Source organism: Pseudoxanthomonas koreensis, assembly GCF_010093225.1.
Lineage (GTDB): Bacteria > Pseudomonadota > Gammaproteobacteria > Xanthomonadales > Xanthomonadaceae > Pseudoxanthomonas > Pseudoxanthomonas koreensis.
The window spans coordinates 114,602-170,131 of record NZ_PDWM01000001.1 but is presented as its reverse complement, the minus strand read 5'-3'; the positions used below and the strand labels follow the sequence as shown (position 1 = coordinate 170,131).

Annotated in this window: 48 protein-coding genes, 1 tRNA gene, 2 pseudogenes and 1 other annotated feature (1 of these 52 running past the window's edge); of the genes and pseudogenes, 27 read left to right on the top strand and 24 right to left on the bottom strand. The window is 70.3% G+C overall.

Annotation, left to right across the window (positions count from 1 at the left end; genetic code table 11):
* Positions 1-535, top strand: the final stretch of a protein-coding gene (recJ, locus tag CSC64_RS00725) for a single-stranded-DNA-specific exonuclease RecJ (RefSeq protein ID WP_162433397.1). It extends 1,214 nt beyond the left edge of the window; 535 of the gene's 1,749 nt are visible here — the last part of the coding sequence; its start codon lies beyond the left edge, outside the window; it ends in the stop codon at positions 533-535.
* A gap of 35 nt (positions 536-570) precedes the next feature.
* On the opposite strand, the gene CSC64_RS00720 is transcribed toward recJ, so the two are convergent.
* The gene (locus tag CSC64_RS00720) at positions 571-1,767 is read right to left on the bottom strand and encodes an acyltransferase family protein (RefSeq protein WP_238389692.1); all 1,197 of its coding nucleotides are present in this window, start codon (positions 1,765-1,767) and stop codon (positions 571-573) included.
* Positions 1,768-1,921: 154 nt separating this feature from the next.
* Between CSC64_RS00720 and CSC64_RS00715 the strand changes: the two genes are divergently transcribed.
* The 3 genes from CSC64_RS00715 (at position 1,922) to CSC64_RS00705 (ending at position 5,400) form a co-directional block, all read left to right on the top strand.
* A complete protein-coding gene (locus tag CSC64_RS00715) occupies positions 1,922-2,803 on the top strand; it encodes a LytTR family DNA-binding domain-containing protein (protein ID WP_162433396.1) in 882 nt (293 codons plus the stop codon).
* A 261-nt stretch (positions 2,804-3,064) separates the two neighbouring features.
* A complete protein-coding gene (locus CSC64_RS00710) occupies positions 3,065-4,582 on the top strand; it encodes a fumarate hydratase (protein WP_162433455.1) in 1,518 nt (505 codons plus the stop codon).
* 182 nt (positions 4,583-4,764) lie between these two features.
* The gene (locus tag CSC64_RS00705; RefSeq protein ID WP_162433395.1) at positions 4,765-5,400 is read left to right on the top strand and encodes a glutathione S-transferase family protein; all 636 of its coding nucleotides are present in this window, start codon (positions 4,765-4,767) and stop codon (positions 5,398-5,400) included.
* Positions 5,401-5,413: 13 nt separating this feature from the next.
* On the opposite strand, the gene CSC64_RS00700 is transcribed toward CSC64_RS00705, so the two are convergent.
* The 4 genes from CSC64_RS00700 to CSC64_RS00685 form a co-directional block, all read right to left on the bottom strand.
* Entirely contained in the window at positions 5,414-6,478 is a 1,065-nt protein-coding gene (locus CSC64_RS00700) for a sterol desaturase family protein (protein ID WP_238389691.1), read from the bottom strand.
* 136 nt (positions 6,479-6,614) lie between these two features.
* Positions 6,615-6,968, bottom strand: a complete 354-nt coding sequence (arsC, locus tag CSC64_RS00695) for an arsenate reductase (glutaredoxin) (protein ID WP_162433393.1) — start codon at positions 6,966-6,968, stop codon at positions 6,615-6,617.
* Positions 6,968-8,158 carry a phospholipase A gene (locus tag CSC64_RS00690; protein WP_425501636.1) on the bottom strand — a complete coding sequence of 397 codons (1,191 nt, stop codon included), beginning with the start codon at positions 8,156-8,158 and terminating at the stop codon, positions 6,968-6,970. The genes arsC and CSC64_RS00690 overlap by 1 nt, the downstream gene beginning before the upstream one ends.
* Before the next feature lie 46 nt (positions 8,159-8,204).
* A complete protein-coding gene (locus tag CSC64_RS00685) occupies positions 8,205-8,690 on the bottom strand; it encodes a DUF456 domain-containing protein (RefSeq protein WP_162433391.1) in 486 nt (161 codons plus the stop codon).
* Between the two features lie 248 nt (positions 8,691-8,938).
* On the opposite strand from CSC64_RS00685, the gene CSC64_RS00680 reads away from it, so the two are divergent.
* Positions 8,939-9,148, top strand: coding sequence for a cold-shock protein (locus CSC64_RS00680; protein ID WP_162433390.1), 210 nt, complete (start codon positions 8,939-8,941; stop codon positions 9,146-9,148).
* Positions 9,149-9,281: 133 nt separating this feature from the next.
* Here the strand turns inward: CSC64_RS00680 and CSC64_RS00675 are convergent, their stop codons facing one another.
* Positions 9,282-9,755: a glycine zipper 2TM domain-containing protein gene (locus CSC64_RS00675; RefSeq protein WP_162433389.1), complete on the bottom strand. Its 474-nt coding sequence runs from the start codon at positions 9,753-9,755 to the stop codon at positions 9,282-9,284.
* A 144-nt stretch (positions 9,756-9,899) separates the two neighbouring features.
* On the bottom strand, positions 9,900-10,334 hold the full coding sequence (locus CSC64_RS00670) for a hypothetical protein (RefSeq protein WP_162433388.1): 435 nt from the start codon (positions 10,332-10,334) through the stop codon (positions 9,900-9,902).
* An 81-nt stretch (positions 10,335-10,415) separates the two neighbouring features.
* Here CSC64_RS00670 and CSC64_RS00665 point away from each other — a divergent pair, with 81 nt between their 5' ends.
* Positions 10,416-11,210 carry a tRNA threonylcarbamoyladenosine dehydratase gene (locus tag CSC64_RS00665; protein WP_162433387.1) on the top strand — a complete coding sequence of 265 codons (795 nt, stop codon included), beginning with the start codon at positions 10,416-10,418 and terminating at the stop codon, positions 11,208-11,210.
* Positions 11,211-11,336: 126 nt separating this feature from the next.
* On the opposite strand, the gene CSC64_RS00660 is transcribed toward CSC64_RS00665, so the two are convergent.
* Together CSC64_RS00660 and CSC64_RS00655 are read right to left on the bottom strand one after the other, a co-directional pair.
* Positions 11,337-12,122 (bottom strand): TatD family hydrolase, encoded by a 786-nt coding sequence (locus CSC64_RS00660; RefSeq protein ID WP_162433386.1) that lies wholly within the window; start codon positions 12,120-12,122, stop codon positions 11,337-11,339.
* Between the two features lie 28 nt (positions 12,123-12,150).
* Entirely contained in the window at positions 12,151-12,375 is a 225-nt protein-coding gene (locus CSC64_RS00655) for a DUF6116 family protein (RefSeq protein ID WP_162433385.1), read from the bottom strand.
* A 173-nt stretch (positions 12,376-12,548) separates the two neighbouring features.
* Here CSC64_RS00655 and CSC64_RS00650 point away from each other — a divergent pair, with 173 nt between their 5' ends.
* The 6 genes from CSC64_RS00650 (at position 12,549) to CSC64_RS00625 (ending at position 21,619) form a co-directional block, all read left to right on the top strand.
* Positions 12,549-13,367 carry a glycine zipper 2TM domain-containing protein gene (locus CSC64_RS00650; RefSeq protein ID WP_162433384.1) on the top strand — a complete coding sequence of 273 codons (819 nt, stop codon included), beginning with the start codon at positions 12,549-12,551 and terminating at the stop codon, positions 13,365-13,367.
* Between the two features lie 867 nt (positions 13,368-14,234).
* The gene (locus CSC64_RS00645; protein WP_162433383.1) at positions 14,235-15,398 is read left to right on the top strand and encodes an acyl-CoA dehydrogenase family protein; all 1,164 of its coding nucleotides are present in this window, start codon (positions 14,235-14,237) and stop codon (positions 15,396-15,398) included.
* Between the two features lie 51 nt (positions 15,399-15,449).
* Positions 15,450-18,071, top strand: a complete 2,622-nt coding sequence (locus CSC64_RS00640; protein WP_162433382.1) for a DUF3857 domain-containing protein — start codon at positions 15,450-15,452, stop codon at positions 18,069-18,071.
* Positions 18,072-18,145: 74 nt separating this feature from the next.
* Positions 18,146-18,691: a GNAT family N-acetyltransferase gene (locus CSC64_RS00635; RefSeq protein WP_238389690.1), complete on the top strand. Its 546-nt coding sequence runs from the start codon at positions 18,146-18,148 to the stop codon at positions 18,689-18,691.
* Positions 18,688-19,329: a glutathione S-transferase family protein gene (locus CSC64_RS00630; RefSeq protein ID WP_162433380.1), complete on the top strand. Its 642-nt coding sequence runs from the start codon at positions 18,688-18,690 to the stop codon at positions 19,327-19,329. Before CSC64_RS00635 ends, CSC64_RS00630 begins: the two co-directional genes overlap by 4 nt.
* 28 nt (positions 19,330-19,357) lie before the next feature.
* Positions 19,358-21,619 (top strand): thiamine pyrophosphate-dependent enzyme, encoded by a 2,262-nt coding sequence (locus CSC64_RS00625; protein WP_162433379.1) that lies wholly within the window; start codon positions 19,358-19,360, stop codon positions 21,617-21,619.
* Positions 21,620-21,650: 31 nt separating this feature from the next.
* Here the strand turns inward: CSC64_RS00625 and ubiM are convergent, their stop codons facing one another.
* A complete protein-coding gene (gene ubiM, locus CSC64_RS00620; RefSeq protein ID WP_162433378.1) occupies positions 21,651-22,886 on the bottom strand; it encodes a 5-demethoxyubiquinol-8 5-hydroxylase UbiM in 1,236 nt (411 codons plus the stop codon).
* Between the two features lie 253 nt (positions 22,887-23,139).
* On the opposite strand from ubiM, the gene smc reads away from it, so the two are divergent.
* From smc to mtnA, 6 genes are all read left to right on the top strand, one after another.
* Complete coding sequence (gene smc, locus CSC64_RS00615; protein ID WP_162433377.1) at positions 23,140-26,643, top strand: chromosome segregation protein SMC; 3,504 nt, start codon at positions 23,140-23,142, stop codon at positions 26,641-26,643.
* 149 nt (positions 26,644-26,792) lie between these two features.
* Entirely contained in the window at positions 26,793-27,548 is a 756-nt protein-coding gene (zipA, locus tag CSC64_RS00610) for a cell division protein ZipA (protein ID WP_162433376.1), read from the top strand.
* A 259-nt stretch (positions 27,549-27,807) separates the two neighbouring features.
* Positions 27,808-30,150, top strand: a complete 2,343-nt coding sequence (ligA, locus tag CSC64_RS00605; protein ID WP_162433375.1) for an NAD-dependent DNA ligase LigA — start codon at positions 27,808-27,810, stop codon at positions 30,148-30,150.
* The gene (gene epmA / locus CSC64_RS00600) at positions 30,147-31,151 is read left to right on the top strand and encodes an EF-P lysine aminoacylase EpmA (RefSeq protein ID WP_162433374.1); all 1,005 of its coding nucleotides are present in this window, start codon (positions 30,147-30,149) and stop codon (positions 31,149-31,151) included. Before ligA ends, epmA begins: the two co-directional genes overlap by 4 nt.
* A gap of 93 nt (positions 31,152-31,244) precedes the next feature.
* Positions 31,245-31,958 carry a DUF3011 domain-containing protein gene (locus CSC64_RS00595; RefSeq protein WP_162433454.1) on the top strand — a complete coding sequence of 238 codons (714 nt, stop codon included), beginning with the start codon at positions 31,245-31,247 and terminating at the stop codon, positions 31,956-31,958.
* Between the two features lie 46 nt (positions 31,959-32,004).
* Positions 32,005-33,063 carry an S-methyl-5-thioribose-1-phosphate isomerase gene (gene mtnA / locus CSC64_RS00590; RefSeq protein WP_162433373.1) on the top strand — a complete coding sequence of 353 codons (1,059 nt, stop codon included), beginning with the start codon at positions 32,005-32,007 and terminating at the stop codon, positions 33,061-33,063.
* Between the two features lie 90 nt (positions 33,064-33,153).
* Here mtnA and CSC64_RS00585 read toward each other — a convergent pair whose 3' ends face one another.
* The 6 genes and pseudogenes from CSC64_RS00585 to CSC64_RS00565 all read right to left on the bottom strand — a co-directional run bounded on the left by CSC64_RS00585 (position 33,154) and on the right by CSC64_RS00565 (position 38,057).
* Positions 33,154-33,951, bottom strand: a complete 798-nt coding sequence (locus tag CSC64_RS00585) for an ABC transporter permease (protein WP_162433372.1) — start codon at positions 33,949-33,951, stop codon at positions 33,154-33,156.
* Positions 33,948-34,796, bottom strand: coding sequence for an ABC transporter ATP-binding protein (locus CSC64_RS14045; protein WP_238389694.1), 849 nt, complete (start codon positions 34,794-34,796; stop codon positions 33,948-33,950). The genes CSC64_RS00585 and CSC64_RS14045 overlap by 4 nt, the downstream gene beginning before the upstream one ends.
* 174 nt (positions 34,797-34,970) lie before the next feature.
* Positions 34,971-36,107, bottom strand: a pseudogene (locus tag CSC64_RS14040) (acyltransferase family protein); the annotation flags it as partial.
* A gap of 11 nt (positions 36,108-36,118) precedes the next feature.
* Positions 36,119-36,787 (bottom strand): ABC-2 transporter permease, encoded by a 669-nt coding sequence (locus tag CSC64_RS00575; protein WP_162433370.1) that lies wholly within the window; start codon positions 36,785-36,787, stop codon positions 36,119-36,121.
* Positions 36,784-37,674 carry an ABC transporter ATP-binding protein gene (locus tag CSC64_RS00570; RefSeq protein ID WP_162433369.1) on the bottom strand — a complete coding sequence of 297 codons (891 nt, stop codon included), beginning with the start codon at positions 37,672-37,674 and terminating at the stop codon, positions 36,784-36,786. Before CSC64_RS00570 ends, CSC64_RS00575 begins: the two co-directional genes overlap by 4 nt.
* Positions 37,671-38,057 carry a GntR family transcriptional regulator gene (locus tag CSC64_RS00565; protein ID WP_162433453.1) on the bottom strand — a complete coding sequence of 129 codons (387 nt, stop codon included), beginning with the start codon at positions 38,055-38,057 and terminating at the stop codon, positions 37,671-37,673. Before CSC64_RS00565 ends, CSC64_RS00570 begins: the two co-directional genes overlap by 4 nt.
* 247 nt (positions 38,058-38,304) lie before the next feature.
* On the opposite strand from CSC64_RS00565, the pseudogene gyrA reads away from it, so the two are divergent.
* A pseudogene (gene gyrA / locus CSC64_RS00560) lies at positions 38,305-40,913 on the top strand (DNA gyrase subunit A).
* A gap of 117 nt (positions 40,914-41,030) precedes the next feature.
* Here gyrA and CSC64_RS00555 read toward each other — a convergent pair.
* The 3 genes from CSC64_RS00555 to CSC64_RS00545 form a co-directional block, all read right to left on the bottom strand.
* On the bottom strand, positions 41,031-42,014 hold the full coding sequence (locus CSC64_RS00555) for a restriction endonuclease (protein ID WP_162433368.1): 984 nt from the start codon (positions 42,012-42,014) through the stop codon (positions 41,031-41,033).
* 187 nt (positions 42,015-42,201) lie between these two features.
* On the bottom strand, positions 42,202-42,681 hold the full coding sequence (locus tag CSC64_RS00550) for a phasin family protein (protein ID WP_162433367.1): 480 nt from the start codon (positions 42,679-42,681) through the stop codon (positions 42,202-42,204).
* A 123-nt stretch (positions 42,682-42,804) separates the two neighbouring features.
* Positions 42,805-43,080 (bottom strand): polyhydroxyalkanoic acid system family protein, encoded by a 276-nt coding sequence (locus tag CSC64_RS00545; RefSeq protein ID WP_162433366.1) that lies wholly within the window; start codon positions 43,078-43,080, stop codon positions 42,805-42,807.
* A 90-nt stretch (positions 43,081-43,170) separates the two neighbouring features.
* Between CSC64_RS00545 and CSC64_RS00540 the strand changes: the two genes are divergently transcribed.
* Positions 43,171-43,956: an FHA domain-containing protein gene (locus tag CSC64_RS00540; protein WP_162433365.1), complete on the top strand. Its 786-nt coding sequence runs from the start codon at positions 43,171-43,173 to the stop codon at positions 43,954-43,956.
* On the opposite strand, the gene msrQ is transcribed toward CSC64_RS00540, so the two are convergent.
* Both msrQ and msrP read right to left on the bottom strand, forming a co-directional pair.
* Positions 43,925-44,551, bottom strand: coding sequence for a protein-methionine-sulfoxide reductase heme-binding subunit MsrQ (msrQ, locus tag CSC64_RS00535; RefSeq protein WP_162433452.1), 627 nt, complete (start codon positions 44,549-44,551; stop codon positions 43,925-43,927). The two genes, CSC64_RS00540 and msrQ, sit on opposite strands and share 32 nt — an antisense overlap.
* 62 nt (positions 44,552-44,613) lie before the next feature.
* The gene (gene msrP, locus CSC64_RS00530) at positions 44,614-45,582 is read right to left on the bottom strand and encodes a protein-methionine-sulfoxide reductase catalytic subunit MsrP (protein ID WP_162433364.1); all 969 of its coding nucleotides are present in this window, start codon (positions 45,580-45,582) and stop codon (positions 44,614-44,616) included.
* Between the two features lie 150 nt (positions 45,583-45,732).
* On the opposite strand from msrP, the gene serC reads away from it, so the two are divergent.
* The 3 genes from serC to aroA are packed head-to-tail and all read left to right on the top strand — an operon-like array spanning position 45,733 to position 49,326.
* Positions 45,733-46,818 (top strand): 3-phosphoserine/phosphohydroxythreonine transaminase, encoded by a 1,086-nt coding sequence (gene serC, locus CSC64_RS00525; RefSeq protein ID WP_162433363.1) that lies wholly within the window; start codon positions 45,733-45,735, stop codon positions 46,816-46,818.
* 25 nt (positions 46,819-46,843) lie between these two features.
* Positions 46,844-48,025, top strand: a complete 1,182-nt coding sequence (gene pheA, locus CSC64_RS00520; RefSeq protein WP_162433362.1) for a prephenate dehydratase — start codon at positions 46,844-46,846, stop codon at positions 48,023-48,025.
* On the top strand, positions 48,022-49,326 hold the full coding sequence (gene aroA, locus CSC64_RS00515; RefSeq protein ID WP_162433361.1) for a 3-phosphoshikimate 1-carboxyvinyltransferase: 1,305 nt from the start codon (positions 48,022-48,024) through the stop codon (positions 49,324-49,326). Before pheA ends, aroA begins: the two co-directional genes overlap by 4 nt.
* A gap of 30 nt (positions 49,327-49,356) precedes the next feature.
* Here the strand turns inward: aroA and CSC64_RS00510 are convergent, their stop codons facing one another.
* On the bottom strand, positions 49,357-49,992 hold the full coding sequence (locus CSC64_RS00510; protein ID WP_162433360.1) for an energy transducer TonB: 636 nt from the start codon (positions 49,990-49,992) through the stop codon (positions 49,357-49,359).
* Positions 49,993-50,104: 112 nt separating this feature from the next.
* Between CSC64_RS00510 and serS the strand changes: the two genes are divergently transcribed.
* The gene (serS, locus tag CSC64_RS00505) at positions 50,105-51,382 is read left to right on the top strand and encodes a serine--tRNA ligase (protein WP_162433359.1); all 1,278 of its coding nucleotides are present in this window, start codon (positions 50,105-50,107) and stop codon (positions 51,380-51,382) included.
* 81 nt (positions 51,383-51,463) lie between these two features.
* Here the strand turns inward: serS and CSC64_RS00500 are convergent, their stop codons facing one another.
* Positions 51,464-52,045 (bottom strand): FMN-dependent NADH-azoreductase, encoded by a 582-nt coding sequence (locus CSC64_RS00500; protein ID WP_162433358.1) that lies wholly within the window; start codon positions 52,043-52,045, stop codon positions 51,464-51,466.
* A 117-nt stretch (positions 52,046-52,162) separates the two neighbouring features.
* Here CSC64_RS00500 and CSC64_RS00495 point away from each other — a divergent pair, with 117 nt between their 5' ends.
* The 3 genes from CSC64_RS00495 to CSC64_RS00485 all read left to right on the top strand — a co-directional run bounded on the left by CSC64_RS00495 (position 52,163) and on the right by CSC64_RS00485 (position 53,952).
* The gene (locus CSC64_RS00495) at positions 52,163-53,143 is read left to right on the top strand and encodes a LysR family transcriptional regulator (RefSeq protein WP_162433357.1); all 981 of its coding nucleotides are present in this window, start codon (positions 52,163-52,165) and stop codon (positions 53,141-53,143) included.
* A 78-nt stretch (positions 53,144-53,221) separates the two neighbouring features.
* A tRNA-Ser gene (locus CSC64_RS00490) sits at positions 53,222-53,311 on the top strand.
* A gap of 107 nt (positions 53,312-53,418) precedes the next feature.
* On the top strand, positions 53,419-53,952 hold the full coding sequence (locus CSC64_RS00485) for a DUF4468 domain-containing protein (protein ID WP_162433356.1): 534 nt from the start codon (positions 53,419-53,421) through the stop codon (positions 53,950-53,952).
* Positions 53,953-54,182: 230 nt separating this feature from the next.
* On the opposite strand, the gene CSC64_RS00480 is transcribed toward CSC64_RS00485, so the two are convergent.
* A protein-coding gene (locus tag CSC64_RS00480; protein WP_425501635.1) for an IS3 family transposase occupies positions 54,183-55,399 on the bottom strand; the annotation gives its coding sequence in 2 pieces (ribosomal slippage) (positions 54,183-55,111 and positions 55,111-55,399; 1,218 coding nt in all).
* Positions 55,005-55,121 (bottom strand) — a sequence feature (AL1L pseudoknot). Its footprint overlaps the gene before it by 117 nt.
* Positions 55,400-55,530 lie beyond the last annotated feature (131 nt).

Here is a 55,530-nt window from a genome sequence, read left to right as displayed (position 1 = left end):
CGGTTCGGCGCGCTCGATCCCCGGTTTCCACATCCGCGACGCGCTGGCCGCGGTCGACAGCGCGCACCCTGGACTGGTCGAGCGCTTCGGCGGCCACGCCATGGCCGCCGGCCTGACCCTGGCGCAGGCGCACCTGCCCGCGTTCGAGCAGGCCTGGCAGGCCTATGCGACGCAGGTGCTCGACGCCGGCCTGCTGCAGTCCGAACTGCTCAGCGACGGCGAACTGCGTCCGCAGGAATTCGACCGCTTCCACGCCGAGGCCCTGCGCGACGGCGGGCCGTGGGGGCAGGGCTTCCCGGAGCCGCTGTTCGACGGCCTGTTCGAGGTGCTGGACTGGCGCGTGGTCGGCGAGCGGCACCTCAAGCTGACGCTGCGGCATCCGGACCGGCGCGAGCCGCTTTCGGCGATCCATTTCGGTGGCTGGCAGGGGCAGCCGCCCTCAGGCCATACGCACTTGGCGTACCGGCTGGTCGCCGACGACTACCGCGGCGGGCAGGCGATCCAGCTGGTGGTGGAGCATCGCGCGCCGGCCTGAGGGGCGCAGCGCGCATGCCCTGCGCCACCTCGGCGTCATGCGGCTTCCTGGCGATCCTCGAGCCGTGGCGCGCCGGTGTGCGAAGCGGCGCGCTTCAATCCGAACAGCGGCCACATCCAGCCGATCCTGCGGACGAGTGCGTAGGCGGCGAAGCACAGCGCGAACGTGGCGAGCACCAGCAGCGGTCCTTCCAGCAGTACCGGCAGGTCCAGTGGCCGCAGGTACACGGCCAGCAGCACGATCACGGTCTGGTGGAGGATGTAGACCGGGAACACTGCTTCGGCCAGCCAGCGCCGCGCCGGGCTGTCGCCGGGTGCATGACGGCGCGCGAAACCCAGGATCGCCACGATTGCGCCCCACTGCTGCACCGACCACAGCAGGCGCTGCAGCCAGCGCAGCGGCTCCGGTGGCGGTACGCCGTCGCTGTAGTGGCCGAAGTACCAGGCGATGAACAGCCAGCTGCCCAGCGCCGCGGCCAACGCCGGCCATCGCGCCGCCTCGATCCGCTCCCACAGCGGCCCCGGCCGGGCGATGGCGATGCCGAGCAGGAACAGCGGCAGGTACTGGGCGTGGTTGTACCAGTCGTCGACCAGGGCGTGGGTCGACTCGAAGCGCCCGACCAGCAGCATCCGCGCCAGGACCAACCAGGCCAGAGGCCAGAGCAGTCCGTCCGGTCGCGCGAGCAGCGTGCGCAGCCGTTCCACCGCCGCCGCACAGGCCTTCGGGGCGAAGCGCAGCAGCGCCCAGGCGACCACCGTGTAGCACCACAGGTAGGCGACGAACCACAGATGGTTCCAGGTCGGCAGGTCCAGGCAGTCGCCGTCGCGGCAGAACGAGCCGTCGCCGGCCAGGTAGCGCGCCCAGAACGCCAGGTAGCCGTCGTGGTAGCCGCCGGGCAGCTTCTCCACCACCTCGAAGTAGGACTGCGGCGGAACGATCACCAGCATGCCGAACAGCAGCGGCAGCAGCAGCCGCCACGAGCGTGGGCCGAGGAAGCGGGCGCCGTCGCGCCGGCAGCGCTCCCACAGGAAGGCGGTGGCCGCGCCGGACACCAGGAACAGCAGCGACAGCCGCCACGGCGAGGCCAGCAGCATGAACGGCTCCAGCGCCGGGCCGGCGTGCGGACTGTTCACGTGCCAGTCCCAAGTCACGTAATACATGCCCACGTGGTACAGCACGAGCACGCCGAAGGCGCAGATGCGGATCCAGTCGAGGTCGTAGCGGCGTTCCATCGGGGCGCTCGGTGGGGTGGGGCGCCCACGATGCGCGCGGACGGAGCGTTGCGGCCGCGAGCTGGTGACCGGTGGCGGGCCGCCGGGGACGAACCGCGGACCGCGGTGACGGGCGGGTTGGGGCCGCCGTGGCGCGCCCCTTAGAATGCGCGGCATGTCCGCGCGCCGTCCCACGCCCTACGAACGCTACCTGCCCTGGCGCCGCTGGGTCGAGGTCGGCTTCTGGGTCGGGCTGACCGTGGTGAATGCGATCGCCAACAGCTTTACGGTGGTCACAGACATCCGCAAGAACGACCTGCCGTACGCGACCTGGGAGCCGGTGGTCTGGGAATGGTCGAGCGGGCTGATGTGGCTGGCCCTGGCTTGGCCGATCGTCTGGTTCAGCCGCCGCTTCCCGATCCACTGGGACAACTGGCCGCGGCAACTGCCGTGGCACCTGCTGGCCAGCGTGGTGGTGTCGCTGGTGCACGTGCTGGGCATGGTCGGCCTGCGCACGCTGGCCTACGCCAGCCAGGGCCAGGCCTACGACTTCGGCGACTGGCCGCGGGAACTGTTCTACGAGTACGTCAAGGACGTGCGCACCTACGTCGGCATGGTCGTGCTGATCAGCTTCTACCGGCTGCTGCTGCGGCGCCTGCAGGGCGAGGCCAGCCTGCTGTCGGAGCCGGACGAGGGGCCGCCGGTCGAGCCGCTCGACCGTCCCGAACGCTTCCTGGTGCGCAAGCTCGGCCGCGAGTTCCTGGTCGCCGCCGGCGACATCGAATGGCTGCAGGCCTCCGGCAACTACGTCAACCTGCGCGTGCGCGGCCACGACTACCCCCTGCGCAGCACCATCGCCGGGATCGAGGCGCGGCTGGACCCGCGGGTGTTCGCCCGGGTCCACCGCAGCTACATCGTCAACCTCGGCCAGGTCGCCTCGATCGAGCCGCTGGACGCCGGCGAGGCCCGCCTGCACCTGAAGGACGGCACCGTGCTGCCCTGCAGTCGCCGCTACCGGCAGGAACTGCGCGGGCGAATCGACGGCGTCGCCGCCTGAACCTTCCCGAAGGTCGCCGTGTCGCGCCGTAGAGCGGGGCTTGCCCCGCTGCTCGAGGGTCGCGAAAGGGCAGGAGCAGCGGGGCAAGCCCCGCTCTACGGGAGGCGGGCGTGGCGGAGCGGGCGTGCTACCTGGTGGAACGGCCCGTACCGTTCCTGCGGGCCGGCCGCGACCCCGGCATGGCCTAAAATGGGCGGGTTCCCCGCCCGCCATGAGCCAGCCGTGACCGCTTCCCCCGCCAACGCCCCGTCGTCCGCCCCGGTGTCGATCCGCCAGGAGGACCTGATCCAGTCCGTCGCCGACGCGCTGCAGTACATCAGCTACTACCACCCGGTCGACTACATCCGGAACCTCGCCGCCGCCTACGAGCGCGAGGAATCGCCGGCGGCCAGGGACGCGATGGCGCAGATCCTGATCAACTCGCGGATGTGCGCCGAGGGCCACCGCCCGATCTGCCAGGACACCGGCATCGTCACCGTGTTCCTCGAGATCGGCATGCAGGTGCGCTGGGACGACGCGACCATGGGCGTGGAGGACATGGTCAACGAGGGCGTGCGCCGCGCCTACAACCATCCGGACAACAGACTGCGCGCCAGCGTGCTCGCCGACCCGGCCGGCACGCGCCGGAACACCCGGGACAACACCCCGTCCGTGGTCAACGTGAAGATCGTCCCGGGCAATACCGTGGACGTGATCGTCGCGGCCAAGGGCGGCGGTTCGGAGGCCAAGAGCAAGTTCGCCATGCTCAACCCGTCCGATTCGATCGTCGACTGGGTGATGAAGACGGTGCCGACCATGGGCGCCGGCTGGTGCCCGCCGGGCATGCTCGGCATCGGTATCGGCGGCACCGCCGAGAAGGCGATGCTGCTGGCCAAGGAAGCGCTGATGGAGCCGATCGACATCACCGACCTCAAGGCCCGCGGCGCCTCCAACCGGATCGAGGAGCTGCGCCTGGAGCTGTACGACAAGGTCAACGCGCTGGGCATCGGCGCCCAGGGCCTGGGCGGCCTGACCACCGTGCTCGACATCAAGATCAAGGACTACCCGACCCACGCCGCCAACCTGCCCGTGGCGCTGATCCCGAACTGCGCCGCAACACGCCACGCGCATTTCACCCTCGACGGCAGCGGTCCGGTCACGCTGGATCCGCCCTCGCTCGAAGACTGGCCGAAGCTGACCTACAACCCGCAGAACGCACGCCGGGTGAACCTCGACACGATCACCCGCGAGGAAGTTGCCACGTTCAAGCCGGGCGAGGTGCTGCTGCTCAACGGCAGGCTGCTGACCGGCCGCGATGCGGCGCACAAGCGCATGATCGACATGCTCAACCGCGGCGAGAAGCTGCCGGTCGATTTCACCAACCGCTTCATCTACTACGTCGGCCCGGTCGACCCGGTGCGCGACGAGGTGGTCGGCCCGGCCGGCCCGACCACGGCCACGCGCATGGACAAGTTCACCCGGCAGATGCTCGAACAGACCGGCCTGCTGGGCATGGTCGGCAAGTCCGAGCGCGGCGACGCGGCGATCGACGCGATCCGCGACAACAGGGCCGTGTACCTGATGGCGGTGGGCGGTTCGGCCTACCTGGTGTCCAAGGCGATCAAGGCCAGCCGGATGCTGGCGTTCGAGGACCTGGGCATGGAGGCGATCTACGAATTCGAGGTCAGCGACATGCCGGTGACCGTGGCGGTGGACGCCACCGGCGAGTCGGTGCACAAGACCGGCCCGCGCGAATGGCAGTCGCGCATCGGCAAGATCCCGGTGATCGTCGAAGCCTGACGGCACGCCCATCGCCGCGTGATGCCATGCCCTTCGCGGGATGGCGCCGCCCTCCGCGGGATGGCGCCATGCCCTTCGTAGAGCGGGGCTTGCCCCGCTGCCCCTGGTCGGGAAAGCAGCGGGGCAAGCCCCGCTCTACGATGCCGATACCACGACAATCGAACATCCGCCCGGGAGCCCCGATGTCCGTCGTCCTCTACGGTTCGCCCAGCACCGCCTCGCTCGTCGTCCACTGGCTGCTGATCGAACTGGGCATCGACCACGAACTGCACCAGCTCGACTTCGACCGGCGCGAGCAGAAGTCGGCGGAGTACCTGGCGATCAACCCCACCGGCCGGGTGCCGGCCCTGCTGGTCGACGGCCAGGTGCTGACCGAATCGGCCGCCATCGCCATGCACCTGGCCGACCTGCATCCGCAGGCCGGCCTCGCCCCGGCGCCGGGCACGCCGGCACGCGGCGACTACTACCGCTGGATGTGCTTCTGCGTGTACACGCTGATGCCGGCGTACCGCGCCTGGTTCTATCCGGACGAGCCGGCGGGCCAGGCCCAGGTCGAGGCGGTGAAGCAGCGCGCCCGCGCGCAGCTGGAAGCGGCCTGGGAACAGGTGGCCGCGCACCTGGAACGCCATGGTCCCTACATGCTCGGCGCCCAGCGCTCGGCGGTGGACTTCGTCCTCACCATGCTGATGCGCTGGTCGCGCAACATGCCGCGCCCGAGCGACGGCTGGCCGACGCTGCACGCGCACGCGCAGCGGATGAAGTCGCTCCCGAGCTTCCGCGAAGTCTACGCGCGCGAAGGCATCACCGACTGGACCTGAGCCGGTCCGCAGCTCAGCGCACGTGGTCGTCGTAATGTCGCGTGCGCCGGAACGGCATCAGGTGCTGGCGCACGATCCCGCGCGGCACCGTTTCCAGCTTCATCACCCCGTATTCCTGCGGCCAGCTGCCGTCGCGCGGCAGGCGGAAGGTGCCCATCAGCATGTCCACCAGCGGCAGGTGGATGGCGTAGTTGGCGTCGATCCACTCGCCGTGCCGGGCGTGGTGCCAGTGGTGGTAGCGCGGCAGCACCAGCACGTACTCCAGCCAGCCGAAGCGGATGCCGAGGTTGGCGTGCGCCAGCACCGCCTGCAGGCCGACCAGGATCACGTAGGCGTTGACCGCCGGCTGCGAGAAACCCAGCATCAGCAGCGGCAGCAGCACCACGCTGCGGGTGAGCACGATCTCGACCAGGTGCATGCGCGAACCGGCCAGCCAGTCCATCTCGCGGCTGGAGTGGTGCACGGCATGGAAGCGCCACAGCCACGGGATGTTGTGGTACGCGCGATGCAGCAGCGCCTGGGTGAGGTCGGCCACGAACACCGCCAGCAGGAACTGGGCCCACACCGGCAGCGACTGGATCGCCGACTTGAGCGCCGGGAACGCCGCCAGCGCGGCGACCGTGGAGGTGGAGGCGGTGACCAGGATCAGGATGAACTGGACCAGCACGTGACCCATGAAGAAGTAGGCCAGGTCGGTGCGCCAGCCGTTGCGCAGCGGCGACATCCGGCGCTGGCCGAGGTAGTGCTCCAGCGGCACGAACACCAGCGCCGAGAAGAACAGCGAGAGCACGAACCAGTCCATGCCCAGCGAGTACGGCGTCTGCCCGATCGCGTCGAACTTCACGTTGGTCCCGCCCAGCAGCACCGCCAGGGTCGCCGAACCGACGCCGAGCAGCGCGACCCGGCGGCCGCGGTCGCGCAGCACCGCCAGGGTGCCGAGCACGAAGGCGGCGACCAGCCCGGCCAGCAGCAGGTGGCGGGCGAACTGTTCGCTGTAGACCGCGCGGAACTCGTGGCTGGTCAGCAGTTCCGGGAAGTGGAAGCAGAGCACCGCCAGCAGGCTGAGCAGCCCGAGCATGGCCGAGGTGCTGGCGGCGACTGGACGGTGCCGGCGAGCTGGCAAGGCGGCGTTCTCCCCACGCATTCAACCGCCCCGATCATACCGGTGGTCCGCCGCACCGTAGAGCCGGGCTTGCCCGGCTGCTCTCCCGGCGTCAGTCCAGCAGCTCCAGTACCGTTTCCGGCGGCCGGCACAGCCGCGTGCCGCGCGCGGTGATCACCACCGGCCGGTTGATCAGGAGCGGATGGGCCAGCATCGCGGCGAGCAGGGCGTCTTCGCCAGCGCCTGCCAGCCCCAGTTCGCCGAACAGCGCTTCCTTGTCGCGCACCAGCCCGCGCAGGCCCAGCCCGCTGTCCGCGGCGACCTGCAGCAGCGTCGCCCGGTCCGGCGGCTCGGACAGGTAGTCCACCACCACCGGCTCGATCCCGCGCTCGCGCAGCAGCTGCAGCGCGCCACGCGAATTTGAGCAGCGCGGGTTGTGCCAGATCGTCACGCGCGTCGCGGCCATCAGAACCACTCCAGCAGGGCGAAGCCGACGCCGACGTACGTGGCACGGTGGTTGTAGTCGATCATGCTCTCGCCGTAACCATCGAATACCTGCACGTGGCCGCGCAGCAGGTTGGTGATCGGGAAGCCCCAGTCCAGTTGCAGCGAACCGTGCGAACGGTCGCCGCCGCGCAACGAATGGCGCCCGGTGAGGGACAGCTCGTAGCCATTGCGGTTGTAGACCAGCATGGCATCGCCGCGGCCGACGTAATCCTCGATGTCGGCGTTGTTGTCGTCCTCGGCGTCCTCCTTGAAGCGGTACCACGGCCGCACCACGAAGGCCCAGTTCTCGCGGTCCAGGCCGACCGTGAGGATGGCCCGGTTCCAGCTGCGCGACAGCGGGTCGCTGCGGCCGTTGGACTGGTGGTTGATGCCGATCCCGGCCATCCGCCCATTCCAGCCGAACAGGCTGTAGCTGTTGCGGAACAGCAGCATCACCTCCGGCTCGTAGTTGGTTTCGCGGAACGGCCGCGAGATCTCTGCGTTGTAGACCTGCCAGCGCGAGCTCTGGGTGTAGCCGGCCCAGATGTCGCCGTTGTCGCCGAACAGGTTCTCGGCCAGCTTGGTCTTGAAGCTGATCTGGTACTTGGCCTCGACGCTGTCCAGCACCTCCTCGTCCTGGGTGACGGTGTTGTCCGGATTGGGCGAGTGCGGCTGGTTGTTGGTGTTGCTGGTCCAGAACGCGGGCAGCAGGTACACCGGCTTGTAGGCGCGCATCTGGAAGATGCCCAGCTTGGAGTCCTTCGCCAGTTCCCAGCGGCTGGCCAGCAGCGAACCGCGGCCGGCATTGGCGACGGTGGCGAGGTCGTCTCGGGCGTATGCGAGGTCCTCGTTGCGGAACAGTTCGCCGGCGCGCTGGCGCGCACGTTCGCCCAGGCCGGCGTCGGCGGGCAGGGCGGCGGCGCGTTCTTGCGCGCGCTGCGAGTCGAGCCGTTCGGCCGCCTCGCGCGCGGCCTGGTCGGCCTGTTGCGGCGTGGGCGCGGCATAGCCGAGCGCGGCGTCGTAGCAGGCCAGTCGCTGCGGGTCGGAAGCGATGGCCATGCAGCCTTCGGCGCTGGCGCGAGGCGACATGGCTTCCTGCGCGGCCAACGGCGGTGCCACGCTGCCGGCCAGGACGCACAGGATGGAGGCAAGGGGATGGGTCCGGTTCAAAGGCTGTTCCAGCTCAGGTAGGGGCAAGGGGCGCGATGGCATCGACTCAGAACAGCCAGGCGAGGGCGAACAGCCCGAGCATGGCAAAGGCCAGCGCCAGCTTCAGCACCGTGCCCAGCAACAGCCCGACCCAGGTGGCCAGGCCGACGTGGGTGGCGCGGCGCAACTGGCGGGTATGCCACAGTTCGCCGAGCAGGGCGCCGAGGAACGGGCCCCCGACCAGGCCCAGCGGGCCGAAGAAGATGCCGACCAGGGTGCCCAGGGCGGCGCCCCAGACCGCCATCGGCCCGGCGCCGACCCGCTTGGCCCCGGCGGCAGTGGCGATGAAGTCGGCGACCACCGACAGCAGGGTCAGCAGGCCCAGCGCGACCAGCGGCACCGGCCCGATGCGCTGGAAATCCCCGGCCCAGGCCGCCACCAGCATCCCGGTGAACACCAGCGGCAGGCCCGGCAACGCCGGCAGGACCACGCCGGCCAGGCCGACCAGGACCAGAACCGCGGCGATGGCATACCAGAAAAGGGCGGGATCCATCGTCGGAAAACTCCGGTTCCGGGCAGGGGGCGGGCAAGTCCTTGCCATGATTGCATTTCCCCTGAACGAGAGGTAAGTTTGGGGCCGCTGCGCTTGGCAAGGTCACCGTGTACCCGTGGCCTGATGCGGTAGGTCTAGTAGGTGATGGTGATGGTCCGCTACATCGTTCCACCTCGCGTACTCCTTGCAACCAGCCGCCGTGGCAACGGCGTAACCACCACCCAGCACAGTTCGAGGAGTCAGCAGTAATGTCAGAGCGCGAGACGGGCACCGTGAAGTGGTTCAACGATGCCAAGGGGTTCGGATTCATCAGCCGCGAGAATGGCGAGGACGTGTTCGTGCATTTCCGCGCCATCCAGATGCAGGGCTTCAAGAGCCTCAAGGAAGGCCAGAAGGTCAGCTTCACCGTCGTGCAGGGCCAGAAGGGCCTGCAGGCGGACGCCGTCCAGGCCGCCTGAAGCATTGCCGACAACGGATATGGAACGGCCCGCCAGCTGGCGGGCCGTTTCTTTTTGCGCGTCGGTCATCCCTTCCTGCCGTGCGTGGCGCAGGGAAGGCGTACGCCGCCCGGCCGAGGCCGGGCGGCCCGGCTCAGCGCAGTACCACCTTGCCGTTGACCACGCGCACGTAGGTGTTCTCGCGGATGCCGCCGAGGTCGCGCTGGTTGATCACCACGCTGCGGCCGTCGTCCAGGCGCACGTGGATGTTGTAGGTGTCGGAGGTGGCGCGGTTCTGGATCGCGTTGCCGGCCATCGCGCCGGCCGCGGCGCCGGCGACGGCGGCCACGTTCTGGTTGCCCTTGCTGCCGCCGGTCTTGTCCGAGATCTCGTGGCCGGCGACCGCGCCGACGATGCCGCCGAGGATCGCGCCGGTGGCCGAAGGCGCGCTGCGGCCCGAGGCGATCGCGTCGATCCGGGTGACGATGCCGCAGTCCGCGCAGCGGGCCTGCGACGGATAGGCCGGGGTCGAGCTGCCATAGCCGTAGCCGGACGAAGGCGAGGTGGCGCAGCCGGCGAGTGCCAGCACGCCGAAGGCGGTGATTCCCAGCAGGTGGCGATGCTTCATCGTTTGCTCTCCTTGGTGACGAATGGCGACCGTGACGGCCAGGTACGCGGTTGCGTTGTGGCCATCCTGTTTCGGCAGGCGTGAACGCCACGCCAACCGGGCGTGGCGGCGTGCGCGATGCGAGGCCGCGGTATCAGCCGCGGTTCAGCGGAAATCGCGGTGGCAGGCCTTGCAGCCTTCGCCGATGCGCTCGTTGAGCGTGGCCAGCTGCGCGCAGTCCTGCGGCGGGGTGGCGAGCGCTTCGTCGAGCACCGCGCGCAGGCCGCTGGCGGCGGTGCCGAAGCGGGTGTCGTCGGTGAGGCCGGGGAACGCAGGCTCCAGGTCGTTGGCCAGTGCGCGCAGCGAGTGCAGCCGCGGCAGGCTGTCGCTGGTGCTGCAGCGGTTGGCCTTGGCTGCATTGCGCAGTGCGCCCCCCTGGTGCGCCATGACGTTCATCAGCGCGTCGGGGAAGGGATCGGCGCGTGCCTGCAGCGCGCGCAGGCCCATCACCGCGGCGATTGCACCGACCACCAGGCCGAGCAGGAACAGGAACAGGTAGCGTCCGGCGTTGCTCGGGCGGCGGGGTTCCTGGCTGGCCATGCGGCGGGCTCCGTGCGGTGGTGGGTGGCGAAGATGATAGGGCGGCGGCGCCCGGCAATGCACGCCCGCTAGAATGCGCGGATGGATGCATCCCTGCTCGAACGCTTCGCCGGCATCGACCGGCTCTACGGCCGTGGCGCGGCGGAATGGCTGGCCACGCGGCGGGTCGCGGTGGTCGGCCTGGGTGGCGTGGGCTCGTGGGTGGCCGAGGCGCTGGCGCGCTCGGCCGTCGGCGCCCTGGACCTGGTGGACGCCGACGACGTGTGCGTGTCCAACACCAACCGCCAGTTGCCGGCGCTCGCCGGCCAGTACGGCCGGAACAAGGCAGAGGCGATGGCCGAGCGCTGCCGCGCGATCAACCCGGCGATCGAGGCGCGCCCGGTGCCGGCGTTCCTCACAGGGGCCAACCTCGAGGAGCTGCTCGGTGGCGGCTTCGACCTGGTGATCGACGCCTGCGACAGCTTCCGCACCAAGGTCGAGGCGATCGCCTGGTGCCGGCGGCGCAAGCAACCGGTGCTGACTGTGGGTTCCGCCGGCGGGCGCACCGATGCGACCCTGGTGCGCGTGCGCGACCTTTCGCGCACCGAGCACGACGCGATGCTGGCGCTGGTGCGCAAGAAGCTGCGCGGCGAGTTCAACTTCCCGAAGAACGCGCAGCGCTACTTCGGCGTGCCGGCGGTGTACTCGCTGGAGAACGTCAAGTACCCGCAGGCCGACGGCAGCGTCTGCGGCCTGCGCCCGCAGCTGGGCGCCGACGCGGCGCTGAAGCTGGACTGCGGCGCCGGCCTGGGCGCGGCCACGCACATCACCGGCGCATTCGCCTTCGCCGCCGCCGGCAAGGCCCTCGAGATCCTGCTGAAGAACCGCTCATTGTAGGAGCCCACTTCAGGGGGCGACCCGACGAACGCCGGAACGCGCGGCGTTCAACGCGGCCCCTCCGGGGGTGTTCGCGTTGAACGCAGCGCCTCCCCACGGAATCGGGTCGCCCCCTGAAGTGGGCTCCTACAGGGGAGCCGGCGGCAGGGCGAACAGGCGTTCGGCGTTGGCGCTGGTGGCGGCGGCGATTTCCGTGGGGTCCTGGTCGCGCAGCATCGCCACCGTCTCCAGCACGGTGGGCAGGCGCGCGGGTTCGTTGCGCTGGCCGCGGATGCCGGCGTCGGGCTGGTCGGGGGCATCGGTTTCCAGCAGCAGGAACTCCAGCGGCATCGCCGCCACCAGCCGGCGCAGGCGCTGCGCGCGTTCGTAGGTCAGCGGCCCGCCCAGGCCGACCAGGAAACCCAGCTTCCACAGCTGCCGGGCCTGCTCCGGGCTGCCGGAAAAACTGTGCACCACGCCGCGCAGACCGCTGCCGCCACCGATGCGGTGGATCGCGGCGGTCACCGCATCCACGGCCCGCCGCGCATGCACGACCAGCGGCAGGCCGGTGTCGCGCGCCAGCCGCAACTGGCCCTCGAAATACAGTGCCTGCGCCCGTGGATCGAGGCCCTCGACGAAGTAGTCCAGCCCGCATTCGCCGATCGCCAGCGGCTGCTCGCGTTCGACCCAGTCGCGCAGCTCGTCCAGGTGCGCCGGCCGGTGCGCGGCGAGGAAGGTGGGATGCAGGCCATAGGCCGGGTACAGCCCCGGCGCGGCGCGGCAGACCTGGCGCAGCTTCGGCCAGCTGGCCGCGGTCACTGCCGGCACGACCTGGCGGGCGACCCCGGCGGCGCGCGCCCGCGCCACCACCGCCTCGCGGTCGGCGTCGAACTCCTCCGCGTCCAGGTGGCAGTGGCTGTCGACCAGGTCCATGTCGGGCCGGCGGGATGCGACCGCGCCGTCAGCGCCGGCTTTCGTCCGGCAGCGCCGGCGCGCCGGGTTCCTTGCGCCGCTTCCAGTTGGCCAGCAGCAGGGTGGCCAGGCCGAACGCCAGTTCGTCGACGAACGGGATCGGGTCGGGCAGCAGCAGGTTCACCGCGAACAGCGCCGCGGTCAGCTTGAACAGGGTCGGGAACCGCAGGCCGCGTGCCCATTGCATGAAGGTCAGCAGGACGGGACTGGGCATGGCGTTTCGGCTCGCAGGGGGGCTTTCGCGGAAAACTAGCATGGCGCGCGTGTAGCATGCCGGTGTGTGCTGTCGCGATGGATGCCTTGCCGCGGCATTCCTGCTCCTGTTCAGGTTTGCCATGATGCAATCCGGCCACAAGCAGCGGGGACCGCCCGCGAGGAGCCCAGACCATGAAGCAAGCCACTACCGTACTGATCGCTGCCGGTGCCCTGCTGGTCGGGGGCATCGCCACCGCAGCCTTCATGAACAACCGCGACCGCCAGCCCGAGCCGGTCATTGCCGCGGCTCCGTCCGATCCGGCGCTGGCCGCCGACGATGCCGCGCCGGTGGCCGACGACGCGCTGCCCGTCGATACCCTGCAGTACGCCGACATCGTCAAGGTCGAGCCGGTGACGCAGAAGGAAAAGCTCTACGCCACCGTGATCGGCACCGAGCCGGTGCGCGAGACCACCCAGACCACCGTGCCCAAGGAAGTGTGCGAGGACGTGGTGGTGGAGGAGCGCCTGCCGGAGAAGGACGGCAACGTCGGTGGCACCGTCGCCGGCACCGTGATCGGCGGCCTGCTCGGCAACCAGATCGGCGGCGGCAGCGGCAAGAAGGTCGCCACCGCGGCCGGCGCGGTCGCCGGTGGCGTGATCGGCAACCAGGTCGACAAGCGCCACGTGGGCGGCAAGGTCGTCACCCGCACCGAGCGCCAGTGCCACACCGAGCAGGCGGTGTCCGAGTCGAGCAAGGTCACCGGCTACAACGTGACCTACCGCAACGCCGACGGCACCACCGGCACCATGCGCATGGCCAGCAAGCCGGGCACCCGGGTGGCGATGGGCAACACCGACAAGGTCGTCGGCTACGACGTGACCTACCGCTACAACGACCGCGAAGGCACCCTGCGCCTGGACCGCAAGCCGGAAACCGACCGCCTGCCGGTGGTGGACGGCCAGGTAGTGACCTCGACCGCCGCGCTGGAGGCCGAGGGTTCGAAGCAGTAGGCCGCGGACCGCGCACCTGGAAGAGAGAAAGGCCGGCTTTTGCCGGCCTTTCTTCTGGTTCGTTGCCGGATAAGGGGGGCGGGGGAAGGCGAAACGCGAAAGGCCAAAGCGTGTGCGTGTGCGGGCTTCGGAGGGGGCCGCCGTTCTGCCGCACTGGGGGTCGTCGCTCACGTCGGCGTCCTGCCTCAGTTCGCGAGCGCGGCACATCCATGTGCCGCTCGACCCCCAATGCGACAGAACGACGTCCTGTCGCGTTGTTGGGGTCATCGCTTCGTCCGCCCCGATCGAACCGCATGGCGCAGTTGACCCTGTTGGCGCATGCCTTCGCGCATCCCGATCAGACCGCGCGGCTCTCGTGGAGCGGGGCTTGCCCCGCTGCTTTGCTGGGCGTCCGTTGATGCGGGGATCGGATTGATAGGCGACGGCAAAGAGCAGCGGGGCAAGCCCCGCTCTACGAAAGCACATCGCCATGCTGCTCTGGCAGCGTCTGCTTTGCCGCAGGCCAATAGAAGCCACGTCCTCAAAGTTCGCGAAGGACGCCGTACCTTGGGTATATGGCCCAAGTGGCACATGGATGTGCCACGGCCCTTCGTAAAGACAGGATGTCGTCCCGAAGGGTGGGCCATATACCCAAGGTGCGGCGGCCCCCACCGGAGCCAGTGCTGTAAATGCATCCGCACGGGGCGGCCGCGCCAGAGCCCGTGCTGTAAATGCATCCGGCTGCGGCGCCCCCCGCCCAAGCTGCCGCTCCTGCTTTCCTCCTCGCCTGGAGAAAAACCCTTTTTTGTGTCGTTTCCGGGCTATCCATCTCCATATCCCGGGCCGGCCCGATACAATCGCCGGCATCCTCCGCATCCGGTTCCTGCCATGGCCCTGTCGCCCTACGACCTGTTTGACGTGCGTTCCCTGCTCACCGAAGAGGAGCGCGCCGTGCAGGAGGCGGTGGCCCGTTTCACCGACGAGCGGGTCATCCCGATCATCGGCGACGCCTTCGACCAGGGCCGCTTCCCGAAGGAACTGGTGCCGGAGATCGCCTCGCTCGGCCTGCTTGGCTCCTCGCTGCCCGAGGAGTACGGCTGCGCCGGCCTCAACGCGGTCAGCTACGGCCTGATCTGCCAGGAACTCGAGCGCGGCGACAGCGGCATCCGCAGCTTCGTCAGCGTGCAGTCCTCGCTGTGCATGTACCCGATCTTCGCCTACGGCAGCGAGGAACAGCGCCGCCGCTGGCTGCCGGACATGGCCGCAGGCAAGGTGATCGGCTGCTTCGGCCTGACCGAGCCGCACGGCGGTTCGGATCCGGCCAACATGAAGACCCATGCGCGCAAGGACGGCGGCGACTGGGTGATCAACGGCTCCAAGATGTGGATCACCAACGGCAACCTGGCCGACATCGCCATCGTCTGGGCGCAGACCGACGAAGGCATCCAGGGCTTCGTGGTGGAGAAGGGCATGCCCGGCTTCACCGCCCAGGAGATCAAGCACAAGATGTCGCTGCGCGCGTCGGTGACCTCGTCGCTGTTCTTCGACAACGTGCGCGTGCCCGATTCCAGCCGCCTGCCGAACGTGAAGGGGCTCAAGGGGCCGCTGGGCTGCCTGACCCAGGCCCGCTACGGCATCACCTGGGGGCCGGTCGGCGCGGCGATCGCCTGCCTGGACGAGGCGCTGAACTACAGCAAGGAGCGGATCCTGTTCGGCCGCCCGGTGGCGGCGACCCAGAGCGCGCAGATCAAGCTGGCCGAAATGGCCCGCCGGATCACCCTGGCGCAGCTGCTGGTGCTGCAGCTGGGCCGGCTCAAGGACGCCGGCACGATGCAGCCGTCGCAGGTCTCGCTGGCCAAGTGGAACAACTGCCGCATGGCCATCGACATCGCCCGCGAATGCCGCGACCTGCTCGGCGGCGCCGGCATCACCACCGAGCACGCCGCGATCCGCCACGCGCTGAACCTGGAATCGGTGATCACCTACGAGGGCACCGAGACTGTGCACCAGCTGGTGATCGGCCGCGAACTGACCGGCATCAACGCGTTCTGAGCCCGCGGGGAAAGGCGCGGACCGGGAAAGGGACGGGGACACAGGGGGAGTATGCGCAACGGGAACTGGCTGCGCCGGCTGGCGCAGGCGACGGGCGGCCTGCTGGCGGCCGTGGGCATGCATGCGGTGGCCGCGGACTACAGGGTCGAGGTCGATGCGCGGCCACCCGCACTGGAAACGTTGCTGGAAGGCAGCACGCCACAGGATGCCTCCGACGGACTGCGCTACCTGCTGGTGCTCGACCAGGTGGACCTGGCGGCGGCGCGGCCGGCGTGGAGTCGCCGCGTCGCCTACGACGTCGCCCACGAGCGCGGGCTGGCCAGTGCCGGCCAGTTCCAGGTGGACTACCAGCCGGCCTACCAGCAGCTGGTGCTGCATGCGGTCGAGCTGCGGCGCGGCGATGCGCGCATCGACCGGCTCGGCGACTCGCGGATCGAGCTGTTGCGGCGCGAATCCGGCCTGGAGGCGGGCCTGATGGACGGCAGCCGCACCCTGGCGGTGACCATTCCCGACATCCGCGTCGGCGACCGGGTCGAGTACCGCTACACCATCCACGGCTACAACCCGGTGTTCGGGCGTGGCTACCACGATTACTGGACGCCGCGTTACGGCGTGCCGGTGGCGCTGCGCGAGATCCGCGTGCGCCATCCCGGCGCGATGCCGCTGCGCCTGCGTGCGCCCGAGCCAGGCTTCGAGCAGGACGAGGGCGTGGAAGGCGGGCTGCGCTGGCTGCGGATCCATGGCCGCGACGTGGCCGCCAGCGCGGACGAAGCCTCGGTGCCCGATGGTCATGCTTTGCTCTCGCGCGTCGAAGTCACCACCGCCGCAGGCTGGGAGGACGTGGCCGCCTGGGCGTCGCCGCTGTTTCCCGGCCGTTTCTCCGACCGCGCGCTGGCGGCGGAGCTGGCCGCGCAACTGGACCTCGCCGTAGGCGATCCGGTAGGCTCGCTGGAGCGGGCGGTGGCGTTCGTGCAGGGCGAGGTGCGCTACACCGGCCTGGACATGGGGCTGAACTCGCACGCGCCGAATCCCCCGGAACTGGTGGCGAAGCGCCGCTTCGGCGACTGCAAGGACAAGTCGCAGCTGCTGGTCGCGCTGCTGCGCGAAGCAGGGATCCGCGCGGAGCCCGTGCTGGTCAACACCGCGCTGCGCGCGCGCACCGCCGAACGCCTGCCCAGTCCGCTGGCCTTCGACCATGTCGTGGTCCGCGCGCACCTGCCGCAGGGCGAGGCCTGGATCGACGCTACCCGCGACCGCGAGAGCGGTCCGCTGGACGCGCGCGCGCCGCTGGGCTTTGGCGTCGGTCTGCCGGTGATCGCGGGCACGGACGCACTGGCCACGATCCCGTATCCGTTCCCCGGACTGCCGCAGGTCGAGGTGGAGCAACAACTGGATTTCGCCGACGAGCCGCCATACTCGGAGGCCGGGTTCCAGGTGGACACCCGCTACCGGCCTTCCTATGCGGAAGGCATCCGCGACCGTTTCCGCGACCAGGGCGCGGCCAAGGTCGGCGAGGGCTATCTGGCCTACATGCGTGGTTACTACGACGACCTGCAGGGCGACGGCGACCCGGTCCTGCGCGAGGAGGGCGAGGAGGCGGTGGTAGGCGAACGCTACCGGTTGCGCTGGAACAGCAAGGACGAGGGCAAGGTCTTCGGCATCGTCCCGTTCCAGCTGCTGGACTGGACGCCACGGCTGGCCGAGGCGCAGCGGCAGCTGCCGCTGGCTCTGGGCGGGCCGCGCTTCGGGCGGCACACCGTGCGCAGCCGGCACCCGCAGGGCTGGACCATCGCCGACGAGCACGAGCGGGTGGAGAACCCGTGGTTCCGCTTCGACCGGCATGTCTCGGTGGACGCCGAGGGCCGGCTGGTCATCGTCGCCGAGTGGCGGCGGATGGCCGACCAGGTGCCCGCCGCGGACTATGCGCGAGTGCGCGAAGACCTGCTGAAGGTGCGTGAGCTGCTGTATTACGACGTGGATCTGGAGGCTCGCTGGCAGATCTTCGGCACCCGCCCTGTCGACTGGGCCTGGCCGGCGGCCGCCCTGGGGCTGGCCCTGGCATCGCTTGCACTGCTGTGGTGGCGGCGCAAGCACTGGCTGGTCGCGGGGATGCTGTACCGGCCGCGCGCCACCGCGGCGCTGCGGCTGGCCACCAGCGGGATGGCGGCGGGCCTGGCGACCGGCGCATGCGCCGTGCTCGCCGAAGTGCTGCTGGAGCGCGGGCACCTGCTGTTCTCCGGGCCGCTGGCGTTGGCGCTGGGCATGATGGCGCTCGGGCTGATCGGGCTGGGCCTGCGCTGGCTGTTCCTGTCCTGGTTGCTGCAGGCGACGCTGGCCTGGCTCGGCCACCACGCCGCGCCGCAGGACATGCGCCGCGCCTACGGGCTGGCGCTGGTGCCGATGACGCTGTTCTGCGTGCTGGCGATGGTCGCGCTCGGGTTCCGCCTGGACTGGCTCGAAGCCGACGACTTCACACCGTCGCAACTGCCGGCGGTGCTGGTTTCGGTGTTGCTGCTGCTGGTCGGCATGGCCTGGTGGCTGGTCTCACTGGCCGGCGGCGCGGCGGCCATGGCGGGAACGCGCATGCGCCGCGGCGTGCTGGCGGTGTCGATCAGCGTGCTGCCGCTGGTGGCATTGGCCACCCTGGCGATGGTGGCGCTTTCGCTCCGATAATGCGCCGAATGGGCGTGGTGCGAAGCACCGCATGGGGTGGTGCGCAGCCGGACAGGATTCCCAGGGAGGCGGCCTTGCAGGACATCAGCATCGAAACCGGGCGCCTGCTCCTGCGCGTCCCGCAACTGGCGGACTTCGACCGCTACGCCGAATTGCTGGGCGACGAGGAGGCCTGCCGCTACATTGGTGGCCACCAGCCTCGCGCGGCGGCATGGCGCAAATTCCTCCAGATGCCGGGCGCATGGGCGGTGCAGGGCTTCGCCATGTTCTCGGTGATCGAACGCGGGTCGGGACTCTGGCTCGGCCAGGTCGGGCCGTGGCGACCGGATGGCTGGCCTGGCAACGAGGTGGGCTGGTCGTTGCATCCGGACGCCTGGGGCAAGGGCTATGCGCGCGAGGCGGCGGCTGCGGCCATCGACTGGGCCTTCGCCAACCTGGGCTGGGACGAGGTGATCCACTGCATCGATCCGGCCAACCTGCCATCGCAGCGGCTGGCCGCGCGGTTGGGTTCGCGCAACCGCGGACCAGGACGCATGCCGGCGCCGTACGAGAATGCGGCGGTCGACATCTGGGGCCAGACGCGCGACGAATGGACCATCAACCGGGAGACGTCGCGATGATCACCGTCCATGGCATGTCCATGTCCGGCAACTGCTACAAGGTGCGGCTGCTGCTGGAGCAGTTGGGCCGCGAATACCGCTGGAACGAGGTCGATGCGCCGCGCGGCGCGACGCGCACGCCGGAATTCCTGGCGAAGAACCCGAACGGACGGGTGCCGCTGCTGGAGCTGGACGATGGCCGCACCCTGCCCGAGTCCAACGCGATCCTGTGCTGGCTGGCCGAGGGCACCGGTTTCCTGCCGGCCGACGCCTGGCAGAAGGCGCAGGCGCTGGGCTGGATGTTCTTCGAGCAGTACAGCCACGAGCCGTACGTCGCGGTGGCGCGCTTCATCCGCGGCTGGACACCGGCCGACTCGCCGCGCCGCGCCGAGCTGCCGCGCCTGCACGAGCGCGGCCACCAGGCATTGGCGGTGATGGAGCGGCACCTGCAGGCGGCGGACTGGTTCAGCGGGCCGCAGTACGGCATCGTCGACATCGCCCTGTTCGCCTACACCCATTGCGCCGCCGATGGCGGCTTCGACCTGGCCGCGTACCCGCGCCTCGGCGACTGGCTGGCGCGGGTGCGCGCCACGCCGGGCTTCGTGCCGATGCAGGCCAACGACGCCGAGGCTGTCGCCCGCTTCGCGCTCGCCGACTGAACTCCCGGAAATAGTCCAGAATCGACGCATGAACGCTGCCACCATCCCCGCCTGGAAGCGCGGCATCAACCGCGCCGAGATCTGCGACCGCAACTTCAGCGAGTTCGTGCGCGCCTGGCGCGGCACGCCGGCGCCGCGGCCGCGCGAAGACGCCCCGGTCCTGCCGGGCAGTGCGCTGGACGCGCGCGGCTTCCGCGAACTGCTCGAATCGCAGCTGGTCAGCCGCCACCTGGACCTGATGGCGCGCGTGCTGCGGGTGCAGAACAAGGTCTTCTACACCATCGGCAGCAGCGGCCACGAAGGCAATGCGATGGTGGCGCGGCTGGCGCGGCATACCGACCCGGCGTTCCTGCACTACCGCAGCGGCGGCTTCATGGCCGAGCGCTTCCGCAAGCTTCCCGGCATGGACCCGGTGATGGATTCGGCACTGAGCTTCGCCGCCAGCGCCGAGGATCCCGCTTCCGGCGGCCGCCACAAGGTCTGGGGCAGCAAGCCGCTGTGGGTGCTGCCGCAGACTTCGACGATTGCTTCCCACCTGCCCAAGGCACTGGGCACGGCGGTGGCTATCGAACAGGCGCGGCGCATCGGCCACGTCCTGCCGGTGCCGGCCGACAGCATCGCCATCTGTTCCTTCGGCGACGCCTCCAGCAACCATGCCACCGCGCAGACCGCGTTCAATGCCGCGGCCTGGACCGCCTACCAGGGCCTGCCGGCGCCGGTGCTGTTCGTCTGCGAGGACAACGGCATCGGCATCTCGGTGAAGACCCCTGACGGCTGGATCGGGCGCAACTTCCGCAGCCGTCCGGACCTCGACTATTTCCATGCCGACGGCCTGGACCTGGCCGCGGGCTACGGCCAGGTGCAGGCGGCGGTGGAGCATTGCCGGCGCACCCGGCGGCCCACCTTCCTGCACCTGCGCACGACCCGGATCATGGGCCACGCCGGCACCGACTTTGAGATCGAATGGCGCAGCATCGAGGAGCTGTGCGCGGTGGAGGCGACCGACCCGTTGCTGCGCAGCGCGGCGATCGCGCTGGAATCGGGACTGATGGACGCCGACGGACTGCTCGCGCTGTACGAGGACACCCGGAAGCGCTGCTTCGCCGCCGCTGAGAACGCGGATCGCCGGCCGCGGCTGGCGACCTTGGCCGAGGTGGTCGCTCCGCTGGCGCCGTACACGCCCGCCGCGGTGGCGGCCGAGGCTGCGCGCCCGGCGCCCGCCGCCGCGCGCGCAGCCGCGTTCGGTGGCGAGGAAAAACTGCCGGAGAGGCAGGTCCCGCGCCACCTGGCGATCCAGATCAACCAGGCCCTGCACGAGCTGATGGCCAAGTATCCGGAGACCCTGCTGTTCGGCGAGGACGTGGCGCAGAAGGGCGGCGTCTACACGGTCACCAAGGGCCTGCAGAAGGCGTTCAAGGGCGCGCGCGTGTTCAACACGCTGCTCGACGAGACCATGATCCTGGGCCTGGCCCAGGGTTACGCCAACATGGGCATGCTGCCGCTGCCGGAGATCCAGTACCTGGCGTACTTCCACAACGCCTGCGACCAGATCCGCGGTGAGGCCGCCAGCCTGCAGTTCTTCAGCAACGACCAGTACCGCAACCCGATGCTGGTGCGGATCGCCGGGCTGGGCTACCAGCGCGGCTTTGGTGGCCATTTTCACAACGACAACTCGATCACCGCGTTGCGCGACATCCCCGGCATCGTGGTCGGCTGCCCGTCGCGCGGCGACGATGCGGTGGCGATGCTGCGCACGCTGGCGGCGCTGGCGAAGGTGGACGGCCGGGTGGCGGTGTTCCTGGAGCCGATCGCGCTGTACATGACCAAGGACCTGCACGAAAGCGGCGACGGCCAGTGGCTGTTTCCGTACCCGGAGCAGGGACTGGCGATGGCGCTGGGCGAGGGGCGCGTGTACGGCGAAGGCAACGACGACCTGGTGGTGTTCACCTACGGCAACGGCGTGCCGATGAGCCTGCGCGCCGCGCGCCGGATCGAGGCCGCGCACGGCTGGAAGGTGCGCGTGGTCGACCTGCGCTGGCTGGTGCCGCTCGACGAGGACTTCATCGTCGGCCAGGCGCGCAGCGCGAAGCGGATCCTGGTGGTGGACGAAGGCCGGCGCAGCGCGGGGGTGGGCGAGGGCGTGATCACCGCGATCGCAGAGGGTGGCTTCGGCAGCCGCCCGTTCGGCCGCGTGGTCGGCGCCGACACCTACACGCCGCTGGCCGGGGCCGCATTCCTGGTGATCCCCGGCGAGGACGACATCGTCGAAGCCGCGGCCAGGCTGGCCTGATCCAGAGCGGGGCAGCCGGGCAAGCCCGGCTCTACGGGCCTGGGCGCAGCGCCTCCAGCCCCGTGCGCAGCCGCTGCAGCGGGGTCGGGTCGACTGGCCCGGCGTCGGTGAGCCCGGCTGCGACGATCCGCTGGAACGGGGTGAGCGCCGCACTCGCCCGCAACGCGGCGCCGCGCAGCCAGCGCGCCGGCAGGCGTTCGTCGGTGTACAGGCCGACGATGGCGCGGGTGGCCTGGAACAGCGGCCAGCTGCCGCGACGGTGGCGGCGCTCGTAGCGCGCCAGCAGGAACGGATCGCCCAGGTCGCGCCCCTGGCGCGCGGCGATCGCGGACAGGTCGGCCAGACGTTCGACGCTGGCCAGGCCCAGGTTGAAGCCGTGCGCGGTCACCGGGTGCATGCCCACCGCCGCATCCCCGGCCAGCGCCAGGCGCGGGCCCGGGAAGCGCCGCGCCCAGGTCGCCACCAGCGGGTAGACGTGGCGGCTACCGGCCAGTTCGACCTTGCCCAGGCGGCCGCCGTAGCGGCGTTCGAGCTCCGCGCCGAAGGCGGCCTCGTCCAGCTCGGCCAGCTGCCGCGCCTGTTCGCCGGGCAGGGTGACCACTGCGCCGGCCAGGTTTTCCTCCAGCGGCAGCAGGGCCAGGGTCTGGCCCAGGCCGAACCACTCCCAGGCGGTGTGGCCGTGCGGCAGCTCGTGGCGCACGCGGCAGACCAGCATGCTCTTGCCGAAGTCGTGCAGGTCCGCATCGATACCCAGCGCGCGGCGGGTCTCGGAGAAGCGACTGTCGGCGGCGACCAGCAGCCGGGCGCGGATCGTGGTGCCGTCCTGCAGCTGCAGCCGCGCCTCGTCGGCACCGGCGTGCACGGACTGGATGCGCGCCTCCGCGTGCAGGTCGATGCCCGGGGTGTCCTGCACCGCCAGCCAGGCCGCGCGCCGGATCAGGTGGTTGGCGACCAGGCTGCCGAGCCGGTCGCCGTCGCCGCGGCGCGGCGCGACCCTCAGTTCATGGGCGAGATCGCGGTCCATCACCCGCGCGCTGCGCAGCGGGAACACCTGCGCGGCGGGGATGTGCGCCCACACGCCCAGCTCGCGCAGCAGCCGGGTCGAGCCGTGGGTCAGGGCGATCTCGCGCCCGTCGAAGGCCGGCTCGGCCAGTGCCGCCGCCGGTTGCCGCTCGACCAGCGCCACGCGCCGTCCCTGCAGGGCCAGGGCCCGGGCCAGGCACAGGCCGACCGGGCCCGCGCCGACGATGGCGACGTCATGTTCCATGTCCATCCTCCCTGTGAGAGCGGCCAGTCTAGGCAGCGCCCCGGCAACGTCCCCTGATCCCGATCAAGTCCGGTGCATGGCTGCGGCTGGGCCAGGCCTGCGGGAGGGCCGGCCATGCCGGCTATACTGCACGGTCACAATCCAGAATCCGGGCGTGTTCGACCTTGTGGATCAATCACTTGGAGCGAATTCCGGATAAACCACATCACTCCGGTGGCGCATCGCGCCGCAACACCCGGGAATCGACCGCCGCATGCGCCTGTCCACGATCAAGCTGTCCGGATTCAAGTCCTTCGTCGACCCCACCACGCTGCACCTGCCGACCAACATGACCGGCGTGGTCGGCCCCAACGGCTGCGGCAAGTCCAACATCATCGACGCGGTGCGCTGGGTGATGGGCGAAAGCTCGGCCAGCCGCCTGCGCGGCGACTCGCTGACCGACGTGATCTTCTCCGGCTCGGCCGCGCGCAAGCCGGTGTCGATGGCCACGGTCGAACTGGTCTTCGACAACTCCGACCACGCAATCGCCGGCGAATTCGCCGCGTTCAACGAAATCTCGGTCAAGCGCACGGTCAGCCGCGACGGCCAGAGCCAGTACTACCTCAACGGCACCAAGTGCCGGCGCAAGGACATCACCGACCTGTTCCTCGGCACCGGCCTGGGCCCGCGCAGCTACTCGATCATCGAGCAGGGCATGATCAGCCAGATCATCGAGGCCCGGCCCGAGGACCTGCGCATCTACCTGGAAGAGGCCGCCGGCATCTCCAAGTACAAGGAGCGGCGCAAGGAGACCGAGACCCGCATCCGGCACACCCGCGAGAACCTGGACCGCCTCAACGACCTGCGCGAGGAGGTCGACAAGCAGCTCGAGCACCTGCGCCGCCAGGCCCGCCAGGCCGAGCAGTACCAGGCGCTGCAGGCCGAGCGCAAGGTCAAGGACGCGGAGTGGAAGGCGCTGCAGTTCCGTGCCCTGGACGTGCAACTGCAGGGCCTGCGCGAACGGCTGGCGCAGGAGGAGACGAAACTCGAACAGATCATCGCCGGCCAGCGCGAGGCCGAGCGCGAGATCGAGACCGGCCGCGTGCGCCGCGAGGAAGCGGCCGAGGCGCTCAACACCGCCCAGGCCGGCGTCTACCAGGTCGGCGGCGTGCTTGCCCGGATCGAACAGCAGATCCAGCACCAGCGCGAACTGGCCAGCCGCCTCAACCAGGCCCGCGACGAAGCCGCCAGCGCGCTGGGCGAACTGGACCAGCACATCGGCGACGACCGGCAGAAGCTGGAAACGCTGCGTGCCTCGGTCGAGGACGCCGAACCGCGCCTGGAGCAGCTGCGCGAGGACGACGTGTTCAAGCAGGAAGCCCTGCGCGAAGCCGAGGCCGCGCTGGCCGACTGGCAGCAGCGCTGGGAAACCCACGGCCGTGAATCGGCCGAGGCCTCGCGCGCCGGCGAAGTCGAGCGCACCCGCGTCGACTACCTGGATCGGCAGGCGCTGGAAGCCGAGCGCCGCCGCGAGGCGCTGGCATCCGAACGCACCGGCCTGGACCTGGAGGCGCTGGCCGGGGCCTTCGAACAGGCGCAGATCCAGCACGAAACCCAGAAGGCCGCGCTGGACGGACTCAACGAACAGCTGGACGCGCGCAAGCAGGGCGTGTCCGCGCTACAGGAACAGCAGCGCACCGCGCAGGGCGAACTGGCCGAGGTGCGCAAGCAGGCGCAGGCCGCACGCGGCCGCCTGTCCTCGCTGGAAACCCTGCAGCAGGCCGCGCTCGGCCAGGAGCAGGGCGCGGCGCTGGCGTGGCTGAAGGCGCGCGGGCTGGATTCGGGCGCGCGCGTGGGCGAAAAGCTCACCGTCGAGGACGGCTGGGAGAACGCGGTCGAAAGCGCGCTGGGCCAGCTGATCGAAGGCGTGCTGGTGGAGGCCCCGGAGACCCTGGTGGAAGCGCTGGCCGACCTCGGCGAAGGCCGCATCGCGCTGGTCTCCGACGAAGCCGGCGATGCCGCGTTCGCGCCGACCTCGCTGGCGGCCAAGGTCCGCGGTCCGCTGGCGGTGCGCCGCCTGCTCGCCCGACTGCACGCGGCCGAGGACCTGGCCGAAGCGCGGCGCCTGTTGCCGCAGCTGGGCGAGGGCGATTCGATCATCACCCGCGGCGGCGAACGCCTGGGCGACGGCTGGGTGCGGGTGTCGCGGCAGGGCGCGGCGAAGCAGGGCGCGCTGCTGCGCGAGCGCGAGATCCAGGCGCTGCGCGCCGGCATCGAGGAGCTGCAGCAGCGCGAAGCGACGCTGGAGGAACGCCTGGTCCACCTGCGCGACCAGTTGCTGGCCGCCGAGCAGCAGCGCGAGGATGCGCAGCGCCAGCTGTACATGGCCCACCGCAGCGTCTCCGAACTGGCCGGCCAGCTGCAGAGCCAGCAGGGCCGCATGGACACCGCGCGCCAGCGCATCGAGCGGATCGAGAACGAAGTGGCGCAGCTGGTCCAGACCCTGGACAACAGCCGCGAGCAGGCCCGCGAGGCGCGTTCGCGGCTCGAGGACGCCGTCACCAGCATGGGCGACCTGGAAACCGCGCGGCAGGCGCTGGAGTCCGAGCGCCGCCAGCGCACCGAGGCCCGCGACCTGGCCCGCGACGCCGCCCGCGCCAGCCGCGACGCGAGCCACGCCCTGGCCCTGGGCCTGGAATCGCAGCGCACCCAGATCGCCTCGCTGACCCAGTCGCTGCAGCGCATGGATTCCCAGCGTGGGCAGCTGGATTCGCGCCTGGGCGAACTGGCCGCGCAGCTGAGCACCGGCGATTCGCCGGTGCAGGCGCTGGAATCCGAACACCAGGCCGCGCTGGCCGAGCGCGTGCGCGCCGACCGCGCACTGGCCGAGGCGCGTTCGCTGCTGGAAGGCATCGACAACGAACTGCGCGGCTTCGAGCAGACCCGCCACCAGCGCGACGAGCAGTCGCTGGCCCAGCGCGAGCGCATCTCCCAGCGCCGCCTGGACCAGCAGGCGCTGGCGCTGAAGGCCGAGCAGCTGGTCCAGGCCATCGTCGCCGAGGGCCTGGTCATGGACGACGTGGTCAACACCCTGCCCGAGGTCGCCGACGTGCGCGAATGGGAGCAGGCGGTGGGCCAGATCGACGGCCGCATGCGCCGGCTGGAGCCGGTCAACCTGGCCGCGATCCACGAATGCGGCGAGGCCGAGCAGCGCAAACAGTACCTGGACGCGCAGGACACCGACCTGACCACCGCGCTGGAAACCCTGGAAGAGGCGATCCGCAAGATCGACCGCGAGACCCGCGGCCGCTTCAAGGACACCTTCGACCGGGTCAATTCCGGCATCCAGCAGCTGTATCCGCGCCTGTTCGGTGGCGGCCACGCCTACCTGGAACTCACCGGCGAGGACCTGCTCGACACCGGCGTGGCGATCATGGCGCGGCCGCCGGGCAAGCGCGTGTCCAACATCTCGCTGCTGTCCGGCGGCGAGAAGGCGATGACCGCGGTGGCGCTGGTGTTCGCCATCTTCCAGCTCAACCCGGCGCCGTTCTGCCTGCTCGACGAGGTCGACGCGCCGCTGGACGAGGCCAACGTCGGCCGCTTCACCGGCATGGTCAAGGAGATGAGCGAGAAGGTGCAGTTCCTGTTCGTCAGCCACAACAAGGCGACGATGGAGGCCGCGCACCAGCTCTCCGGCGTGACCATGCGCGAACCGGGCGTGTCGCGCCTGGTCAGCGTGGACCTGGAGGAGGCCGCGCGCCTGGCAGGCGCGGCCTGAGCATGCCTGCACCGCGCCGCATGCCGGTTTGGTGCGGCCGTGGCGGGGCTTCGGGGCGCGATTGGCCGCGACGGGGTTTTTCCCGGGCCGTGGATCGTGACATCCTTGCCCCTTCCACCGACCATCCGAACCTGGCGGAGACGCACTAGATGTCCGACAAAGACCTGCTGCGCATCGGCATCCTCATAGTCGGCCTGCTGTTGCTCGCGGCGATCTGGTTTTTCGGTCGCAGCCCGCGCAAGGAACAGCAGGGCCGGCGCCGCGAAACCCGCAGCTCGCCGGCGATGACCGCCGAGTACGGCCATGGGCGCCGCGAGCCGTCGCTGGAGGGCGATGCGGATGCGGAAGGCGACGCCGATGGCGACTACAGCGGCGAGAGCGTCAGCCAGCCGGAACTGGGCCTGCCCGGCGAGCCGGCGGCCAACAGCCACCTGGGCCGGCGCGAGAGCCCCGATTTCGACAAGATCGTGTCGCTGTACGTGGCCGCGCGCGCTGGCAGCGTGCTGCGCGGCGAGGACATCGTGGTCGCCGCGGAGAAGACCGGGATGGTCTTCGGCCACATGAGCGTGTTCCACCGCCTGCTGGAAGGGCACCCGGAGCGCGGGCCGGTGTTCAGCATGGCCAGCATCATCAAGCCCGGCAGCTTCGACATGGCCACCATCCGCGAGCTGGAAACCCCGGCGATCGCGTTCTTCCTGACCCTGCCGGCGCCGGTGCCGGCGCTGGACGCGTGGGAGAAGATGCTGCCCACGGTGCAGCGCATGGCCGAACTGCTCGACGGCGTCGTCCTGGACGACGGCCGCAACGCCCTGGGCCGCCAGCGCATCGCCCACATCCGCGACGAGCTGCGCGCGTACGACCGCCAGCACGAGGCGCCGCCGCTGACCAAGGCGCCGCGCTGGTAGTGGCGCGCCGCGCCGCCTGCAAGCGCTGCTCCCCGCATCGCTGCCTGGCGCATCGCTGCCTCCTGGATCGCTACCTCCTGTAGGAGCTGACTTCAGTCGGCGACACGGTCCTCGCACAGGCGACGCCATCATGGTTCCGACGGCGTCGTGTCGCCGACTGAAGTCAGCTCCTACAAGGGCCCACGCCGGGTGAAGGCTTCGTGGAAGCGCACCATCCCGCCATCGCCGCGCTGAACGCGGGCGCCGGTAGAATCGGCGCATGACGCCCACGCCCGCCGAACGCGCCGCCGCGCTCCGCCACCGGATCGACGACGCCAACCGCCGCTACCACGAACTCGACGCCCCGGACATCACCGACGCCGAGTACGACGCACTGGTACGCGAACTGGAGGCGCTGGAGGCCGAACATCCGCAACTGGCCGGCCCCGATTCGCCCACGCGCCGTGTCGGCGCCGTGCCGGCGGGTCGCTTCCCGCCGGTGGTGCACGCGGTGCCGATGCTGTCGCTGGGCAACGCCTTCGAGGACAGCGAGGTCGGCGATTTCGTCCGCCGGATCCGCGAGCGGCTGGACCGCGACGAACTGGTGTTCTCCGCCGAACCCAAGCTCGACGGCCTGGCGATCAGCCTGCGCTACGAGCACGGCGTGTTCGTGCAGGGCGCCACCCGCGGCGACGGCGCCACCGGCGAGGACGTCACCGCCAACCTGCGCACCATCGCGGTGATCCCGCCGAAGCTGGCCGGCAGCGGTTGGCCCGATGTGCTCGAGGTGCGCGGCGAGGTGTACATGGCCCGCGCCGACTTCGAGCGCTGGAACGAACATGCGCGCCTGCACGGCGGCAAGGTCCTGGCCAACCCGCGCAACGGCGCCGCCGGTTCGCTGCGCCAGCTCGACCCGAAGGTCAGCGCGCAGCGGCCGCTGAGCTTCTATGCCTATGGCGTGGGGATGGTCGAGGGCGGCGCGCTGCCGGCCACGCACTCGGCCACGCTGGCGAAGCTGCGCGACTGGGGGTTCCCGGTCAGCGACCTGGCTGCCGTGGTCCACGGCAGCGACGGCCTGCTCGATTACTACCGCCGCATCGGCGAGGCCCGCGACGGCCTGCCGTTCGACATCGACGGCGTGGTCTACAAGCTCGACGACCATGCCGGCCAGCGCGAAATGGGCTTCGTCTCGCGCGCCCCGCGCTGGGCGCTTGCGCACAAGTTCCCGGCGCAGGAGCAGACCACGGTGGTCGAATCGATCGAGGTCAACGTAGGCCGCACCGGCGCGGTCACGCCCTGGGCGCTGATGCAGCCGGTACAGGTGGGCGGGGTCACGGTGAGCCGCGCCACCCTGCACAACGCCGACCACGTGGCGCGGCTGGACGTGCGCAACGGCGACACGGTGGTGGTGCGCCGCGCCGGCGACGTGATCCCGGAAGTGGTGCAGGTGGTGGCCGACCGGCGTCCGCCGGGCGCGCAGCCCTGGGCGATGCCCATGGCATGCCCGGTCTGCGGCGCCGAAGTGGTGCGCGAGGAGGGCGCGGCGGTGTGGCGCTGCTCGGGCGAACTGAGCTGCCCGGCGCAACTGGTGCAGACGGTGTTCCATTTCGCCTCGCGGCGGGCGATGGACATCGACGGCCTCGGCGAGCGCTACATCGAATCGCTGGCCGAGTTCGGCCAATTGCGCAGCGTCGCCGATCTTTACCGGCTCACGCTCGACGACCTGCTGGAGATGAAGCGCCGCGCCGACGAGCGCGACGGGACGACCCCGGAGACAGTCAAGGCCGGCAAGGTCGCCACCCGATGGGCCGAGAACCTGGTTGAAGCCATCGACCGCAGCCGCGACACCACCTTGGCGCGCTTCCTCTACGCGCTGGGCATCGAGCACGTGGGCGAGAGCACCGCCAAGGCGCTGGCGCAGTGGTTCGGCGACCTGGAAGTGGTCCGCCGGCTGCCGTGGCCGCTGTTCAAGCGGGTGCCCGACATCGGCGGCGAAGTGGCACGCGCGATCGGCCACTTCCTCGACCAGCCCGGCAACCAGCAGGTGATCGACCAGCTGCTCGAACGCGGCGTGCGCATCGGCGACACCCGTGCACCGAACCCGAAGCTGGGCCAGGACCTGGACCTGGCGACCCTGCTGGTCGACCTGGAGATCCCGAAGGTGACCGCAATCCGCGCCGCGCAGCTGGCTAGCGCCTTCGCCGACGCGCAGGCGCTGCTGGACGCGCCGGTGCACAACCTGGTCACCGCTGGCCTGCCCGGCGAGAGCGCCAACGCGCTGGTGGCTTGGCTGGAAGACGAGGCCCATGCCTCGCTGTTGCTGCGCAGCGCGCAGGCACAGGCCGCGTTGCGCGCACGCCTGCCGGCGCGCAGCGAACGCGTCGCCGGTCCACTGGAGGGCAAGACCGTGGTCCTGACCGGAACGCTGTCGACGATGGCGCGCGACGAGGCGAAGGAACGGCTGGAAGCGCTGGGTGCGAAGGCCGCCGGCAGCGTGTCGAAGAAGACCAGTTTCGTGGTCGCAGGCGAAGCCGCCGGCTCCAAGCTGGCCAAGGCCGAGGAGCTCGGCGTTGAGGTCTGGGACGAGGCCCGGCTGCTGGCGTTCCTGGAGCAACAGCGGTGACGGCCGCGGCGGCCGGGGGCGACTGGCGGCCGAGTGCCGACCTGGCCGCGCTGCGCCTGCGCGCGCGCCTGTACGCGCTGGACCGCGGCTTCTTCGCCGACCGCGGCGGGCTCGAAGTGGAAACCCCGGTGCTGTCCGCGGCCGGCCACACCGAGCCGAACATCGACAGCTTCACCGCCGGCTTCAGCGGCCACCGCGATGCCGGCCCGCCGCAACGCTGGCTGCGCACGTCGCCCGAGTATCCGCTCAAGCGCCTGCTCGCCGCCGGCATCGGCGACTGCTACGAACTGGGCCGGGTGTTCCGTAACGGCGAGGCCGGCGGCCGCCACAACCCCGAGTTCACGATGCTCGAGTGGTACCGGGTCGGCTGGGACCACCTGCGCCTGGCCGATGAAACCGTCGAGCTGGTGCAGCAGGCGCTGGCGCTGGCGGGGCGGCGTGCGCAGGTGGTGTCGACGACCTACCGCGAACTGTTCGTGCAGGGCGCCGGCGTCGACCCGTTCAGCGCCGACGAGGCGCAGCTGCGCGCGCCGTTGCATGGCGTCGGCATCGATGGCGAGGGCCTGTCGCGTGACGACTGGCTGGACCTGCTGATGACCCACCGGATCCAGCCGGCGTTCGCCGCCGACTGCATCACCGTGGTCCACGACTGGCCCGCCAGCCAGTGCGCGCTGGCGAAGATCCGGCAACTGGCGCCGGGCAGCGGCGACGTCCCGGTGGCCGAACGCTTCGAGCTGTACCTGGGCCGGTTCGAGTTGGCCAACGGCTACCACGAGCTGACCGACGCGGCCGAGCAGCGCCGGCGTTTCCAACGCGACCTGGAAGTGCGCGGACGCCGCGGCGCCGTGCAACCTCCGCTGGACGAGCGCCTGCTGGGCGCGCTGGCCGCCGGCCTGCCGGACTGCGCCGGCGTGGCCCTGGGCGTGGAGCGGCTGCTGATGGCGCTGCTGGGCACCGACCGCATCGACGACGTGCTGGCGTTCGATTTCGCCCGCGCCTGAGTCGCGGCCGTCGTGGACGCGACGCGTTTCACCCGTCTTTCCACCGTTGCGGCGAGAATCGGCACGACAGGGGCAGGAGCGGCGCGTATGGCGATGGCGTGCAGTCCGTGGGGCAGGGGGGGCTGGTGTGGAAGGATCGCCGGTGCCGTCGTGGCCGCGCTCGCGTTGTGGCTGGCCTGGCCCGTCGACGTGGCGGTGGCATCGAACGGTGTCGTGCGCTGCGAATCCGACGGCATGGCCCGCGTGCATTGCGCGATGGACACCGGCGACGGCGTCGAACTGGTCCGCCAGATCTCCGAACACGCCTGCATCCGCGAATCGGACTGGGGCGTGGACGCGGACGGCGTCTGGGTGGCGCGCGGCTGCCGCGCCGAGTTCGCCGCACGGAACGAAGCCAGCGCCGCGACGCGCAGTACGATCCGCTGCGAATCGCGCAACGGTCGCCTCAACCAGTGCCCGGTGCGGCTGCGCGGCGCGCCGGTGCGGCTGCTGCGCGAACTTTCCGCCGTGCCGTGCCGCCGCGACGAAAGCTGGGGCATCGGCCGCAACGAGGTCTGGGTGTCGCGCGGCTGCAAGGGCGAGTTCGAGATCGGGAGCCGCGACGGTGGATTCCCGCCGGGCCCGCGGCTGCTGACCTGCGAATCGAAACAGCAGCAGCGGCGCAGCTGCGGAACCACCATCACCCACGGCGCCCGGCTGGTCCGCCAGCTCTCGGGAATGCCCTGCACGGAAGGGCAGACCTGGGGCTGGGATGCCGGACGGGTGTGGGTCGACAACGGCTGCCGCGCGGAATTCAGCGTGGAGTGAGCCACGCCCGCGCGGCCGCCACCATGCCAGCCGCTACAATGCAGCGATGAACGACGCCTTCGATTTCGACCGCTACGACCACATCCGCCCGATCCTGTGGACCGGCGAGGCGCTGGAACTGCTCGACCAGCGCAAGCTGCCGTTCGTGGTCGAACACGTCACCTGCCGCGACAGCGACGAAGTGGCCGGCGCGATCCACGACCTGGCGGTGCGCGGCGCCCCGGCCATCGGCATCGCCGCGGCCTGGGGCGTGGTCCTGGCAGCGCGTGCGGTCGAAGCGGCGAATGGTGCCGAAGCCGCGGCCCGGCTCGAACCGGCCCTGCAGCGCCTCAACGCCGCGCGCCCGACCGCGGTCAACCTGGCCTGGGCCCTGGCGCGCATGCGCCGCGTCCTCGCGGGCGCGGGCGCGGACTGGCGCGAGGTGCTGGAACGCGAAGCGCGCGCCATCGCCGACGAGGACCTCGCCGCCAACCGCCACATGGGCGCCCTCGGCGCCGCCCTGGTTGCGCCCGGCAGCGGCGTGCTCACCCATTGCAACACCGGCTCGCTGGCCACCGCCGGCTTTGGCACCGCCCTGGGCGTGATCCGCGCCGGCATGGTCGAAGGCCGCATCGCCAAGGTCTTCGCCGGCGAAACCCGGCCCTGGCTGCAAGGCGCGCGCCTGACCGTGTGGGAACTGCAGCAGGACGGCATCGACGCCACCCTGATCGCCGACTCCGCCGCCGCCCACCTGATGAAGACCGGCGCGGTGCAATGGGTCGTGGTCGGCGCCGACCGCATCTGCGCCAACGGCGATACCGCCAACAAGATCGGCACCTACCAGCTGGCGATCGCCGCCCGCCACCACGGCGTGAAGTTCATGGTCGTGGCCCCGTCCTCCACCGTCGACCTGGACACCGCCGATGGCGACGCCATCGAGATCGAGCAGCGCGATCCTGGCGAACTGCACGGCCTCGGCGGCGTGCGCACCGTGGCCGACGGCATCGCCGCCTGGAACCCCGTGTTCGACGTGACCCCCGCCGGCCTGATCGACGCGATCGTCACCGAGAAGGGCGTGGTCCTGCAGCCCGACGCGGCGAAGATGCGGGAGCTGTTCGGCGGCTGACAGTAAAGGTTTCCGCCTCTGAAAAAAAAGGGGACGGAGGGAATTAAGCTCGCTTAATTCCCTCCGTCCCCTTTTTTTGCCTTTTTTTGTCTAGCCCTTGCGCGCCAGCCGCCAGATCGCGACCGCGCTGAACAGCACCGTGAATCCAACCACGCCGCCCACCGCCACCAGCACCGGCACGAACTGCAGCTTTTCGATGCCCGCCGCATGCATGGCCAACTGGCCGGCATGGAATTGCGGCCACAGCGGCACTTGCCAGTGCATCGACTGCGGCAGCGGAAAGAACATCCCCGACAGATAGCAGCCCGGCAGATAGACCAGGTTGGCATAGCCGGGCGCGGAACCGCCGCGGAACAGCGTGCCGATCATCAACCCCATCGCACAGAACGGAACCGCGCAGGCCAGCAGCGCCGCACTCATCGCCACCACGCGCACCGGCTCCAGCGGCAGGCTGCCGGCCGCCAGTGCCACGCCCAGGATCGGCAGGTAGGCGATCGCGCCAAAAGCCAGCCCGCAGGCGACCTTCGCCACCAGCCAGGACCCGGCCGGCGCCGGTTGTGCGCGCTTAAGGCGCAGCAGGCCCATTTCCCGCTCCATCGCCAGCGAAGTGCCGATGCCGAACAGCGCCGGCATGCTGACCGCCATCACCGAGAACGCCGAGAACAGGAACACGCCGACGATCGGGTCCTTGGCCGTGGCATCAGCGCTCACCACCAGCGCGATGAGCGCGTACAACGCCACCGGCATCACCAGCACCGGGAAGGCCAGGCCGGGATTGCGCAGCAGCCGCAGCGCCTCGCAGCGGATTTCCTCGGCGTACGCCGCAGCCAGCCGGCGCGACGAAGGCTGGCCGGCAAGGGCAGGGCGATCCAGGGCCCGGGTGTTCATGCGGCCTCCCGCGTGAGTTCGTTGAATGCTTCGTCGAGCCCGGCCTGGCGCACTTCCAGGCGGGCGAGCGTGGGGTCTTCGGCGAGCAGGCGGCGCACCACGGTCTCGGCGTCGCTGGCGGTGAGGTGCAGGCGGTCGCGTTCCAGGCGCGCGTCGAGCACACCGGGCCAGCCACCAACTTCCGTCGCGCTGAGCCGCGAATCGCAGCTGATCCGGCTCCGGGCTACCAGTTCACGCATTTCATCCACGCTGCCGGTGGCGACCACGCGGCCGCGGGCGATCACCGCGACGCGGTCGGCCAGTGCTTCGGCTTCTTCCAGGTAGTGCGTGGTGAGCACGATCGAGCAGCCGGCCGCGAGCAGACCGCGGATGCTGGCCCACAGCGCCTGCCGCGCCTGCACGTCCAGTCCGACCGTGGGTTCGTCGAGGAACAGCACGCGCGGTTGGCCGCAGATGGCCACGGCGAACTGGGCCAGGCGCTTCTGCCCACCGGAAAGCTTGCCGTAGGGCCGGCCGGCGAACGCGGCGACGCCGGCGCGGTGCAGCGTTTCCTGCAGTGGCAGCGGATCGGTGTAGTAGCTGGAGGCCAGCCGCACCAGTTCGCGCGCGTTCAACTCGCGAGGCAGTTCGACGTCCTGCATCATCGCGCCCAGGCCCTGGCGGCGTACGTCCTCGCGCGGATCGCCGCCGAGCAGGCTGACCTCGCCGCGGTCGGCCTCGATCAGGCCCAGCCACAGCGAGATGGCGGTGGACTTGCCGGCGCCGTTGGGCCCGAGCACGGCGAGCAGTTCGCCGCTGCGGAGCTGGAGGTCGACGCCATCCAGCGCGGCGACCTTGCCGAACATCCGGGTAACGCCGCGCAGTTCGGCGACCGGCGCACCGCCACCGCCCGACGGCGGCACCGGTGGGGGCGAAGGCGATTGCGGCGGCGTACCCGCCGGCCGGCTGCGCGGATGCCTGCGCCCGTTGAGCAACTGGCCGACGACCGTCGGCCGCACCAGCCAGTGGTAGCTGGCGAACAGCACGGCCAGGCTGGTCGCGAGCACAAACGGATACTTGATCGTCCACGGCAGCTGCCAGTGGCCGACCCACACCTGCAACGCGGTGACCACCGGCAGATGGGCGAGATAGATCCAGTACGAGGCATCGGCGACGTAGCGGCGCAGCGGGCTGTAGCCCGTCAGGAAGCGCAGGGCCGCGCCGGTGATTCCGATTGCCAGGCCCCACGCCGCCACGCCGGACATCACCGCGAAGCCGGCCTTGGTCAGCGTGATGCCGTCGGCCAGGTCGAACGGATTGGCCGGGAAGCCCGGCGGCGCCATCGCCGGCGACGTGCGCAGGCTGGCCACCATCCACGCCGCGGCCAGAGCACCGGCCAGCAGGTTCGGCAGCCAATGCCATGCGATCGAAGCCAATGCATCGTGCGAGCGGTGCACCAGCCAGCCGAAGCCGAACGCCACGCCGTAGCCCACCAGCGGCGCCAGCTGCGGGACCACGGTCTGGTCCGGCGCCGGGATCGCCGACCAGTAGAACCACGCCGGCAGCGCCATCAGCGCCAGCGCCACCGGGATGCCCAGCAGCAACACCGCCAGCGGCACCCGCAGCATGCCGGAGACCAACGCGTCCATCGCATTGCGCAGCCTGCGTGAACGGTCGATGCGGGCCACCAGCGCGCGGACCAGCAGCGCCACCGCGTACAGCTGCAGCAGCTGGCACAGGAACCACAGGTGCGCCAGCGGGAAGGTGCCGGCCGCCTTCGGCATCTCCGGCATTGGCGGCGGGTTGCCGTCGAAGGACTTGGTGACGCCCGCGATCCAGATCCACAGGATCAGCGGGTACAGCACCACCCAGCCGGCCACCAGCGGCACGCCGATGCGCAGCAGCCGGTTCTTCCAGAAGCCGCCGGTTCCCAGCCGCTGGTGCAGCAGCCGGGCGAAGAAGCCGGCGAGCAGGAAGAACAGCGACATGCGGAAGATGTGCGAGACGAACGCCGCATCGGCCAGGAACGGGCTGGGCGAGTTGTCGACCATGGCCCAGATGCCCGGCGGCCACCCGGGCATGAACGACAGCGCGGCATGGAAGGCTACCCCGAGCAGGAGCGCGAAGCCGCGCACCGCGTCGAGCGCGTGCAGGCGTTGTGGATCGGTGCGGTGCATGGGGCGGTTCCTCAGAGGAAGTCGCGGCGGCGGGCGGCCGTGGCCAGCGGCAGGGTGACGGCGGTGGCCAGGACCAGCAGCTCGACCAGCAGGACGCCGGCGATCGTGCCGTTCCACACCGGCACCGGGCCGGTCATGTGGTCCCTGATTCCGGGCAGTGCGCTGACCACGAACATGAAAAGGCTGACCGCCATGTTGGTGATGATGATCAGCGCGATCACCGCGGCTTCCGAACGCGCATGCAGCGCCCCGCACAGCACCACCGCGAAGTTGGCCAGCAGGAAGCCGGACAGCACCACCACGTACGGAAGCAGGCCGTCCGGTACGCCCGGCGAGGCCAACACCAGGACGATGGCCGCGGCCGTCGCCACCAGCCACGGCACCAGGTAGCTCAGCATCAGCCCGGCGGTCTTGGCGAACACGTAGCCGCGGATGGAGACCGGCAGGCTCAGCACGAACTGCAGCGAGTTCTCCTTGCGTTCCTGGGTGACGCCGTAGAGGGCGAGCATGACGCCGCAGGCGATGACGGCGGTGATCCAGGCCAGCGCGCCGACGTTGAACGCGGTGGCGCCGAAGATGCAGGCGAAGGCGGCGAGCGCGGCGGCCACGGCAGTACCCGCCATCAGCCAGCGGTTGAGATACAGCTCTTTGGCGACGAGCTTGCGGACGACGACGTTCATTGGCCGCGCTCCCCGCGGTGGTGCATGACATTGGCCACGAAGATCTCCTCCAGGCTCATGCGCTGCAGGCGGCGCACAGCCGGGCCGAGCAGCGCCAGCTGCCGCTCGTCGAAGCGGTTGGTGGTCAGGATGTGGAAATTGCCGTCGCAGGCGTTGTCGACGATGTCCGGCAGCGCGGGCAGGGCGGTGCCCGGCGCCAGCTGCACCTCGATCCGGCGCCAGCGCTCCAGGAATTCCTCCTTGTCGCCGCTGTCCACCACCCGGCCGCGATCGAGGAAGGTGATCCGGTCGGAGATGCGTTCCACATCGACCGTGTTGTGCGAGGAGAACAGGATCGAACGGCGCTCGTCGCGCAGCACGTCCATGAACTCGGTGAGCAGCTCGTGGCGCGCCACCGGGTCCAGGCCGGTGGTGGGCTCGTCGAGGACCAGCAGGCGCGGGCGGCGCGCCAGCGCCAGCAGCAGCGCCGCCTTGATGTGCTCGCCATGCGAGAGGCTGCGCGGCGCCTGTTCCGGGCGCAGGTTGAAGCGCTTGGCCAGCTGCGCGGCGTACTCCGCGTCCCAGTCCGGGTATACCGAAGCCACCAGTCGCATGTGCCAGCCCAGGTCGGCATTGGGCATCAGGCGCATGTCCGCCGAGACGTAGCCGATGTCGCGCTTGGCCACGGCCTGCGCCTCGGGCATCGGGCAGCCCAGCACGCGGATCTCGCCGGCGTCGGGCGCGAGCATGCCCATGGCCAGGCGGATCGTGGTGCTCTTGCCGGCGCCGTTGGGGCCGACGAAGCCCAGAACCTGCCCGGGCTCGAGGTCGAGCCAGAGGTCGCGCAGGGTGAAGAAGCGGAACGCCTTGGTGACGCCGCGCATCTCGATGTGTCGGGTCGCAGTCATTTCGGTTCCGGCTTTGCTTGCGCGCGGCGCAGGCGCGCCGCCAGTTGTTCGGGGGACAGGCCCAGTTGCAGCGCGATCGCCGCCGCCGCTTCCAGATGCCCGTCCAGCTTCTGCTGCTGGATCTCGCTGGCCAGGTTGCCGGCGTCGGCCACGAACGAGCCCTTGCCCTGGCGGGTGACGATCACGCCCTCCGATTCCAGCTCCAGGTAGGCGCGTTTGACCGTGATCACGCTGATGCTGAGCCCGGCGGCCAGCGCCCGGATCGACGGCAGTTCCTTCCCGGCCGGCCAGTCGCCGGCGGCGATGCGCGCCCGCACCTGCTCCATGATCTGCAGATACATGGGGCGGGCGTCGGTCTGCGAGATGTTCAGGCCGCTGTACATACTGTGCATATAGTGTATGCACAGTATCCGGACGAAGGGAAGCCCCTGCACCGCACCCTCCGCCTACGCGGCCGATCACCGCTGCAGGAGGTGCTTCCGCGCCGCAATCCGGGCAGCGCAAGTGCTTGTTTCTGCATGGAATGGCAGCCCTCGGGATGCCGCTTTGTGCTACAATCCGGCGGTTCCGCACCGCCTGCCGTTCCAGCCTGGCCGCAGGCGCCGATCCGCCTCAACCGAAGCGTCCTGAATGACCGAATCCGCCAAAGAAATCATCCCGGTCAACCTCGAAGACGAAATGCGCCGCAGCTACCTCGATTACGCCATGAGCGTGATCGTCGGCCGCGCGCTCCCCGACGTCCGCGACGGCCTCAAGCCCGTCCACCGTCGCGTCCTCTTCGCGATGAACGAGCTCGGCGCGCACAGCAACAAGCCGTACTACAAGTCCGCGCGCATCGTCGGCGACGTCATCGGCAAGTACCACCCGCACGGCGACCAGTCGGTGTACGACACCCTGGTGCGCATGGCCCAGCCGTTCTCGCTGCGCTACATGCTGGTGGACGGGCAGGGCAACTTCGGTTCGGTCGACGGCGACTCCGCCGCGGCGATGCGCTACACCGAGGCGCGCATGTCGCGCCTCACCCACGAGCTGATGGCCGACATCGACAAGGAAACCGTCGATTTCCAGCCCAACTACGACGAGAAGGAACAGGAGCCGACGGTCATGCCGACCCGGTTCCCGAACCTGCTGGTGAACGGTTCGGCCGGCATTGCCGTGGCATGGCCACCAACATTCCGCCGCACAACCTGACCGAGGTGGTCGACGGCCTGCTGGCCCTGATCGACGAGCCCGGGCTCGATGTCGACGGCCTGATGCAGTACATCCCCGGCCCGGACTTCCCGACCGCGGGCATCATCAACGGCGTCGGTGGCATCCAGCTGGCCTACCGCACCGGCCGCGGCCGCGTGCGCATGCGCGCCAAGGCCGACGTGGAAGTGGCCGACAACGGCCGCGAATCGATCATCGTCACCGAGATCCCGTACCAGGTGAACAAGGCGCGGCTGATCGAGAAGATCGCCGAGCTGGTCAAGGAGAAGAGGCTCGAGGGCATTTCCGAGCTGCGCGACGAGTCCGACAAGGACGGCATGCGCATCTACATCGAGGTCAAGCGCGGCGACTCGGCCGAGGTGGTGCTCAACAACCTGTACCAGCAGACCCAGCTGGAGTCGGTGTTCGGCATCAACATGGTGGCGCTGGTCGACGGCCGCCCGCAGCTGGTCAACCTCAAGCAGATCCTCGAGGCGTTCCTGCGCCACCGCCGCGAGGTGGTGACCCGCCGCACCATCTTCGAACTGCGCAAGGCCCGCGCCCGCGCCCACGTGCTGGAAGGCCTGACCGTCGCGCTGGCCAACATCGACGAGATGATCGAGCTGATCAAGACCTCGGAGAACCCGCAGGTGGCCAGGGAGCGCATGCTCGGCCGCAGCTGGGAGCCGGGCCTGGTCGGCGCGCTGCTGGCCGCCGCCGGCGCCGAGGCCTCGCGTCCGGACGACCTGCCGGCCGGCGTCGGCCTGGTCGAGGGCACGTACCACCTCACCGAGATCCAGGCCCAGCAGATCCTGGAGATGCGCCTGCACCGCCTGACCGGGCTGGAGCAGGACAAGTTGACCGACGAGTACCGCCAGCTGCTCGACACCATCCGCGGCCTGATCGAGATCCTCGAGCACCCGGACGTGCTGCTGCAGGTGATCCGCGACGAGCTGAACAGCCTCAAGGCGGAGTTCGGCGATGCGCGCCGCAGCGAGATCCGCGCCAGCGAGGAAGACCTGGACATCCTCGACCTGATCGAGCCGGAGGACGTGGTGGTGACCCTGTCCCACGCCGGCTACGCCAAGCGCCAGCCGGTGTCGGCCTACCGCGCGCAGAAGCGCGGCGGCCGCGGCCGCAGCGCGGCGGCGACCAAGGAAGAGGATTTCATCGACCAGCTGTGGCTGGTCAACACCCACGACACGCTGCTGACCTTCACCAGCAACGGCAAGGTGTTCTGGCTGCCGGTGCACCAGCTGCCGGAAGCCGGCTCCAATGCCCGCGGCCGGCCGATCATCAACTGGATCCCGCTGGAGGAAGGCGAGAAGGTCCAGGCGGTGCTGCCGGTGCGCGAGTACGTCGAGGGTTACTACGTGTTCTTCGCCACCCGCAACGGCACGGTCAAGAAGACCCCGCTGACCGAGTTCGCCTTCCGCCTGGCGCGCGGCAAGATCGCGATCAACCTGGACGACGGCGATGCCCTGGTCAACGTGTCGCTGACCGATGGTGGCCGCGACGTCATGCTGTTCGCCTCCAACGGCAAGGCGGTGCGCTTCGACGAGTCGGAAGTGCGCTCGATGGGCCGCACCGCCACCGGCGTGCGCGGCATCCGCCTGGCCCAGGGCGAGGAAGTGGTGAGCCTGGTCGTGCCGGAGGGCGAGGGCGACATCCTCACCGCCTCCGAGCGCGGCTACGGCAAGCGCACCCCGCTGGAGGAATACCCGAAGAAGGGCCGCGGCACCCAGGGCGTGATCGCGATCCAGACCACCGCCCGCAACGGCAGGCTGGTGGGCGCGATCCAGCTGTCCGAGCAGCACGAGGTCCTGCTGATCTCCGATGGCGGCACCCTGGTGCGCACGCGTGCCTCGGAGATCTCGCAGGTCGGCCGCAACACCCAGGGCGTGACCCTGATCCGCCTGGCCGACGGCGAGTCGCTGCAGGCGGTGGAACGGGTGGATGCGTCGCTGGACGACGAGGACGAACAGGCCGTCGTGCCTGCGCCCGCCGAGGCTGCCGGCGACGCTACCGGCGAGGCTGCCCCGCAGGCCTGACCGCTGACGGGTCGAAGAGAAAAAGACAACGCCGGCCCCAGGCCGGCGTTCGTTTTTCCGGGATCTTCTCCGGACTGCAGGTCCAGGGAGGAGCCCCTCTTCAGCCCGGTCGCGCGGTCACATCGTCCTGCACTGCCGCCAGCGCACCTTGTCCTCGCTGTCCGGCCGAGGGTTGAGCTGCACGCGCACGGTGCGCAGCGCCGGGTAACGCTCCAGTTCGGCGCAGATCTGCGGCCAGACCACCTGTTCGCTGCCGATGCGGTCGACCACCAGGGTCGCGCGGGTGAGCCAGTAGGCGCGGCTGACCCCGGCCATGCCGGTCACCGCGCGGGCGATGTCGCCCTGGTAGCGGGCCAGGGTTTCGTCGTCGGGGTCCGCGTCCAGCGTGCCGGTGTCGTCCGCTTCCGCAGCGATGGCGGCCGCGGGCTTGGCGGCCGCGGGGCCTGCCGCGGGCTCGCCGGCGACCACCGGGGCGGCCGGTGCCGGCTCTCCGCCGCTTCCCATCTGCGGCAGCACGACCGCCACCAGCAGGCCCAGCACCAGCGCGCCGCCCAGGGCGATGAAGGTGTGCCGCTTGGCCTGGGCAGTGGCCGCATTGACGATGCGCCGGGTGGTATCCGCCGGCATGTAGGGCTTGAGCAGCGGCCACAGGCGGCGGCCGTCGATCACTTCGATGCCACGTTCGGCGGCCGCGGACAGCGCCTCGCGTTCGGCACGGCCTTCGGTGAGCAGGATGCCCGAGCGTGCGCCGGCCAGGTCCATCGCGCCGGCCAGTTCGTCGACGCTGCCCGAGCGCAGGCGGTAGGCCATGCCGTGCTTGCACGAGAGCAGGCAGCGGCTGTCGCCGTCGGTCATCAGCAGCAACTGGCTGTTGCTGGAGTCGGCGCCGGCCTGTGCATCGGTGCCGTGGCTGGCATCGCGCAGGCCGCGCTGCTGCATGGCCTGGGCGATGAGGGTGGCGAACTCGCGCCAGCGCAGGTTGGCCAGCGCACGCAGGCCGGCGGCGGTCTCCGTCTCCGGACGCCGCACCAGCCACAGGTAGATCACCGCGAGCACGGCCGCGAGCACGGCCAAGGCCAGCCCCAGAATCCAGGAAGACATGCAGATCCCCAAAAAAAGACGTGTTGCCGGAGCGCGATGCTACACGGCCAGGGACTGCGTGCGCGCGGATGGAAGAGGCCCGCCAGTCCGGTAGCCGAGAGGGGAGGGGAGCAAACGGCAGGTGGACTGGCGGGCCGGCTTCAATTCTGCCGCAAGCACGTTGTGCCCTGCAACAAAGAACCTGCGCTCAGGCGGCGTTTCCCGGGTCGTCGCTGGCCGCTGCCGGCGCGTCCGCGGCGGCGCGCGGGCGCTGCAGTTCGCGGGTGAGTGCGTCGATGCGCGCGCCCAGTGCATCGATGTCGTCGCGGGTGGGTACGTCGAGCTGACGCAGCGACTGCTGCACGCGCTGTTCGAAGGCCCTGCCCATGCTTTCCCAGGCCTCGCCGGCACGCGCCTGGGCCTTGCCCACGGCCGCGTCCAGGCTCTGGCGCAGGCTTTCCAGGCGTCCGGCGGCGCCGGTGGCAGGCGCCTCGCCTTCGACCTGGCGGCCTTCCTCGGCGAGCTGTTCGAACAGGCGGCTGCCTTCGGACTGGGCGCGGGCCAGCGCGCCGATGCCGGCCAGCCAGACCTGGTGGGCGTTGTCGCCCAGTTCGCGGGCGATGCGGCCGGCCTGCGCCTGCAGGTCGGCGGCGCTGGCGAAGGGGCCATTGTGGGGTTCGGCGCTCATGGGTGTTCTCCTCGTGGGGCGCGGGTGACAGGAGAAGAGTCTGTCGTGCGCGGCGATAAGGAGGCGTGAGGTGCCGGCCGTCCGGCGCGGGCGCAGGCGCGTGCTGCGCGGAGCGCCGCCGGCTCAGCCCAGGCGTTCGCCGAGCACGCGGCGGATCTCGCCTTCGACCTGGCCGCGCAGCGCCGAAAGCAGGAAGCCCAGTTCGGCGGTCACCCGCACCTGGCCCGGCAGCAGTTCGACCAGGCCCTGCAGGCCGGGTCCGGCAAGCCGGACCGCGTCGCCCTGCCAGGTGCCGGACACGCCGTAGCGCTCGTGCAGCTGCCGGGTGATGTCGTCCACGATCGAGCGCGCATCGGCGTCGTCGCGGCTGTGCGGTTGCTGGATGTCGATGCTGGCCATGGCGGGGAGCGGGTCGTGGGGGTGGCAAGGTTAACGTCGGCGTGCCGCAGGGGCCAGCGCGGGCGCCGGATTTGCTAGGCTCTGCGCCGCATGTCCGACCTGCGCATCCATTTCAGCAACCGCCAGCAGGCCGACCACTTCCTGTCCCAGGGCGTCCACCGCGTGGTCCGTCAGCCCAATGGCGTGCTGGCGATCGGCGACGCGGCGCCGGGCGTGCTGCTGGCGCAGATCTGCCTGGACCGGCGCGGGCTGTGGCTGCAGGTGCCCGGCGGCGCGCGCGGCGTCCACCTCAACGGCCGCCAGGTGCGGCGGATGGCCCTGCTGCGCGCCGGCGACGCGATCTACGTCGACGGGGTCGAACTGCTGCTGCAGGCGCCGTTGCGGGCGATGCCGGCGGTGCTCGACCCCGGCGACCACCTCGGCGATCCGCGCGTGGTCCTGCGCGGCGTGGCCGGGCAGCACCACGGCCGCAGCTTCACCCTCGGACCGGCGCGGCTGGTCGGCACCTCGCGCGAGGCCGACATCCGCATCGACGCGGCCGCTTTCCCGGCGCGCCACGCCCTGCTTGAACGCCACGGCGACGTGGTCCTGCTGCGCAGCCTGGGCAGCGAGCCGACCGTGGTCAACGGTGTGCCGGTGCGCGACGCGGTGATCGGCGCCGGCGACCAGCTGGTCTTCGACGGGCAGCACCGCTTCGTCCTCGAGGTTCCCGCCGTGCCGGCGGAAGTGCCGCTCGACGCTCCGGTGGTCGCCATGGACGGACCGGTGGCGGCCGGAAAGGTGGCACGGCCGGCCACGCGATTGCCCTGGCTGCTGCTGGCCGCGCTGCTGCTGGGCCTGGTGCTCAGCGCGCTGCTGTGGTTCGGCGCGCGCTGATCGCGCGCGCCAGCCGCCAGCCGAGCAGCACCGCGGCGATCGCCGCGTAGAGCGCAGGTTCGCGCACGTCGGACTTCACCAGCCACCAGAAGTGCAGCACCGCCAGCACCGCGATCGCGTACACCAGCCGGTGCAACTGGCCCCAGCGCCGGCCCAGGCGCCGCATCCAGCCCAGGGTCGACGTCAGCGCCAGCGGCACCAGCAGCAGCCAGGCGGCGAAGCCGACGGTGATGTACGGGCGCTTGGCGATCTCCTCGAACACCTGCGCCCAGTAGCCGCCCAAGTCCAGCACCAGGTACGCGGCCAGGTGCAGGCAGGCGTAGAAGAACGCATACAGGCCGAGCATGCGCCGGAAGCGCAGCAGCACTGCCTGGCCGGTGAGCTGGCGCAGCGGGCTGATCGCCAGGGTGAGCAGCAGCAGGCGCAGCGCCCACAATCCGGTGCGGTGCTCGATTTCGGCCACCGGGTCGGCGCCGAGCGCATCGTTGCCGGTGCGCCACACCTCCAGTACCTGCCAGGCGAGCCATGCCGCCGGCGCCAGCGCCGCGGCGTGCACCACGGCCTTGCTCCAGACGAGCGCCGGCGATCTGGGCAGCGCGCGACGCCGGCCCACGCCCCCCGTAGAGCCGGGCCCGCCCGGCTGCTCCGTGCCCCCGCTCAGTACCACTTGCGCAGGTCCATCCCCGCATACATCGACGCCACCTGGTCGGCGTAACCGTTGAACGGCAGGGTCGGGATGCGCTCGGCGAACAACCGGCTGCTGCCGGCGATGCGCCGTTCGGTCTTCTGGCTCCAGCGCGGATGGTCCACGGCCGGATTGACGTTGGAGAAGAACCCGTACTCCGAAGGCTGCAACGCGTGCCACGCGGTCTCCGGCATCCGTTCGGTGAAGCGGATCGCGACGATCGACTTGATCGACTTGAAGCCGTACTTCCACGGCACCACCAGCCGCAGCGGCGCGCCGTTCTGCTGCGGCAGCGGCTTGCCGTAGAGGCCGGTGGCCAGCAGGGTCAGCGGGTGCATGGCCTCGTCGATGCGCAGGCCCTCGCGGTAGGGCCAGTCGATCGAGCGGTAGCGGATGCCGGGCATCTGCCGCGGATCGGCCAGGGTGGTGAAGGCGACGTACTTCGCCTTCGAGCCCGGCTGGAAGCGGCGGAGCACATCGGCCAGCGGCACGCCCTGCCAGGGAATCACCATCGACCAGCCTTCCACGCAGCGCAGGCGGTAGATCCGCTCCTGCGGCGCCAGGCCGCGCAGCAGGTCCTCGAGGCCGAGCGTGCCCGGTTTCGCGCATTCGCCATCCACCACCACCGACCAGGGGGAGGTGCGCAGGGTCTTCGCCGCGCGCGAGGGATCGGCCTTGCCGGTGCCGAACTCGTAGAAGTTGTTGTAGCCGGTGACGTCCTCGTAGCGGGTCTGTTCCTCGCCGGTGCTGAAGCCGGCCTTCGCATCGGCCGCGCTGGTCGTGGTCCTCGGCGGCGGTGGCGGCTCCGCTCCGGCGCAGGCCGACAGGCCGCCGAGCAGCGGGCTGGCGGCGAGCGCGGCAAGCAGCCGCCGGCGGTCGCGGTACACGGCTTCGGTAGTGATTTCGCTGGACCGGATCCTGGGCAGGCGTGGCATCCGCATCGCATGGCTCCCGGGTCGAGGGAAGGTGCCGGGAACCGCGCGGCGGCGGCAGGATTCCCGGCCTGTGCAGCAGGGCGCGCGGGGTGGCTTGGTTGCGCCCGCAACCGCTGCACTGCGGCATACTACGGGACCTTTCGTGACGGGTGGTTCATGACACGCGCCTTCAACTTCAGTGCCGGCCCCGCGACATTGCCGGAAGCGGTGTTGCGCGAGGCGCAGGCCGGGATGCTGGACTGGAACGGGGTAGGCGCTTCGGTCGTCGAACTGAGCCACCGCAGCGCCGAGTTCATCGCCGTGGCCGCGCAGGCCGAAGCCGACCTGCGCACCCTGCTGTCGATTCCCGACGACTACGCGGTGCTGTTCGTGGCCGGTGGCGCCACCACCCAGCAGGCGCTGCTGCCGCTGAATTTCGCCGCGCCCGGGCAGCGGGTGGACTACGTGCTCACCGGGCACTGGGGCAAGACCGCGATCCGCCAGGCCACGCCGTACGCGGACGTGCACCTGGCCGCCGACGCCGGACCTGGCGGCTTCAGCGACATCCCGCCGCGCGCGGGCTGGTCGCTGGGCGCCGATTCGGCCTACGTCCACATCACCGCCAACGAGACCATCCACGGGGTCGAATTCCGCGACACCCCGGATGTCGGCGCGGTGCCGCTGTTCGCCGATTTCAGTTCATCGATCGCTTCCGGGCCGCTGGACGTGTCCCGGTACGGACTCATCTACGCCGGCGCGCAGAAGAACCTGGGGCCGGTCGGGATTTCGGTGGTGATCGTGCGCCGCGAACTGCTCGGGCGCGCCGGCCAGCCGCGCGCGGACATCTTCACCTACGCCTCGCACGCGGCGCGCGACTCCATGCTCAACACGCCGCCGACCTGGAACTGGTACATGCTCGGCCTGACCGTGAAGTGGATGCTGGACGAGGGCGGGGTCGAGGAGTTCGCCCGCCGCAACGCGGCCAAGGCGGCGCTGGTGTATGCCGCGATCGACGGTTCCGGCGGCTTCTACCGCAACCCGGTCGCGCCGGCGGTGCGTTCGCGGATGAACGTGCCGTTCTTCCTTGCCGACGAGGTGCTCACCGCGCGCTTCGTCGCCGAATCGACCGCCGCCGGGCTGCTGGCGCTGAAGGGCCACAAGGCCACCGGCGGCCTGCGCGCGTCGCTGTACAACGCCATGCCGGTGGCCGGGGCGCAGGCGCTGGTGGATTTCATGCGCGACTTCCAGCAGCGGCACGGCTGACCGCCAGGGACCACGGAAAATCCACATGGCAGCAACGAAGAAGCCTGCCGGCAAGCCGGCGAAGAAGAAGGCGACGCCGGCCGCAGGCAAGGGCGCGCAGGCCGGCAAGGCAGCGCCCGCCGCCGCGCAGCCGGCGCTGGCCGACGTGCGCGCCCGGATCGACGGCATCGACCGCCAGATCCAGGAGCTGATCGCGCAGCGCGCCGGCTTCGCCCTGCAGGTCGGCAAGGCCAAGGGCAAGCTCGCCGCGGCGGTGGACTACTACCGTCCCGAGCGCGAGGCGCAGGTGCTGCGCATGGTCGTGGACCGCAACGAGGGGCCGCTGAGCGACGAAGTCCTGGTGCATGTGTTCCGCGAAATCATGTCGGCCTGCCTGGCGCAGCAGGAGCCGCTGAAGATCGGCTACCTCGGCCCGGAAGGCACCTTCAGCCAGCAGGCGGTGCTCAAGCACTTCGGTCGCTCGGCGCACGGCCTGCCGCTGGGCAGCATCGAGGAAGTATTCCAGGAAGTGGAGGCGGGCAACGCCGATTTCGGCGTGGTGCCGGTGGAGAACTCGGGGCAGGGCACGATCCAGGTGACCCTGGACATGTTCCTGACCTCCCGGCTGAAGATCTGCGGCGAAGTGGAGCTGATGGTCCACCAGTACCTGCTCTCGCGCAGCGGCCGGATCGAGGACATCGAGCGCATCTACGCCCACCCGCAGGCCTTCGCCCAGACCGCCGGCTGGCTGCGCGCCAACCTGCCCAAGGCGGAGAAGGTGCCGGTGTCGAGCAATGCCGAAGGCGCGCGACGTGCGCGCGGCTCGGACGATGCGGCGGCCATCGCCGGCGAGAGCGCGGCGCACGTGTACGGCCTGAAGAAGGTCATCATGCGCCCGATCCAGGACGACAAGGACAACACCACCCGCTTCCTGGTGATCGGGCGGCAGATCTTCCCGCCGTCCGGGCACGACCGCACCTCGGTGCTGGTGTTCATCCACGACAAGCCGGGCGCGCTGTTCGACGTGCTCAGCCCGTTCGCGCGGCACGGGATCAGCATGAACCGGATCGAGTCGCGTCCCTCGCACAACGCCAAGTGGGAATACGCGTTCTTCATCGACCTGGCCGGGCATGTCGAGGACCAGGCGATGAAGCAGGCGCTGGCGGAGCTTGAGAAGCACGTGGCCCAGGTCAAGGTGCTGGGTTCGTACCCGGTGGCGGTGCCATGACGGTGCCGCACTGGATCGCGACCGCCGGGCAGCCGCTGCGCGGCACGCTGGAGATCCCGGGGGACAAGTCGGTTTCGCACCGCTCGGTGATGTTCGCCGCGCTGGCCGACGGCGTGTCCACCATCGACGGCTTCCTCGAGGGCGAGGACACGCGCGCCACCGCGGCGATCTTCTCGCGGATGGGCGTGCGGATCGAGACGCCGTCGCCGTCGCGGCGGATCGTGCACGGCGTGGGCGTGGACGGGCTGAAGGGCGCGGACGGGCCGCTGGACTGCGGCAACGCCGGCACCGGCATGCGCCTGCTGGCGGGCCTGCTCGCGGCGCAGCCGTTCGACAGCGTGCTGGTGGGCGACGAGTCGCTGAGCAAGCGGCCGATGCGCAGGGTCACCACGCCGCTGGCGCTGATGGGCGCCAGGATCGACACCGGCGAGGACGGCACCCCGCCGCTGCGGATCCATGGCGGGCAGGCGCTGCAGGGCATCGAATACACGCTGCCGGTGGCCAGCGCGCAGGTGAAGTCGGCGCTGCTGCTGGCCGGCCTGTACGCGAAGGGCGAAACCGCGATCGCCGAGCCGCATCCGACCCGCGACTACACCGAGCGCATGCTCTCGGCGTTCGGCGTGCAGATCGATTTCTCGCCCGGCCACGCGCGCCTGCGCGGCGGGCAGCGGCTGCGGGCGACCGATATCGCGGTGCCGGCGGACTTCTCCTCCGCGGCGTTCTTCCTGGTCGCCGGCAGCATCGTCCCCGGCTCGCAGCTGCGCCTGCGCGCGGTGGGCCTCAATCCGCGCCGCACCGGACTGCTGCAGGCGCTGCGCCTGATGGGCGCGGACATCACCGAGGAAAACCACGCCACCCACGGCGGCGAGCCGGTGGCCGACCTGGTGGTGCGGCATGCGCGGCTGCATGGCATCGCCGTGCCCGAAGAACTCGTCCCGGACATGATCGACGAGTTCCCGGCGCTGTTCGTCGCTGCGGCCTGCGCCGAAGGACCGACCCGGGTGACCGGCGCGGCCGAACTGCGGGTCAAGGAGTCGGACCGGCTGGCGGCGATGGCCACCGGCCTGCGCACCCTGGGCCTGCGCGTGGACGAGACCGCGGACGGGGCGACCGTGCAGCCGGGCGCGCTCGGCGGCGGCACCATCCAGAGCCACGGCGACCATCGCATCGCCATGGCGTTCGCGGTGGCCGCCCAGCGCGCTTCGGGCGAGGTGCGGATCGAGGACGTGGCCAACGTGGCCCCCTCGTTCCCCGGCTTCGACCGGCTGGCGCAGGGCTGCGGCTTCGGCCTGCGCGCCTGAGCGCCTGAGCGCCTGAGCGCGGTGGCGCGGCTACCGCAGCTTGAAATCGATCGGCACCGACAGGTTCCCGGCCACCGGGTTGCCGGCGGCGTCGCGCGCCGGTTCGAAGCGCCAGCGCGACACCGCCTCCACCGCGGCGCGATCGAGCTCACGCGAGCCGCTGCGCCGGGTGACGTCGATCGACACCGGCCGGCCCTCCGGATCGACCGCGACCAGCAGCACCACGGTGCCGGCATCGCCGCGTCGCATCGCCTCGGGCGGGTAGCGTGGCGAGGGCGACTGGTCGGCCAGCGGCGCCGGCGCCTGCGTAGCGGGGCCGCCCGCGGTCGCGGCGTGTTCGATGTTCGGGGGCAGCGGTGCCGATTCCACCGGTGGCGGCGCCGGTGCCGGTGGCGGCGGAGCCTCCTCGACCAGGCGTGGCGCCTCTTCCCCTTCCGGTGCCGGCAGTGGCGTGGCCGCGTCACCGGCGGCCATCGGCCGCGGCCGGGGTTCGAATGCCTCCGGCGCTGCCACCAGTTGCGTCGGGCCCGCGGGCACCGCCTGGTCGCGGCGTCCGGCCAGCCAGACCATGGCGAACAGCAGCAGCCCCAGCAGGAAGGCGGCTCCGACGATCGTCCAGCGGCCGCTGGGGATGTGGGGCAGGGCGGTGTGCGGACGTGTTGCCATGGCGGGTTCGGGGCGACGTTGCGCCGATTCTGGCACAGGCACCGGCGCGCCGGCGGGCGCTGGCCGCCGCGATTGGCGATAATGCGTACTTCCATCCCACGTTGTGCCCGCCATGCTCGATCCCGCGCTGCTTCGCAACCAGACCGCCGTCCTGGCCGAACGTCTCGCCGCCCGCGGCTATGCCCTGGACACCGCAGCGCTGGAGTCGCTGGAGTCCGAGCGCAAGGCGATCCAGGTGCGCACGCAGGAGCTGCAGAACCTGCGCAACACCCGCAGCAAGGCGATCGGCCAGGCCAAGTCCAAGGGCGAGGACGTCTCGGCCCTCATGGCCGAAGTAGCCGGTTTCGGCGATGAGCTCAAGGCTTCGGAAGCGCGCCTGGAGGAAATCCGCGGCCGCATCGACGCCATCGCCCTGGGCATCCCCAACTTGCCGGCCGAAGACGTGCCGCACGGTGCCGACGAGAACGACAACGTCGAACAGCACCGCTGGGGCACGCCGCGCGCGTTCGATTTCGCGGTCAAGGACCACGTGGAACTCGGCGCGCGCCATGGCTGGCTCGACGCCGACACCGCGGCCAGGCTGTCCGGCGCGCGCTTCACCGTGCTGCGCGGCCAGCTGGCGCGCCTGCACCGCGCGCTGGCCCAGTTCATGCTCGACCTGCACACCGGCGAGCACGGCTACGAGGAAACCAACGTGCCGCTGCTGGTCAATGCCGATGTGATGCAGGGCACCGGCCAGCTGCCCAAGTTCGAGGACGACCTGTTCCAGACCGCGATCGGCGAGTCCAAGCGCTACCTGATCCCGACCGCCGAGGTGCCGCTGACCAATACCGTGCGCGAGGAGATCGTCGAGGCCGAGCGCCTGCCGCTGCGCATGGCCGCGCATTCGCTGTGCTTCCGCGCCGAAGCCGGCAGCGGCGGCCGCGACACCCGCGGCATGATCCGCCAGCACCAGTTCGAGAAGGTCGAGCTGGTGTCGGTGGTCAGGCCCGAGGACAGCGACGCCGAACACGAACGCATGACCCGCGCTGCCGAGACCGTGCTCGAGCGCCTGGGCCTGCCGTACCGCAAGGTGCTGCTGTGCACCGGCGACATGGGCTTCTCCGCGACCCGGACCTACGACCTGGAAGTGTGGCTGCCGTCGCAGGCCACCTACCGCGAGATCTCCTCGTGTTCCAGCTGCGGCGATTTCCAGTCGCGGCGGATGCAGGCGCGCTGGCGCAATCCCGCCACCGGCAAGCCGGAACTGGTGCACACGCTCAACGGTTCGGGCGTGGCCGTCGGCCGCGCCCTGATCGCGGTGATGGAGAACTACCAGGAAGCCGACGGCTCGATCACCGTGCCCGAAGCGCTGCGCCCTTACATGGGCGGCGTCGCACGCATCGCCTGACGGCGGCGCGCGTTGAAGCCCGGGCTTCGGGCTTCACCGTAGAGCGGGGCAAGCCCCGCTCTACGGATGCGGGGTCGCGCCTCAGGCCGCCTGGCGCTGCGCCGCATCCTGCGCCGCGATGCCGGCATGCGCTGCGGCGATCGCCTCGGCACGGTGCTGCGGCGACAGGCCGACGCCCTCGGCGCGCACGAACTCGACGTCGTCGATGCCGAGGAAGGCGAACACCTGGCGCAGGTACGGCTCCTGGAAGTCCGTAGCCACGCCGTGCACGCTGCCGCGGGCGCTGGCGACGATCACCTTCTTCGGTCCGGCCAGTCCCTCCGGGCCCTCGGCGGTGTAGCGGAAGGTGCGCCCGGCCACGGCGATGCGGTCGATCCACGCCTTGAGCGTGGACGGGATGCCGAAGTTGTACATCGGCGCGCCGACCACCACGACGTCGGCGTCGAGGAACTGCTGGAGGATGCGTTCGGCCGCCTCGGCTTCTCCCGGGTCGGCCTTGGCCAGGCTGGCGCCGGTCAGGTGCGGCACCGGCTCCTGGTCCAGGTCGCGGTACTCCACGAGCCCGTCCTGCTGCGCCAGGCACTGTGCGACGATGGCCGCTCCCAGTTCACGGGTGACGGAGTTCGGGCCCAGGGCGCTGGAATCGATATGCAGCAGCTTCATGCGGGTGTCCTTGTTTGCGAGGGCGGCGGGGCCGCGACCGGCACACTATCCGTCGTTGCGTTTATGGGATAAAGATGGTTATATGTCACCATCTGTTCCGAATATGGAAATATCGCCATGCAGGACCTGAACGACCTCTACTACTTCGCCATGGTGGTCGAACACGGCGGTTTCGCTGCGGCCGAGCGCGCGCTGGGCATCCCCAAGTCGCGGCTGAGCCGGCGCATCAGCCAGCTGGAGACCGACATGGGCGTGCGCCTGCTGCAGCGCTCGACGCGCCGCTTCGCGGTCACCGACGTGGGCATGAGCGTCTACCGCCACGCCCAGACCATGCTCACCGAGGCCCAGGCCGCGCGCGAGGTGGTGGACCGGCTCAGCGCCGAGCCGCGTGGCGTGGTCCGGGTCAGCGTCCCGGTGGCGCTGGCGCAGCAGCAGTTGCCCAGGCTGTTGCCGAAGTTCCTCGACCAGTACCCGAAGGTGCGCCTGCAGCTGCACGTCGGCAACCGCCGCGTGGACCTGATCAACGAAGGCTTCGACGTGGCCCTGCGCGTGCGTGCGCGGCTGGACGACGACGGCAGCCTGGTGATGCGCAGCTTCGGCCAGATCCAGGAACTGCTGGTGGCCAGCCCGAAATACCTGGACCGCGCCGGCCGGCCGAAGGATCCGGCCGACCTGGCCTCGCACCTGACCCTCAGCATCCACGAGGACGAGGCGCACCAGCGCTGGGAACTGCACGGCCCGGACGGCGAGGTGCGCCGCGTCGATCTGCAGCCGCGCCTGGCGGGCTTCGATTTCCCGTTGCTGCAGTCCATGGTCAGGGACGGTTTCGGCATCACCCTGCTGCCGGAGACGGTGTGCGCCGACGCGGTGCGCCGCGGCGAACTGGAGGTGGTGTTGCCGGAGTGGTCGTTGCCGCAGGGCATCTGCCACGCCGTGTTCGCTTCGCGCCGCGGCCTCCTGCCGGCGGTGCGGGTGTTCATCGACTTCCTCGCCGAGCACCTGCCGCAGCAGATCGAGGCCTCGCGTCTGGACTGCGGCAACTGCGGGCGCAAGCCGGGCGCCAGCGACGGGGCAGGCGACGTCGCCGCATCCGGCTGATTGCGATCGCCGCGCGTGCGACAATCGCCACCGCACGGACGGCGACGGTTCGCGGATCGTGGCGCGGCGACACCCTACGGAGAGATGGCCGAGCGGTTTAAGGCACCGGTCTTGAAAACCGGCGTAGTGGCGACACTACCGTGGGTTCGAATCCCACTCTCTCCGCCAAAAATCATGTCGCATCGCAAGCATCCGTCGAACACGGAAAGAACCGGGCCATTGTAATGGCGCAGGACGGGGCAGGATCTTGCGCAAATATTCTTGCTGGGGGAACGATGAAGAATCTGATCGCGGGCGCCATCGCGTTTCTTGTGACAATTACGGCTGGGGTCGCTTTCGCGGCAACACCTGCCCAGCTTGCCGAGATCAATAAACCGGTTGAGCAGGTGTTTGAGGCTCCAGGTTTTACTAGGGCGCAGATATACGATTCGGCGAAGGTATGGATCGCGGAAAACTTCCGTTCGGCCAAGGCTGTAATGGAGTACGAGAACAAGGATGAAGGGACGCTGATCGGCAATGGCCTGATTCCGTATCCCTGCAAAAGCGCGTTTGAATGTTTGGGAAAACCGGACTGGAAGGTCCGCTTTACGATGAAGGTTGAGACGAAGGACGAAAAGTTCAGACTCACATTCTCCAACATCGGTCTCGTATGGCCAGCCGCTGTCCACAATGGCGTAGTTTCGCGTGCCAACGACGGTAGTCCTCTCAACAGCCAGAAGGACCGCGAGAAGATCAGCGCAGCGCTTGTGGCGTTCGGGCCGCAAATCCAAGCGACACTGGGTAAGGCTAAAGCAGACGACAACTGGTAAAGAGGGATTTTTCTCCTGATTGGCAGGTCCAGCAGCGGGAAGGGAAGGCGTACGATTGCGTCGGCTCTGGTGAGAGCCTCCCACCGAGGGTAATAGAAGCCACGATCCACCAGCTGCGACAGGACGCCGTACCTCGGGTATATGGCCCAAGTGGCACATGGATGTGCCACGGCCCTGAGTAAAGACAGGATTGAACCGCCCCGACTTTCTTGGAGGCCGTTTGGTCTGAGTCAGGCCGCCTTGGCCTGACCGGCTTGCTGCCGATAGTAAGCCGCTTCGGCTTCCGCTGGCGGGATGTGCCCGATCGGCCCCAGCAGTCGCTTGTGGTTGTACCAGTGCACCCAGTCCAGCGTGGCCAGCTCCACCTGCTCGCGGTTGCGCCACGACCTGCGGTGGATCACCTCGGCCTTGTACAGCCCGTTGATCGTCTCGGCCAGCGCGTTGTCGTAGCTGTCGCCCACGCTGCCCACCGACGGGTCCACGCCAGCCTCGGCCAGCCGCTCGCTGTAGCGGATGCTTACGTACTGCGAGCCCCGGTCGGAGTGGTGGATCAGCTCGCCCTGCCGCTGGCGGGCGTGCAGGGCCTGCTCCAGGGCATCCAGCACGAAGTCCGTGGTCATCGAGCTCGACGCCTTCCAGCCGACGATCCGCCGCGCGTACACGTCGATCACGAACGCCACGTACACCATGCCCTGCCAGGTCGAGACATAGGTGAAGTCGCTTACCCACAGCGCGTTCGGCCGCTCGGCGTGGAATTGCCGGTTGACCCGGTCCTGCGGGCACGGCCGCGCCTTGTCGCTGACCGTGGTCTTCACCACCTTGCCGCGGACCACCCCGCGTAGTCCCAGCCGGCGCATCAGCCGTTCCACGGTGCATCGTGCCACCTGCCAGCCCTCCCGCAGCAACTCCTTCCAGACCTTCTTCGCGCCGTACACCTGCTTGTTCTCGTCCCAGACCCGCCGGACTTCCACTTCCAGCGCCCGATCCCGCCACCAGCGATCCGGACGTGCCTCGGGATCGGCCTTGCGGGCCGCATGGCTGTAGTACGTCGACGGAGCGATCTCCAGAACCCGGCAGATCGGCTCGACTCCGTAGGCGTCGCGATGTTCGCTGACAAACCCCGTCATGGCTTGAAGCGGCGGTCGAGCTCCGCCTGGGCGAAATACGCCGACGCCTTGCGCAGGATCTCGTTGGCCTGCCGCAGCTCGCGGTTCTCCCGCTCCAGTGCCTTGATCCGAGCCTGCTCCTCGCTGGTCGTGCCAGGACGAGTGCCCTGATCACGCTCGGCCTGTCGCACCCAGCGCCGCAGCGTCTCGGCCGTACAGCACATCTTGCCGGCAATCGACTCGATCGCCGCCCATTGTGAACTGTGCTCTGACTGGTGCTCCAGCACCATCCGCACCGCCCGCTCCCGCACTTCCGGGGAATACTTCACTGGCTTGGTCATGACTCCATCCTCTCAAGAGTTGGAGCCTCCAGGAATCCCGGGGCGGTTCAGGATGTCGTTCCGAAGGGTGGGCCATATACCCGAGGTGCGGCGGCCCCAGCCGAAGCCGACGCCTCTGCCTTCAAGTCTCC

Excerpts from the sequence above, each read along its gene's own strand:
- CSC64_RS00720 (WP_238389692.1), bottom strand. The coding sequence starts at position 1,767 with ATGGAACGCCGCTACGACCTCGACTGGATCCGCATCTGCGCCTTCGGC.
- CSC64_RS00715 (WP_162433396.1), top strand. The coding sequence starts at position 1,922 with ATGTCCGCGCGCCGTCCCACGCCCTACGAACGCTACCTGCCCTGGCGC.
- CSC64_RS00705 (WP_162433395.1), top strand. The coding sequence starts at position 4,765 with ATGTCCGTCGTCCTCTACGGTTCGCCCAGCACCGCCTCGCTCGTCGTC.
- CSC64_RS00700 (WP_238389691.1), bottom strand. The coding sequence starts at position 6,478 with ATGCTCGGGCTGCTCAGCCTGCTGGCGGTGCTCTGCTTCCACTTCCCG.
- arsC (WP_162433393.1), bottom strand. The coding sequence starts at position 6,968 with ATGGCCGCGACGCGCGTGACGATCTGGCACAACCCGCGCTGCTCAAAT.
- CSC64_RS00685 (WP_162433391.1), bottom strand. The coding sequence starts at position 8,690 with ATGGATCCCGCCCTTTTCTGGTATGCCATCGCCGCGGTTCTGGTCCTG.
- CSC64_RS00680 (WP_162433390.1), top strand. The coding sequence starts at position 8,939 with ATGTCAGAGCGCGAGACGGGCACCGTGAAGTGGTTCAACGATGCCAAG.
- CSC64_RS00675 (WP_162433389.1), bottom strand. The coding sequence starts at position 9,755 with ATGAAGCATCGCCACCTGCTGGGAATCACCGCCTTCGGCGTGCTGGCA.
- CSC64_RS00670 (WP_162433388.1), bottom strand. The coding sequence starts at position 10,334 with ATGGCCAGCCAGGAACCCCGCCGCCCGAGCAACGCCGGACGCTACCTG.
- CSC64_RS00665 (WP_162433387.1), top strand. The coding sequence starts at position 10,416 with ATGGATGCATCCCTGCTCGAACGCTTCGCCGGCATCGACCGGCTCTAC.
- CSC64_RS00660 (WP_162433386.1), bottom strand. The coding sequence starts at position 12,122 with ATGGACCTGGTCGACAGCCACTGCCACCTGGACGCGGAGGAGTTCGAC.
- CSC64_RS00655 (WP_162433385.1), bottom strand. The coding sequence starts at position 12,375 with ATGCCCAGTCCCGTCCTGCTGACCTTCATGCAATGGGCACGCGGCCTG.
- CSC64_RS00650 (WP_162433384.1), top strand. The coding sequence starts at position 12,549 with ATGAAGCAAGCCACTACCGTACTGATCGCTGCCGGTGCCCTGCTGGTC.
- CSC64_RS00645 (WP_162433383.1), top strand. The coding sequence starts at position 14,235 with ATGGCCCTGTCGCCCTACGACCTGTTTGACGTGCGTTCCCTGCTCACC.
- CSC64_RS00640 (WP_162433382.1), top strand. The coding sequence starts at position 15,450 with ATGCGCAACGGGAACTGGCTGCGCCGGCTGGCGCAGGCGACGGGCGGC.
- CSC64_RS00630 (WP_162433380.1), top strand. The coding sequence starts at position 18,688 with ATGATCACCGTCCATGGCATGTCCATGTCCGGCAACTGCTACAAGGTG.
- CSC64_RS00625 (WP_162433379.1), top strand. The coding sequence starts at position 19,358 with ATGAACGCTGCCACCATCCCCGCCTGGAAGCGCGGCATCAACCGCGCC.
- ubiM (WP_162433378.1), bottom strand. The coding sequence starts at position 22,886 with ATGGAACATGACGTCGCCATCGTCGGCGCGGGCCCGGTCGGCCTGTGC.
- smc (WP_162433377.1), top strand. The coding sequence starts at position 23,140 with ATGCGCCTGTCCACGATCAAGCTGTCCGGATTCAAGTCCTTCGTCGAC.
- zipA (WP_162433376.1), top strand. The coding sequence starts at position 26,793 with ATGTCCGACAAAGACCTGCTGCGCATCGGCATCCTCATAGTCGGCCTG.
- ligA (WP_162433375.1), top strand. The coding sequence starts at position 27,808 with ATGACGCCCACGCCCGCCGAACGCGCCGCCGCGCTCCGCCACCGGATC.
- CSC64_RS00595 (WP_162433454.1), top strand. The coding sequence starts at position 31,245 with ATGGCGTGCAGTCCGTGGGGCAGGGGGGGCTGGTGTGGAAGGATCGCC.
- mtnA (WP_162433373.1), top strand. The coding sequence starts at position 32,005 with ATGAACGACGCCTTCGATTTCGACCGCTACGACCACATCCGCCCGATC.
- CSC64_RS00585 (WP_162433372.1), bottom strand. The coding sequence starts at position 33,951 with ATGAACACCCGGGCCCTGGATCGCCCTGCCCTTGCCGGCCAGCCTTCG.
- CSC64_RS14045 (WP_238389694.1), bottom strand. The coding sequence starts at position 34,796 with ATGTTCGGCAAGGTCGCCGCGCTGGATGGCGTCGACCTCCAGCTCCGC.
- CSC64_RS00575 (WP_162433370.1), bottom strand. The coding sequence starts at position 36,787 with ATGAACGTCGTCGTCCGCAAGCTCGTCGCCAAAGAGCTGTATCTCAAC.
- CSC64_RS00570 (WP_162433369.1), bottom strand. The coding sequence starts at position 37,674 with ATGACTGCGACCCGACACATCGAGATGCGCGGCGTCACCAAGGCGTTC.
- CSC64_RS00565 (WP_162433453.1), bottom strand. The coding sequence starts at position 38,057 with ATGTACAGCGGCCTGAACATCTCGCAGACCGACGCCCGCCCCATGTAT.
- CSC64_RS00555 (WP_162433368.1), bottom strand. The coding sequence starts at position 42,014 with ATGTCTTCCTGGATTCTGGGGCTGGCCTTGGCCGTGCTCGCGGCCGTG.
- CSC64_RS00550 (WP_162433367.1), bottom strand. The coding sequence starts at position 42,681 with ATGAGCGCCGAACCCCACAATGGCCCCTTCGCCAGCGCCGCCGACCTG.
- CSC64_RS00545 (WP_162433366.1), bottom strand. The coding sequence starts at position 43,080 with ATGGCCAGCATCGACATCCAGCAACCGCACAGCCGCGACGACGCCGAT.
- CSC64_RS00540 (WP_162433365.1), top strand. The coding sequence starts at position 43,171 with ATGTCCGACCTGCGCATCCATTTCAGCAACCGCCAGCAGGCCGACCAC.
- msrP (WP_162433364.1), bottom strand. The coding sequence starts at position 45,582 with ATGCGGATGCCACGCCTGCCCAGGATCCGGTCCAGCGAAATCACTACC.
- serC (WP_162433363.1), top strand. The coding sequence starts at position 45,733 with ATGACACGCGCCTTCAACTTCAGTGCCGGCCCCGCGACATTGCCGGAA.
- pheA (WP_162433362.1), top strand. The coding sequence starts at position 46,844 with ATGGCAGCAACGAAGAAGCCTGCCGGCAAGCCGGCGAAGAAGAAGGCG.
- aroA (WP_162433361.1), top strand. The coding sequence starts at position 48,022 with ATGACGGTGCCGCACTGGATCGCGACCGCCGGGCAGCCGCTGCGCGGC.
- CSC64_RS00510 (WP_162433360.1), bottom strand. The coding sequence starts at position 49,992 with ATGGCAACACGTCCGCACACCGCCCTGCCCCACATCCCCAGCGGCCGC.
- serS (WP_162433359.1), top strand. The coding sequence starts at position 50,105 with ATGCTCGATCCCGCGCTGCTTCGCAACCAGACCGCCGTCCTGGCCGAA.
- CSC64_RS00500 (WP_162433358.1), bottom strand. The coding sequence starts at position 52,045 with ATGAAGCTGCTGCATATCGATTCCAGCGCCCTGGGCCCGAACTCCGTC.
- CSC64_RS00495 (WP_162433357.1), top strand. The coding sequence starts at position 52,163 with ATGCAGGACCTGAACGACCTCTACTACTTCGCCATGGTGGTCGAACAC.
- CSC64_RS00485 (WP_162433356.1), top strand. The coding sequence starts at position 53,419 with ATGAAGAATCTGATCGCGGGCGCCATCGCGTTTCTTGTGACAATTACG.